Annotated in this window: 50 protein-coding genes (2 of these 50 cut by a window edge); 19 read left to right on the top strand and 31 right to left on the bottom strand. The window is 45.9% G+C overall.

Features of this window, described 5'->3' with window-relative positions; all coding sequences use genetic code 11:
* Positions 1-467: the final stretch of a glycerate kinase gene (locus FKQ60_RS08265; protein ID WP_154170204.1), read on the top strand. 679 nt of this gene lie to the left of the window's left edge; the window shows 467 of its 1146 coding nt (coding positions 680-1146); the start codon falls outside the window, past its left edge; its stop codon occupies positions 465-467.
* Positions 468-592: 125 nt separating this feature from the next.
* On the opposite strand, the gene FKQ60_RS08270 is transcribed toward FKQ60_RS08265, so the two are convergent.
* From FKQ60_RS08270 to hrpB, 16 genes are all read right to left on the bottom strand, one after another.
* Positions 593-2788 (bottom strand): TonB-dependent receptor, encoded by a 2196-nt coding sequence (locus FKQ60_RS08270; RefSeq protein ID WP_170906289.1) that lies wholly within the window; start codon positions 2786-2788, stop codon positions 593-595.
* 291 nt (positions 2789-3079) lie between these two features.
* Positions 3080-4474, bottom strand: coding sequence for a sensor histidine kinase (locus tag FKQ60_RS08275; protein ID WP_170906290.1), 1395 nt, complete (start codon positions 4472-4474; stop codon positions 3080-3082).
* Complete coding sequence (locus FKQ60_RS08280; protein WP_154170198.1) at positions 4464-5147, bottom strand: response regulator transcription factor; 684 nt, start codon at positions 5145-5147, stop codon at positions 4464-4466. The genes FKQ60_RS08275 and FKQ60_RS08280 overlap by 11 nt, the downstream gene beginning before the upstream one ends.
* An 88-nt stretch (positions 5148-5235) precedes the next feature.
* Positions 5236-6129: a zinc ABC transporter substrate-binding protein gene (locus FKQ60_RS08285; protein ID WP_170906291.1), complete on the bottom strand. Its 894-nt coding sequence runs from the start codon at positions 6127-6129 to the stop codon at positions 5236-5238.
* A 4-nt stretch (positions 6130-6133) separates the two neighbouring features.
* Positions 6134-7012, bottom strand: a complete 879-nt coding sequence (locus FKQ60_RS08290) for a metal ABC transporter permease (RefSeq protein WP_170906292.1) — start codon at positions 7010-7012, stop codon at positions 6134-6136.
* On the bottom strand, positions 7012-7779 hold the full coding sequence (locus FKQ60_RS08295; protein WP_154170739.1) for a metal ABC transporter ATP-binding protein: 768 nt from the start codon (positions 7777-7779) through the stop codon (positions 7012-7014). The genes FKQ60_RS08290 and FKQ60_RS08295 overlap by 1 nt, the downstream gene beginning before the upstream one ends.
* Positions 7779-8711, bottom strand: coding sequence for a zinc ABC transporter substrate-binding protein (locus FKQ60_RS08300; protein ID WP_238925733.1), 933 nt, complete (start codon positions 8709-8711; stop codon positions 7779-7781). The genes FKQ60_RS08295 and FKQ60_RS08300 overlap by 1 nt, the downstream gene beginning before the upstream one ends.
* Positions 8712-8727: 16 nt before the next feature.
* Entirely contained in the window at positions 8728-9327 is a 600-nt protein-coding gene (locus FKQ60_RS08305; RefSeq protein ID WP_154170194.1) for a hypothetical protein, read from the bottom strand.
* A complete protein-coding gene (locus FKQ60_RS08310) occupies positions 9311-9613 on the bottom strand; it encodes a hypothetical protein (protein ID WP_040903804.1) in 303 nt (100 codons plus the stop codon). Before FKQ60_RS08310 ends, FKQ60_RS08305 begins: the two co-directional genes overlap by 17 nt.
* 10 nt (positions 9614-9623) lie before the next feature.
* Entirely contained in the window at positions 9624-10445 is an 822-nt protein-coding gene (locus FKQ60_RS08315; RefSeq protein WP_170906313.1) for a DUF4198 domain-containing protein, read from the bottom strand.
* Between the two features lie 81 nt (positions 10446-10526).
* A complete protein-coding gene (locus FKQ60_RS08320) occupies positions 10527-11039 on the bottom strand; it encodes a DUF2271 domain-containing protein (RefSeq protein ID WP_154170190.1) in 513 nt (170 codons plus the stop codon).
* Between the two features lie 64 nt (positions 11040-11103).
* On the bottom strand, positions 11104-11730 hold the full coding sequence (locus tag FKQ60_RS08325; protein WP_154170188.1) for a PepSY-associated TM helix domain-containing protein: 627 nt from the start codon (positions 11728-11730) through the stop codon (positions 11104-11106).
* A 233-nt stretch (positions 11731-11963) separates the two neighbouring features.
* Positions 11964-14561 (bottom strand): bifunctional aconitate hydratase 2/2-methylisocitrate dehydratase, encoded by a 2598-nt coding sequence (acnB, locus tag FKQ60_RS08330; RefSeq protein WP_170906293.1) that lies wholly within the window; start codon positions 14559-14561, stop codon positions 11964-11966.
* A 230-nt stretch (positions 14562-14791) separates the two neighbouring features.
* The gene (locus FKQ60_RS08335; RefSeq protein ID WP_306687573.1) at positions 14792-17059 is read right to left on the bottom strand and encodes a patatin-like phospholipase family protein; all 2268 of its coding nucleotides are present in this window, start codon (positions 17057-17059) and stop codon (positions 14792-14794) included.
* A gap of 97 nt (positions 17060-17156) precedes the next feature.
* Positions 17157-19436, bottom strand: a complete 2280-nt coding sequence (gene mrcB, locus FKQ60_RS08340; RefSeq protein WP_237665968.1) for a penicillin-binding protein 1B — start codon at positions 19434-19436, stop codon at positions 17157-17159.
* 98 nt (positions 19437-19534) lie between these two features.
* Positions 19535-21997 (bottom strand): ATP-dependent helicase HrpB, encoded by a 2463-nt coding sequence (gene hrpB, locus FKQ60_RS08345; protein WP_170906294.1) that lies wholly within the window; start codon positions 21995-21997, stop codon positions 19535-19537.
* A gap of 229 nt (positions 21998-22226) precedes the next feature.
* Between hrpB and sfsA the strand changes: the two genes are divergently transcribed.
* The 7 genes from sfsA to panC all read left to right on the top strand — a co-directional run bounded on the left by sfsA (position 22227) and on the right by panC (position 28252).
* Positions 22227-22973 carry a DNA/RNA nuclease SfsA gene (gene sfsA, locus FKQ60_RS08350; RefSeq protein WP_154170180.1) on the top strand — a complete coding sequence of 249 codons (747 nt, stop codon included), beginning with the start codon at positions 22227-22229 and terminating at the stop codon, positions 22971-22973.
* 133 nt (positions 22974-23106) lie between these two features.
* Positions 23107-23553, top strand: a complete 447-nt coding sequence (gene dksA, locus FKQ60_RS08355) for an RNA polymerase-binding protein DksA (protein WP_072671411.1) — start codon at positions 23107-23109, stop codon at positions 23551-23553.
* 157 nt (positions 23554-23710) lie between these two features.
* Positions 23711-24580, top strand: a complete 870-nt coding sequence (gene gluQRS, locus FKQ60_RS08360) for a tRNA glutamyl-Q(34) synthetase GluQRS (RefSeq protein WP_170906295.1) — start codon at positions 23711-23713, stop codon at positions 24578-24580.
* 110 nt (positions 24581-24690) lie between these two features.
* Positions 24691-26061, top strand: a complete 1371-nt coding sequence (gene pcnB, locus FKQ60_RS08365; RefSeq protein ID WP_115152524.1) for a polynucleotide adenylyltransferase PcnB — start codon at positions 24691-24693, stop codon at positions 26059-26061.
* A complete protein-coding gene (gene folK, locus FKQ60_RS08370; protein ID WP_004394235.1) occupies positions 26058-26549 on the top strand; it encodes a 2-amino-4-hydroxy-6-hydroxymethyldihydropteridine diphosphokinase in 492 nt (163 codons plus the stop codon). Before pcnB ends, folK begins: the two co-directional genes overlap by 4 nt.
* A 15-nt stretch (positions 26550-26564) precedes the next feature.
* Positions 26565-27359 (top strand): 3-methyl-2-oxobutanoate hydroxymethyltransferase, encoded by a 795-nt coding sequence (gene panB / locus FKQ60_RS08375; protein WP_170906296.1) that lies wholly within the window; start codon positions 26565-26567, stop codon positions 27357-27359.
* An 11-nt stretch (positions 27360-27370) separates the two neighbouring features.
* Positions 27371-28252 (top strand): pantoate--beta-alanine ligase, encoded by an 882-nt coding sequence (gene panC, locus FKQ60_RS08380; protein ID WP_004394237.1) that lies wholly within the window; start codon positions 27371-27373, stop codon positions 28250-28252.
* A 126-nt stretch (positions 28253-28378) separates the two neighbouring features.
* Here the strand turns inward: panC and FKQ60_RS08385 are convergent, their stop codons facing one another.
* Positions 28379-29149, bottom strand: coding sequence for an ABC transporter permease (locus FKQ60_RS08385; RefSeq protein ID WP_004394238.1), 771 nt, complete (start codon positions 29147-29149; stop codon positions 28379-28381).
* A complete protein-coding gene (locus FKQ60_RS08390; RefSeq protein ID WP_170906297.1) occupies positions 29149-30072 on the bottom strand; it encodes an ABC transporter ATP-binding protein in 924 nt (307 codons plus the stop codon). The genes FKQ60_RS08385 and FKQ60_RS08390 overlap by 1 nt, the downstream gene beginning before the upstream one ends.
* Before the next feature lie 263 nt (positions 30073-30335).
* Here FKQ60_RS08390 and can point away from each other — a divergent pair, with 263 nt between their 5' ends.
* Positions 30336-31004 carry a carbonate dehydratase gene (gene can, locus FKQ60_RS08395; RefSeq protein WP_004394240.1) on the top strand — a complete coding sequence of 223 codons (669 nt, stop codon included), beginning with the start codon at positions 30336-30338 and terminating at the stop codon, positions 31002-31004.
* A 77-nt stretch (positions 31005-31081) separates the two neighbouring features.
* Here can and hpt read toward each other — a convergent pair whose 3' ends face one another.
* Positions 31082-31612, bottom strand: coding sequence for a hypoxanthine phosphoribosyltransferase (gene hpt, locus FKQ60_RS08400; RefSeq protein WP_072671420.1), 531 nt, complete (start codon positions 31610-31612; stop codon positions 31082-31084).
* A 386-nt stretch (positions 31613-31998) separates the two neighbouring features.
* Between hpt and FKQ60_RS08405 the strand changes: the two genes are divergently transcribed.
* A complete protein-coding gene (locus FKQ60_RS08405) occupies positions 31999-32628 on the top strand; it encodes a LuxR/HapR/OpaR family quorum-sensing transcriptional regulator (RefSeq protein WP_170906298.1) in 630 nt (209 codons plus the stop codon).
* Positions 32629-32721: 93 nt separating this feature from the next.
* On the opposite strand, the gene lpdA is transcribed toward FKQ60_RS08405, so the two are convergent.
* The 7 genes from lpdA to xerD all read right to left on the bottom strand — a co-directional run bounded on the left by lpdA (position 32722) and on the right by xerD (position 43586).
* Positions 32722-34149, bottom strand: coding sequence for a dihydrolipoyl dehydrogenase (lpdA, locus tag FKQ60_RS08410; protein WP_004394244.1), 1428 nt, complete (start codon positions 34147-34149; stop codon positions 32722-32724).
* A 266-nt stretch (positions 34150-34415) separates the two neighbouring features.
* Entirely contained in the window at positions 34416-36305 is a 1890-nt protein-coding gene (aceF, locus tag FKQ60_RS08415) for a pyruvate dehydrogenase complex dihydrolipoyllysine-residue acetyltransferase (RefSeq protein ID WP_170906299.1), read from the bottom strand.
* 19 nt (positions 36306-36324) lie between these two features.
* Positions 36325-38985, bottom strand: coding sequence for a pyruvate dehydrogenase (acetyl-transferring), homodimeric type (gene aceE, locus FKQ60_RS08420; protein WP_004394246.1), 2661 nt, complete (start codon positions 38983-38985; stop codon positions 36325-36327).
* Positions 38986-39035: 50 nt separating this feature from the next.
* Positions 39036-39806, bottom strand: a complete 771-nt coding sequence (gene pdhR, locus FKQ60_RS08425; RefSeq protein WP_004394247.1) for a pyruvate dehydrogenase complex transcriptional repressor PdhR — start codon at positions 39804-39806, stop codon at positions 39036-39038.
* Positions 39807-40109: 303 nt separating this feature from the next.
* Positions 40110-41849: a single-stranded-DNA-specific exonuclease RecJ gene (gene recJ, locus FKQ60_RS08430; RefSeq protein WP_158139070.1), complete on the bottom strand. Its 1740-nt coding sequence runs from the start codon at positions 41847-41849 to the stop codon at positions 40110-40112.
* A gap of 60 nt (positions 41850-41909) precedes the next feature.
* Entirely contained in the window at positions 41910-42662 is a 753-nt protein-coding gene (locus FKQ60_RS08435; RefSeq protein WP_170906300.1) for a thioredoxin fold domain-containing protein, read from the bottom strand.
* A 15-nt stretch (positions 42663-42677) separates the two neighbouring features.
* Complete coding sequence (gene xerD, locus FKQ60_RS08440; RefSeq protein WP_004394254.1) at positions 42678-43586, bottom strand: site-specific tyrosine recombinase XerD; 909 nt, start codon at positions 43584-43586, stop codon at positions 42678-42680.
* A 131-nt stretch (positions 43587-43717) separates the two neighbouring features.
* Here xerD and fldB point away from each other — a divergent pair, with 131 nt between their 5' ends.
* Positions 43718-44236, top strand: coding sequence for a flavodoxin FldB (gene fldB, locus FKQ60_RS08445; RefSeq protein ID WP_004394255.1), 519 nt, complete (start codon positions 43718-43720; stop codon positions 44234-44236).
* Here the strand turns inward: fldB and ampD are convergent.
* A complete protein-coding gene (ampD, locus tag FKQ60_RS08450) occupies positions 44233-44778 on the bottom strand; it encodes a 1,6-anhydro-N-acetylmuramyl-L-alanine amidase AmpD (protein ID WP_040903815.1) in 546 nt (181 codons plus the stop codon). The two genes, fldB and ampD, sit on opposite strands and share 4 nt — an antisense overlap.
* Positions 44779-44886: 108 nt before the next feature.
* Between ampD and nadC the strand changes: the two genes are divergently transcribed.
* From nadC to yacG, 8 genes are all read left to right on the top strand, one after another.
* Complete coding sequence (nadC, locus tag FKQ60_RS08455; RefSeq protein ID WP_004394257.1) at positions 44887-45777, top strand: carboxylating nicotinate-nucleotide diphosphorylase; 891 nt, start codon at positions 44887-44889, stop codon at positions 45775-45777.
* Positions 45778-46059: 282 nt separating this feature from the next.
* Complete coding sequence (locus FKQ60_RS08460; protein WP_004394258.1) at positions 46060-46479, top strand: pilin; 420 nt, start codon at positions 46060-46062, stop codon at positions 46477-46479.
* 14 nt (positions 46480-46493) lie between these two features.
* Positions 46494-48182, top strand: coding sequence for a type IV-A pilus assembly ATPase PilB (gene pilB / locus FKQ60_RS08465; protein WP_004394260.1), 1689 nt, complete (start codon positions 46494-46496; stop codon positions 48180-48182).
* 18 nt (positions 48183-48200) lie between these two features.
* Positions 48201-49427 carry a type II secretion system F family protein gene (locus FKQ60_RS08470; RefSeq protein ID WP_170906301.1) on the top strand — a complete coding sequence of 409 codons (1227 nt, stop codon included), beginning with the start codon at positions 48201-48203 and terminating at the stop codon, positions 49425-49427.
* A 175-nt stretch (positions 49428-49602) separates the two neighbouring features.
* Positions 49603-50469 carry an A24 family peptidase gene (locus FKQ60_RS08475; protein WP_004394263.1) on the top strand — a complete coding sequence of 289 codons (867 nt, stop codon included), beginning with the start codon at positions 49603-49605 and terminating at the stop codon, positions 50467-50469.
* Positions 50470-50474: 5 nt separating this feature from the next.
* Positions 50475-51083 (top strand): dephospho-CoA kinase, encoded by a 609-nt coding sequence (gene coaE, locus FKQ60_RS08480; RefSeq protein WP_158138885.1) that lies wholly within the window; start codon positions 50475-50477, stop codon positions 51081-51083.
* A gap of 31 nt (positions 51084-51114) precedes the next feature.
* Positions 51115-51855, top strand: coding sequence for a cell division protein ZapD (gene zapD, locus FKQ60_RS08485; RefSeq protein ID WP_004394266.1), 741 nt, complete (start codon positions 51115-51117; stop codon positions 51853-51855).
* A gap of 41 nt (positions 51856-51896) precedes the next feature.
* Entirely contained in the window at positions 51897-52094 is a 198-nt protein-coding gene (gene yacG, locus FKQ60_RS08490) for a DNA gyrase inhibitor YacG (protein WP_040903818.1), read from the top strand.
* A gap of 96 nt (positions 52095-52190) precedes the next feature.
* Here the strand turns inward: yacG and parC are convergent, their stop codons facing one another.
* The 4 genes from parC to cpdA all read right to left on the bottom strand — a co-directional run.
* Positions 52191-54464, bottom strand: a complete 2274-nt coding sequence (parC, locus tag FKQ60_RS08495; protein ID WP_158138887.1) for a DNA topoisomerase IV subunit A — start codon at positions 54462-54464, stop codon at positions 52191-52193.
* Between the two features lies 1 nt (position 54465).
* On the bottom strand, positions 54466-56349 hold the full coding sequence (gene parE, locus FKQ60_RS08500) for a DNA topoisomerase IV subunit B (protein WP_040903866.1): 1884 nt from the start codon (positions 56347-56349) through the stop codon (positions 54466-54468).
* Between the two features lie 218 nt (positions 56350-56567).
* Positions 56568-57155: an esterase YqiA gene (yqiA, locus tag FKQ60_RS08505; protein ID WP_154170737.1), complete on the bottom strand. Its 588-nt coding sequence runs from the start codon at positions 57153-57155 to the stop codon at positions 56568-56570.
* 1 nt (position 57156) lies between these two features.
* Positions 57157-57671, bottom strand: partial view of a 3',5'-cyclic-AMP phosphodiesterase gene (gene cpdA, locus FKQ60_RS08510; protein ID WP_154170148.1) — the 3' portion only. The gene runs 307 nt beyond the window's last position; only the last 515 of its 822 coding nucleotides appear in the window; its start codon lies off the right edge, out of view; it ends in the stop codon at positions 57157-57159.

A 57671-nucleotide genomic window follows, 5' to 3' on the forward strand; every position in this document is an offset into this window, starting at 1 on the left:
CCCATTACGCACAGATCATCAAAACGCAACTGGCAATCGATGTCAAAGATATCCCTGGCGCAGGCGCGGCGGGAGGCTTAGGAGCAGCGCTGATTGGTTTGCTTGGGACAAGCCTGCGTCCTGGCATTGAGATTGTTATGGAAGCAGTTAATCTGAGTGACATGGTCAAAGATGCCGATTTAGTGATTACTGGCGAAGGGCGCATTGATAGCCAGACTATTTATGGCAAAACGCCCATCGGGGTAGCGCGAACCGCCAAACGTTTTTCAGTGCCGGTGATCGGCATTGCGGGAAGCTTGTCTGCCGATTGCGGCGTGGTGCATCAACATGGGATGGATGCGGTGTTCAGTGTGGTACCAAGCTGTGTTGATTTAGCGACCGCTTTTTCTAAAGCAGCACAAAATATCGAGCTCACTGCACGTAATGTGGCGGCAGTATTGCGTTTGTCTCGCGCGGATCAATCTTAATCGTCTTTAGCCAATGACGATTAAGATTACACCAAGCAGCATGACATCATACTGATTAATAAAAATGCCAGTGATCGTCAGATCGCTGGCATTGTCTATTCACGACTTGTCACTCAACACGAGACTTAGAAAGTGTAGTTAGCCGAAATCCATAAGCGGCGTCCTTCTAAAATCGCACCTTTGGTCGATTGTTGAAGATTACTGTATTGACTTGCGTAGTAGGTATCACCGTCATACTCATAAGCAGTGAACTTACGAAAATCTTGGTTAAATAAATTATATATTGTCGCATTGACACTGAAGTTTTTATTGATCCGATAAGCGCCACCCAGATCAAACAGGGTATACGCTTTAATATCACCTACTGCATCGTACATCGCTTTATTAGCGGCAGTGAGATCTTCCACTAAACCATTAAAGCGACGGCTCTCGCCACGATAATTCACTGCTAACCAAACATTGGCTTGCTCAGTCGCAGCCCAGTTCACTTTCGCACTGGCTTTGTGTTTTGGTGTATCACTCAGCTCGCCAGCAACCTTGCCTTTTTCCTTAATTTCCGTTTCAGTAAAGGTGTAGTTCATCGAGAAATTCACCGTGTCGAGTAATGGCATCGCAAAAGCAAATTCCACACCACGACTGTAAGCTTCATCAACGTTAGTTTGTTGGCTAAAAGTATCTTGAGTCCAGTTATCACCATAACTCACGCAGCCAGGACGGTTCGGATTGCTCGATGAGAAACAGTTGTATAATGGCGTACCCGTTGAGATCTTATCATCAAACTGGTTATGGAATAACGTGACATTGGTAGTAATGCCTTGCTCACCATTGTAGTAAAAACCAATCTCGGTAGTGCGAGTGGTCTCTGGTTTTAGATCCGGAGAACCGATGGTAATTTGTGTCCCTTGCCCGGTAATCCCATTAATTCCAGAGTGCAAATCATTAACTGGTGGCGCTTTATAACCGGTGCTCACACCACCTTTGACTGTCATGGTTGGGCTAAGGCTGTACACCGCATAGGCACGAGGACTAAAGTGGCTACCAAAAGCATCATGATGATCGTAACGTCCACCTAAAGTCAGGCTTAAAGCATCTGTGATTAACCATTCATCTTCGGCAAACAATGACCATGTAGTTTGTTCAAAATCTTCACTAGACATCCCATCTATCATAGAAGCATTCCAATATTGTGCTCCCACAGTCAGGTAATGATCATCACCGATGGTCGTATTGAGTTTGGTATCCAACACAATATTGGTGGTTTCTAATTCGCGCTTATCTTTGACATTCTTACCTGGGATACCACTCGGACGATTTGGATTCCCCGGAATGGTGCGACCAATGGTCTCAGAAACGTTATACATGACACTCGATTCCCATACCCCTAAATCTACTTGAGAAGTATGACCGAGTGCAAACTGACGGTTTTCATAGCGTAACTCGTCAGCATAACCGCGCCAATTGGTTGCAGTATCATTGTTGCTCAGTTTACGATTTTCTGGAGTACCGTTATCGTAATTCTGACGCGATAAGTCCATATCGAACCATAAGTTATGATCGTCTATCGCAATGTAATCAAAACGAGTACCAAAGGTATAGTTTTCATTATCGACTTTGCTTTGCCCACGGGCGTCTAGCTCGCGACCATCTGCTCCCTGCGCAGTCAGATTGGATTCATTACGTTTATAAAAACTACCGCGAACGGCTAGACCTAGCGTATCCGCGATCAGCGGACCACTGGTATGCAAACTGGTTTTATGAGTATCACCAAATTCACGCTCTTGCTGCCAAGTATAATCTTGGGTGATCGATGTATTCCAAGTGTCGGTTACTTTACGGGTGATGATATTGATAACCCCGCCCATCGCATCTGAGCCGTAGAGCGTTGACATCGGGCCACGGACAATTTCAATTCGCTCAATAGCATTAACCGGCGGCATAACCCCACCAGACATCTCACCAAAGCCATTTGGCGTGATATTTCCCGCGACATTTTGTCTGCGACCATCAATCAAAATCAGCGTATATTCAGACGGCATACCACGGATACTGATGTTCAAACCACCGGTTTTTCCAGTATTACCAAAAACATCAATCCCTTCTTGATCTTGTAGCGCTTCAGCAAGATTAGCAAAACGCTTCATTTCCAGATCAGCCCGCGAGATCACACTGATGGTAGCGGGAGCATGAGTCAATTTCTTTTCAAAACCAGAAGCGGTGACGACCATTACTTCATCCGCTTTACTTTCCACTTGGGCCAACACAGGCAAATGACACAGCGAGGCAATCGCCACCGCTAAGCTCGTTTTACGAGTTAACAACATGGTTCTATTCCTTTATCTTTATTGCATAATGCCCATTGTTTGGTCCAAGGAGGCGCTCAACAGCGATAACGATGGAGGCACTCACCATGATTGCCGTATAACGACAGCTTCACGTGGGTTGGAAATAAATGGGCTTGAACTATCACTGGAAGGAATCTAACTAATAATAATTATCAATTGTATTTACTTTACATTCTTTACACTGATAAAGGGAACTTTTCTCAACATCCTAATCGAAAATGATATTGCCCCCTCTCAATTGGATAATGTTCTGAGAAATAAAGTAAATCGTTAATCGTGACGGTGGCTTAACTCAGAGGGAAGGTAGATAGGAAAGCTCAGCGTAACGACTAAGCCGTGATTATTTTCAGCACTGACATGGCCATGCATTTTCTCAACCGATTGCTGAACAATCGACAAACCTAATCCATAACCATGACGAGAAGATAGTGTCGACATCGTTTGATAAAAAGGACGAAAAATCGCCTCTAATTGCTCACTCTCCACCCCAGGACCATCATCCATCACGATGATTTTGACTTGCCGATCCTGCTTTTTCGTCATAACTGTAATGCAACACTGCTCACCCGCGTACTTAGTCGCATTAGTCAATAAGTTATCCAATATACTGCCGAGTAACACTCGATCGCCCCGTATCCATTCATCTTGTCCACTCGGCACAAATCGCAGTTGCTGAGTGGGTTGTAAATGTGGACGAAACTGCTCGGTTTGCTGACTTAAATACGCCTGCACATCCAACGGTTGTAATACCACATCACAATGAAGACTGCGCAACCGACTAAGCTCAAGGATTTTCTCAATCATTGAATCCATCAACTGAGCTTCTTGTTCAGCGCGCACTAACCATTGAGTGCGCTCTTGGGCAACATCAGTATGGCTGGCTAAATGCAGAGCTAAGGCTTGCCGAGTCAGCGGTGTTTTTAACTCATGGGATAGAGTGCGAACCAATTTTCGCTGCTCTTCAATCAATCCTTGGATCTGCTCGGCCATGTTATCGAAATCAGCCGCCAGTTGTTGAAACTCCCACGGGCTATGGCCTATCGACTGTGAAACACGCGTTTCTGTGATCCCCTGAGCCACCGCACGACTAGCACACTGTAAACGTCCCAATGGCCTTTGCAATTGACGACTTAATACCCATGAGATCAAGGTTAAAATTAATAGGCTGAGCAACAGATTCGTTGACCAAAGATAATAGCCCGCTCGCGATGCAGGATGTTGCTGCCATGGTAACTGAACCATCAGCGAATATCCCTCGCTCATCGGCACAATGATCATCGGTTTCGAGACTCGAGTTCCCATCGGCTCGGTGAGCTGACGAGCGTTACGCATTTTCATCTGCACATGAGGGTGAATATCTCGTCCACTGACGACATGATTAGTACTGTCTATTACGTACAATAAATAAGGCTGAGATATTTCCCATTGCGCTAGCGCCTCTGCACCGAGCTGGCGCTGTTGATTGGCGCTGGCACTTAACTGTTGTAATTCTCGTTGGACTTTATTAGGCAGGGTTAAAAAACGCTCATAGAGCACCATCTCTACGGCAGTAAAAGAGAGCAAAATCAACAACACACTGAGCGCTAAACTGGCAAAAAGACGCACCACCAATCGCTGGCAAATATGGTTCCCAGAAAAAAGACACCATTGTCTTTTATTGAACATGGGCACTGGCAAATTGATATCCCACGCCTCGCGCGGTACGAATGGTGGATTTTGGCCATCCAGCTTGCGATAGCTTACGACGTATATTACTGATATGCATATCTAAATTACGATCAAACGGACACAACTCTCGTTTTAACACTTGATGCTGTAGCTCAGATTTGGAGATCACTTGCTGCGGATGAGCCGCCAGATAAGTCACTAAATCGAGTTCGGTTTGGGTAAACGGCAGCCGACGCAAGGTATCCATATGCGCTGACAGTTGCCCTGAAAAATTCAGTGCAAAATGATGGGTATGACGCTGTTTCTCTAATGCAACTCGACGTAGTGTCGCTTTGATCAAAGTGAGTAATTTCGGAATACTGAACGGTTTGGTTAAATAGTGATCCGCTCCGGCTTCATAGCCATCAATTTTTGCCGCTTCGTCCGCAAAAGCACTGATCATGACAATCGGGGTCGAAAAACGCTGGCAGATGCGCCGTGCCGCCTGCAATCCATTGAGTTTAGGCATCATCACATCGAGTAACACCAGATCAAAGGGATGGCTGGCAAGCTGAGTTAACGCTTGCTCGCCATCATGGGCACAGATGACTTGATAGCCCTCATTCACCAACACAGATTCGAGCAGTTGGCACATCATCGGATCATCATCAGCAATTAGAATGGTCGGCATGAGCTCAATAATAACAAATAGGAATTGTTATTATTCTATTTATTATTAACTCAAATACAAGCACAACAGCCGATAGCCTTCATACGAGTTAATCTAAATCAATTTGCCAGCGCTGCCAGGGATGTTCAACATCAAATCCTTGCCCTAAACGGCTTAACGGATCGATCACAATATAGCGTGAAAACTCTCCCAATAAGGCCTTTAACGCAGGGCTCGGCGGACGAGTCGTCAATACCCAAACATCGGATGACGTTTGCAACCATTGTTTTAACTGTTGTTGATCTTGCGTATTCCACTCCAGCTCCGGCTTAAATTGCTGCCCTTGGATTGATAAACTGTAGCCCGCAGCAAAATCGAGCAGTGCTTCATCCAACAACACCACACTTTCGACCTCATGATTAAACAATCGAGCTTGATTGGCAAAAAGCTGCTGCTGTAGTTCACGCGCCACGTGCTGCTGATTCGCTTGAATAGCCGCTTGTTGCGAGCTAAATATTTGCTGTAAATCGAGGCTAATATTATTCAGCATGGTGGTTAAATTGAGTGGATTGAGCCACACATACGGCGAGATCTGTCCTTGTCCATCTCGTAATGATGAAACCGCTGGCGCTCTTGGCGTTAAGGCTTGCGCAGCATCAATGGGCACCAGATGAATATTGTATTGACGCACCTGAGGATAAATCGGGTCTTGCGGCCAAATGGAGCGGATAGTCACGACTGCTGTCGCTTCTCTGGCGTACTTGGCCACTTTTTGCTGCTCGCTATCAAACCAGCTTTGGTGACGCTGTAAACTAAAACGAGGCGATGGCAGATAGACAACCTCTATTGGCGTCTGATCAACCAGCTGCTTGGTTAACCAATAAGTAACCGGCAAAGAGGTTAATACTCGGTCTTGAGCTTGTGCTGATAGAGACACCAGCAGCAATGAACTACACAATAGCAACCACAATTTAGTCATGATGGTTCGGCAGTGAGGGTACATAACGTTATCCATTCGGTCTTAATACTCGCCATAAAGTGGCGCTGATGAAAAACAGGGTTGAGAGTAAAATAATCGCCGCCCCAGAAGGTAAAGGCCATTGATAAACAACCGGTAAAATGGTTCCACCAATGCAAGCTAAGGTCGCTAAGCAAGCCGATAACATCACAAAGCTGGCATTATTACGAGTTAATAGACGCGCCGTCGCCCCAGGAATCAACAGCAATGCACCAACTAAAATTGCGCCAATGACTTTGACCGAAACTATCGTCACTAGGGTTATCATGATGACAAATAGATAGTCATAACCGTTGACCAGATAGCCGCGGACTTTCGCGATATCTGGGCTTAAACAAGCCAGTAAGATACGGTTATAACTGAGCAGCAGTACTAACATGATCAAGCTACACACCAGAACCAGCAACATAATATCTTGCCGAGTGACGGTTAAAATCGATCCAAACAACACGTTTTCTAATAAATGAATATTGATTTTACGCGCTACGTACATCAGTAGCGCTGCGCCCAATGCCAAGGCCGCGGAGAGAAACACTCCCACTAAAGTATCGTAAGGTACTTGGGTGCGATTGCGCACATAATGCAGCAGTAAGGCAAAAATTAAGCAGAAGCTGAACAAACCAATCATCGGCGATTCGGGACTTTCACCTAATAAAATACCGATAGCAATTCCCGTAATCGCTGCATGGCCCACCGCTTCGGAGAAAAATGCCAAGCGTTTCGCTATCACTAAAGTTCCCAACCCACCGAGCAAAGGACCTAAAATTACCGCAGCAATTAACGCATTGAGCATAAAAGCGTAGGCAAAGCTTTCTGCTAACCAACCACGTTCAACCGCGGTGATCAGCCATTGTTGTAATGTTTCCATTAAGCCGCTCGCTCTTGTTTGGACGCCAAATGCCCATGCTGACTGTAGTGCTCAAAAAGTCGCTCAATATTATCAGGGTGCAAGACTTGTGCGACCGGTCCCGAGGCGACCAATTGACGATTGATGACATGGACTTGGCCAGGTGTAGTTTGCAAGATGCGCCGTACCGCGCCAATATCATGATGAACTGCTAATACCGTCACACCTTCGGCCACTAAATCCGCAATCAGTTGCTCTAAGTACTGTACGCCTTGCTCATCCATCCCGGTTGTCGGTTCATCCAAAATCAGCAGCTCTGGCTTATCGAGTAGCGCCTGAGCAAACATCACCCGTTGCAATTCACCGCCTGATAATTGACCCAGACGTAAATGAGCACGACTCGCCATACCAACCCGCTGTAGACTGTTCAAAACCCGCTCGCGATTCGTTCGCTTGTAAGGTGACAGCGCTTGTAAAAACAGCGGTAACCGGCTGATATTGAGCAGCATAAAATCCATCACACTGATCGGTAAACTTGATTCAAATAAGGCTTTTTGAGGCACATACCCCATTTGCTGCTTAGCGCCCAGCGGCCACTCAAGAGCAATACTGCCCTGAAAAGGGGTTAAGCCCATAATTGAACGCAGTAAAGAGGTTTTCCCTCCGCCATTTGGCCCCATAATGATATGGCATTGGCCAGCGGCAAACGCATGATCAAACGGCATTAAAACCTGTTGATTGGCGTAACCTAAACTCAGTTGGCTAAGATGAATTGCCGGTCCCAGCATCATTGAGCTTGCTCGCTCATCTGATTAGCATAATGAATGGCTTGCACTAACGTTTGTGTGTTGTCTTGCATCTCTTTGATCACTTTATCGGCCGTAAAAGGGCCATGAGTCATGTGTGAAAACCGGTATAACTTGACGCCAGTTTCGCGCTCAATGGTATCGACAAAGCGATTCGGCATCTCTAATTCGTAAAACAGGACATTAATTCCAGACTGGCGAATTTTATTGATCGTATCTTGTAGCTGGCTGGCACTCGGCTCAACCCCGTGGGCTGGTTCAATCACCGCACTGACTTCAATCCCAAATTCTTGCAGTAAATAGTTATAGGCGTTATGAGTAGTTGCCACTTTTAAAGCTTGAACATTGGCATCGATCAATTGTTGCATCGCCGCCTGCTTCATTTGACGCATCTGGCGCGCAAATTGCCGCGCATTGGCGAGATAAAATTGACCATTATCAGGATCAAGCTGAGCTAAAGCCTGAGCAATGGTATAGACCTTTTGAATCGAGGTTGCGATACCCACAAAAGTATGGGGATTTTTGGCACCATCGCCAACACTCGCGCCCATTGCTGCGAGTAATGGCACCTGTTGATTAGCATAAATAACCTGAAGATCGGAACGCTGAGCGGCAGCAAGCACTTTCATCGCATAATCATCATGACCGATGCCATTGACCACCAAAACATCCATCTGCTGTAAACGCAGTAAATCCCCCGGTTGCGGTTGATAATTGTGTGGATTAAAGCCTGCATCAACCAGTGGCAAAATGGTCGCTCTATCTTGGACAATCGTGGCAACATAACTGTAGTAAGGGTGTAGCGTGATACCGATAGTCAATTTATCAGCTCCCGCAACCGCGTGACTGGCAAACAGTAAGGAGATCGTTAACAGCGTTCTATGAAAGACGGCTCTAATCTGGCTTGATAACATAACGATTTTTCTCTTATTAATGCGATAGTGAGGCAGACAGCGGCCAACGCTTCCACCCAGCTTGAATCCATGATGAATCAGTAAGTGCTAACCAGTCTGATAACTCTCCCACAATCGGCTGAGTAAAAAACCAGACTTGCGCGTCAGCATCAGGGCCTTCTGGATACCAGATCAAAACATGTCCAACTTGACTAGGGTCTTGCGCCAATCCTAAATAGCCTTGAGCAACCTGCTGCCATTGATGTTCACCCAAATAATGCCAGCTACTATCACGCACAAAAGGCGCAATACCCTCTTCTGCCAGCCATTGCACCGAAGGCCACTGATGCTCTAGATGGTGAAAGAAACGCAGCTCTTGCTCAGCAAGACTCAGTTCAATCAACAGACTTTTTTGTTTTTCATTAAGATCCGTAGCATGCAGCTCAAAAGAGAGCGGCGAGGTCTGAGGCGTATTATCCACCTGCATACCACGCAACAACAGTGCCGAGACCAGTAGGATCAACAGCATGCTGCCTAGCACCCACCATGTCTCTTGACTGCCCTTATCCGCCTTGACCTGAACGCGCACCGTCGAGGGCGTTGACGAGTGAGAGTGAGAGTTAAAGTTCAACGCCATCAATCTCAACAGGCGCTTCATGGCCGGGATCAAACACAATATAATAGTCACCGTTTGGGATAGTAAACGTCACCTCAGAACGTTGATCGGTTTTTCCAATTTCAATCAGTACATCGTCATAATCAAACATACGTACCGTTTCATTGATCGCCGGACTACTGTCGCTGTATCCCGCTTGGCACAAGATGTGATCAGCCTGTTTTTGGCACTCCATGACTGGAAAATGAGCCCAACTCAAGCCACTCAATAAACCACTCGTTAACACAAGCCACTGTTGCCACTTCATTGCATACCTCTTATTTTAAAACCGCTTCAAAAGTTAAATGGATGGAAGAACGCGCTTGTTCAGCAAGTGGATTATCATCTAAAGGGCCGCTAAAACCGGCAATTAGTAAATAGCGACCCGCTTGATGTGGCGTGAATTGAATTTTGCCATCCTTATCGCTAGTCAAAATCACCGCTTCTTGTTGATTACGGTACAAAGTACCATCTTGACGAATTTCTGCTTCTACACCAGCTTGGGGTTGTCCATTAAAGAAAAACTGCAAAACGGCCGCTTCACCTTCAATAATGTCTGCTGGATGAGTCACAGGAACCAATTCTAAGAATTTCTTTTCTAATTCAAAAACTTGTCTAGACGGTTGATTCACCGTCACATAAGCTTCAGTACGGTTAAACACCAAAACACTTTGCACATTCTGTGCCCCTTCAGGCAACACCGCATCACGCTCTGCGGCATTGGCAGCAATACGTCGTGGCGTTTGACGAGCACCAATGGTGTAGGTGGTCATATAAAATGGCTGACCGGTAAGGCTGATTTTATGGGTTCCTGGCTCTGAGAAAAAGAAATCGAAGCTCGACTTACGCTTATGCTTAGCCACGAAAGCAAAGCGCTCGCGCTGACCACTTGGCGTGATCACTACGCCAGAATCCAATCCTAACGGCTTATCGAAGACAAAAGTTCCGTGTGACGCGCTGGCGTCAGTGGTGATCCAATCACCCTCTTGTGAAGAGACCGTAAACTCACTCGGTAATACCCAACGAGGATGGGCGACCGCAGCCGCTGACGCTAAGGCCGCAAGCGCTAATAAAGCCGTAGAAAATACGCGATACAACATCATTTATTCATTCCTATGTAGTGCTCTTAGTTGAAGAGCCGTCATACTATTAACGACTATCCTTGGATTAAATGGCGATCATTAAGGTTGATAACGTAGCCTGATCACGCCCGTTTCATAAGTAGCATCGAGTTGATACTGCTCAGGCTGAGCATGCAACGTCATTGCTTGTCGTACTACGTCTCGGCCACCGTGTTCACGGACTACTTCGGCATAAAACAGGTAGTCCCCTTGCGCTAATGGCTGACCTTGGTCATCTAAACCATCCCATTGCAAACGGTATTGTCCCGCCGGACGAGTCGCGGATGTCACCGCATCGATCAATGCCCGATCGTAACGACCCACTTGTCGCCACCAGCGACGAATATCTTTAAGCCAAGTATCTTCTTTCTGCCATAAGGCAACCGTACGCACTGGCTGACCTTGAGCGTCTTCTATCCAAATCGCAACATAAGGTCTGGCGTACATTCCAACGTCCAGCTTTGGCAGTTCAAACTCAATATCCAGCTTACCCAAAGGCGCGGCGAATACATTAACGCTCAGTACACTGAGTCCCAATAACCAAGCGTAAACCCGTCCTCGCTGTTTCTTCATGCTCTGTCGTCCACAAAAATAGTAATCATAACCAACCTAAAATAGCTGGGCGCATAGACAAGCTTTACGGCACTGCCAGCCAATAAATAACAAACGTGATCAAAGTGCCAAAACTGCACCAACGTATGGCATAACGCAGTGTGCTTTTCTTTGGCAGTAATAGGGCAAGGCCTGATAAGATAAACACCAGCATCAACAGAGATGAAACGTCAATCACCCACTTCCACCACTCACCACTATGACGCCCTTTATGGAGATCATTGAATTTAGCTACCCAGCCATAATCACTGATATCGAGCTCCGCTTCTCTAGAGACCAAATCGATAAACAACGCGGCACTGTAGCCGGGAGCGGTAAAGCTCGCACTCGCTTCACCTTCTTGTAAGACACCATTGTCTGAATCTAGATAGATATCGAGTCGCGACATCTGGCCACGGATCGGCGTATGCTGAGCAAGAAATTGGCGTAATTCCGGTTCATTAATCGCAACTTTGCTTTCAACAAACAATAAATGCTGAGGAATAGTGACTCGCCATTCGGATGTCTTCGCCTGACTGGCTACAAATAGCTCCGGCCGATTAAGGGTTATCCCTGTGACAGCAAAAAACAGCATTAGCCCTAATACCGCCATAGAGACATAAATGTGTAAACGGCGAGCCCAAAGCTGAAAAGTACGGTGCTTATAAAACATGGCTGGTCTATTAACGAATAAAACTCCCAGAAAGCTACATGATAACCAGTCTCATTTTTATTCAATTTACATTATTTACATACAGAACGATGAAAACAACGGAAAAATCGGCTACCAAGAAAGCAAAAACTAGGTTTAGTCTCCAGCAGCAATAAAAAAGAGCCACCGGTACGGTGGCTCTTGATTGGTCAAAAGACGGCTAAACGATAAGATTTAGCGTTTGGGTATATCTATTATACGGCTTGCTGAACAATCACTGTATCTGCCTTCTTGGTGTAATGAGGCATCAGATGGAAGTTCAAATAGCGATAGGTATCGGCGGCCGTGGCATCAATCTGCTTCGCGTAATCCAAATACTCGGTCATGGTCGGAATACGGCCCAATATCGCCCCAACCGCTGATAGCTCCGCTGAAGCCAGGTACACATTCGCTCCAGTTCCCAAACGGTTCGGGAAGTTACGCGTTGACGTCGACATGACGGTTGATTTATCAGCCACTCGCGCTTGGTTACCCATACACAAAGAGCATCCCGGAGTTTCAATCCGTACCCCAGCACGGCCAAAGATACCGTAGTAGCCCTCTTCGGTTAATTGGTCGCGATCCATCTTAGTCGGTGGCGCTATCCATAAACGAGTATCGAGCTGACCATTGTATTTTTCTAGCAGTTTACCTGCCGCTCTGAAGTGGCCAATATTGGTCATACAAGAACCAATGAAGACTTCGTCGATTTTAGTTCCTGCACAATCAGACAATAAACGAGCATCATCAGGATCGTTAGGCGCACATAGAATCGGCTCTTTGATATCGGCTAAATCAATCTCTATCACATGAGCATATTCTGCATCTTTATCGGCTTCCATCAGCTCTGGATTCGCTAACCACTCTTCCATCGCTTTAATGCGGCGCTCAATCGTCCGGTGATCGCCATACCCTTCAGCAATCATCCACTTAAGCATGGTGATGTTTGAATTCAGGTACTCGGCAATCGACGCTTGCGATAGCTTGACCGTACAACCGGCAGCAGAGCGCTCAGCAGAAGCATCAGACAGTTCGAAAGCTTGCTCAACGGTTAAATGTTCAACCCCTTCAATTTCTAACACCCGACCTGAAAACTCGTTGATTTTACCGGTTTTCTCTACCGTGAGCAGACCTTGCTTGATACCGAAATAAGGGATGGCATGAACCAGATCACGTAAAGTGATCCCAGGCTGCATCTGACCTTTAAAACGAACCAAAATCGATTCTGGCATATCCAATGGCATGACACCCGTTGCCGCCGCAAACGCCACTAAACCTGAGCCAGCAGGGAAAGAAATACCCAATGGGAAACGAGTATGAGAGTCTCCCCCCGTTCCGACCGTATCTGGCAGTAGCATACGGTTCAACCAAGAGTGAATAACACCATCTCCCGGACGCAATGAAACGCCGCCACGATTCATAATAAAATCAGGCAGGGTATGGTGCGTATTAACATCGACCGGTTTCGGGTAAGCGGAAGTGTGACAAAAAGACTGCATCACTAAATCGGCAGAAAAGCCCAAACAAGCCAAATCTTTCAGCTCATCACGAGTCATCGGTCCAGTAGTATCTTGCGAGCCAACCGTCGTCATTCTCGGTTCGCAATACGTTCCCGGTCGCACCCCTTTTACGCCACACGCTTTGCCGACCATTTTTTGTGCCAGAGTGAAACCTTTTTTGCTTTCAGCCACAGGCACTGGACGACGAAACACCGTTGACGGCTCTAACCCCAGTGATTCACGTGCTTTATCGGTTAATCCTCGGCCGATAATCAATGGAATACGGCCACCAGCACGTACTTCATCAATCAAAACGTCCGTTTTTAATTTAAACGTAGCGAGTACTTCACCCGTTTGATGATTGCAGACTTTGCCTTCATACGGATACACGTCAATCACGTCACCCATATGCAGTTTGGAGACATCCACTTCTATCGGTAAAGCCCCTGCATCTTCCATCGTATTTAAGAAAATAGGTGCAATTTTACCGCCTAGGACATAACCGCCAGCACGTTTATTGGGAACAAAAGGAATGTCATCACCCATAAACCAAAGTACGGAGTTAGTCGCCGACTTACGAGAAGAGCCTGTCCCGACAACATCGCCCACATAGACCAGTTGATGGCCTTTTTGTTTGAGAGCTTCGATCTGGCCAATTGGTCCGATACTGCCAGGTTGATCCGGATGAATACCTTCGCGCTCATTTTTCAGCATCGCTAACGCATGAACAGGAATATCAGGACGAGACCACGCATCTGGCGCGGGGGATAAATCATCAGTGTTGGTTTCACCCGTGACTTTAAAGACCGTTAAGGTGATCTTTTCTGCTAAAGCGGGTTTAGATAAGAACCAATCGGCATCCGCCCAAGCTTGCATCACTTGCTGAGCAAAGGTATTGCCTTTTTGCGCTTTTTCTTCAACGTCATAAAAAGCATCAAACATTAATAGCGTGTGTGATAGCGCCTTAACCGCAATCGGGGCAAGCGTGGTATCGTCTAATAAAGAAACCAGAGGTTCAATATTATAACCACCTTGCATGGTGCCAAGCAGTTGCGCGGCTTTTTCCCGACTAACGAGAGGAGACGAAACCTCACCTTTAGTGATCGCGGTTAAGAAACCAGCTTTAACATAAGCGGCTTCATCAACACCAGGAGGAATACGATTTTCAAGTAAATCAAGGATGAAGTCTTCTTCACCCTGTGGGGGATTTTTCAATAATTCAACAAGTCCAGAAACTTGTTCAGCGTCTAAAGGTTTAGGGACCACTCCTTCAGCGGCACGCTCTGCGACGTGTTTACGGTAGGCTTCAAGCACGACTTTTTCCTCTCATTGCGGTTCACCCCAGTTGTTATTAAAAGGTGAGTGAACATCCTTGGAAACTTGGCTCTCCATTGCTGATGTTTTCATTCAAATATGATTGAGAAACCGCGCCCTAGAGGCCAAACTGTGGACAATAGAATAGCAAAATTAACGATAAATTAAAATCTCATCATGTTGACCAACATAGCAAGTTAAGATGAAACTTACTCGCTACCAAGCTGCACTTAAAATGTCGTGCCAATAATAAGATAAAATGAATCGTAATTTTGCTCGGTTCGTCCATAACCGAACATCACTGGGCCAATCGGCGAGTCGATACCCGCAAAAATCGAACCGGCAACATACTTAGGCGCCGTATCAATTTTCAAATCAGGATCCGACCATACGCCGCCATACTCAATTGACGCCCCTAAATAAAATGGCGCATTAAATAAACCAAAATCATTATCAAACCAACGGTAGCGATAGACTAAACTGGTGAATATTTTGTTCTGTCCCAATAAGCTTTTACGCGGAATACCCGATAAATTTAAAAAACCACCGATGGTTTTAGGTTCGACCGGAGTAATGGAGTTTTTACTCCTCACTTCTCCATAATCTAAATTAGCGACTAACGTGTGCCGCCCAACACTTTTTGCCGACATCAACTTAGCGGAAATATCGTATACCGTATCAGAACTACTATTGGCTTGTTCGACTAAATCATTGACATCATCATGCGAAATAAAATATTCAAGATCGATGTAGTTACCTTCACGGGGTAAACTAAAATTATCCAGTGAATCAATTCGATAGTTGATAAATACGCCTTGGCGAGTAAACGTGCCATTGCCATAATCTGGCACCGTTGATGGCTGTACTTGTCCATCAACATAACGCGCGCCTACTCTTAACTGACGCCATAAGGTTTGTTGATAGCCAAGCGCCGCCTCTCCAGTCAAGGTCCGGTAAGTGATGGGAATATAATTGCGTGTCGCGGACAGTCCGGTATTTTCAAATAAATCATCGAACGGAATTTGGCGATTATCATCCCGATAACGCGCAGTAAACGACGCAAAGGTCTTTTGACTGGAGAACAGCGGTGAATAGAGCTCGGCTTCTAGTTGCTTATCCGTCCCTAAGTCCATATTCAACGCTAATTCGGCACCATGTGAACCCAAATCGGTAAAATTCAAAGACGCGCCTAACGAATATTGACTGGTGGTACTAAAATCATCTTCTAAAAAAAAGCGAAAATTTAAATAATTAGGACCCCAGCCTTTTTCGTAGACATCGATCAGCAAATGATTTTCTTGCTCAACTTGTTCATATTGGTAACGAACCAATTTAAATCGGTCTAAGGCATAGAGTCGATCAACGCTGGCTTCTATCTCTTCGGTACTTAACGTCGTATTTTGCGCTAGGTTCAACCTATTTTTTAACAGTAAGTCACTATAATGAGAGTGGTTACGAATCGCGATATCGTCGACCGTTAGCATATCGCCATAGTGCAACTGTCGCCGGCGCTCCGCTTTGCCATCAATATAGTTTTGATATTGAGCACTACTCAAAGCAAGCACTTGTAATTGCGGCTGATGCTCTAGCGCGGTCTGATAGCCTTCAATAAAAGCATCGGGCATTTTATAAAAATCGGTGGTTTCCATCAGCCCAACATTTGGTCTGAGTAAGATATCCTGCTCACTGAGATGAGAGACTTGACGCTCAGTCGTGCGGCGCACAAGGTAATTGGACAACTGATTGGCGGCACTTAAAAAGCTGCTGAATGAGTCTTGCTGTTTATAATCGGAGCTTATATCGACCGCAATCACTACATCAGCCCCCATTTGCTTGGCAATATCGACCGGCATATTATTGGTTACCCCGCCATCGACTAACCAACGGCCGTCAATATCATAAGGCGGCAAGGCACCAGGCACTGACATACTGGCCATCATCGCATCGACTAAGTAGCCTTTATCTAATACTACGGGTTGCATTTCAATAATATCGGTCGCTACCGCACGATACGGGATCACCAAATCATCAAACGAGTCTAACTTAGCAAGGTTACCTGAGGTTTTACGCAAAATACGCAGCATACTTTGCCCTTGTACCACGCCGCGCGGAGCACGAACTCCATCCCAACCAAAACCCAAATCGGTGGTTAATTGATAACGGTCTTCGTACTCTTTATCACGCACTCGACGCTGGCTACGACTGACCCGATCACGATAACCCGATTGCCAGTTAACGCTATAAATGACACTTTCAATTTCTTCCGCATCCATGCCCGTCGCATAAAGCCCCGCGACATAGGCTCCCATGCTGGTACCAAGCACAATATCGACCGGTATTTTCATCTCTTCGAGCGCCTTAAGCACTCCCATATGGGCCGCGCCTTTCGCACCGCCACCCGCTAAAACAAGCGCAATGATCGGACGAGGGTGGTTGATATCATCGCGAGTGACAACGACATGTTCCGTATGTTCTGCTGATACAAACCAAGGGAACATTGTGGTAAAAATAACCATCACACTAAGCTGAAAACACTTCACACCTTGTCCTCTCATCCTTAAAAATCAAGCCACTATAAATAAGCGAGATTATAGATTACCACCGAAAGAGATTTTTTAACCACTCTTGGGGGCGGTTCTCACACTGTTTCTTCATTTCACCGGTTCGATCCCAAACTGGCAAGGTAAATTCACTGCCGCAATCAACTTGTAAGGCGCCAGAGGCGGTAGGTTTAAAGCCCATCATCGTAATCCCATTTGGCCACGGCAATGATAAGACTTCGGGCGTGCGCTGACGTAAATATTCGGCATAGACGCGCAGTGCACCACTCGCTCCGGTTAATTGTGTCGGTTGGTTATCATCGCGTCCAAGCCAAATGGTGGTCACTTCACGGCCATCAACACCGACAAACCAGCTATCACGCCGATCACTACTGGTGCCCGTTTTTCCAGCTAATGCCGCCCAAGCAAACTGATTCGTGAGGTATCGCCCCGTACCTTGCTGAACGCCTTGTTTCATGGCGTAAGTGGTCAGCCATGCGGCTTGTTCATCGACGACTTGCGAGACCTTAGGGATCGATTGATAAAGCACATTGCCTTGTAAATCAACCACTGAACGTAGCGCAGAGAGTGGCGCTTTTCTACCGGAATTGGTCACGGTTTGATACATTTGCGCCACCTGATAAGGTGTGAGTGAAAATGCCCCTAGTAACATGGCTGGTACAGGACGAATCTCTTGGCCATCGACACCCAATTGCTGCAAGGTTTTTGAGACGTTATCAATGCCTAATGCCATACCAAGTTGCACCGTCGGCACATTGAATGATTTGGCTAACGCTTGATATAAAGGCACATCACCTCGGTATTGACGATCAAAATTGCGCGGTGTCCAAACACTGCCCTCACTGCCTTTTAGGCTGATTGGCTTATCAATTAAAGTGGTAGCCAAATGATAACGTTCAGGCTGCGCGAGCGCGGTTAAGTACACGGCTGGTTTGACTAATGAGCCAATCGGACGACTGGCATTGAGGGCGCGGTTAAAACCATCATAACCCGTGCGCTTACCTCCGACCATGGCACGAATTTCACCACTGGTCCGATCGACAGCAATCGCCGCAGCCTCTAATTCATTACCTGCTTGCTTGGCTAATACTGGTACTTGCTCGGCAATCGCTTGCTCCAGCTTGGCTTGCGATACCGGATCAAGCGAAGTAAACACTCGCAACCCTTGATCCGCTTGAAAACGTTCTGCCAATTGCGATCTTAATTCAATCGAAACTTGCTGGAAATAAGCGGGTTGCCGACTGGCGATTCTTGGTTGTGGCTGCACATCCAATGGCCTGGCTATCGCTTGTTGATATTGTTGAGCGGTGAGAATGTTTTGATCCATCATTAATTTCAGTACCAGATCACGTCGCTCACGCGCACGCTCAGGAAAACGTACTGGATGATAAAAAGACGGCCCTTTAACCATACCGACCAATAAAGCCAGTTGATCAATGCGTAACTCTTGCAGAGGCTGACCAAAATACAACCGCGACGCTAATCCAAAACCATGAATCGCTTCGCGACCATTTTGTCCAAGGTACACTTCGTTAAGGTAAGCTTCAAGGATCCGGTCTTTGCTGTAGCGATAATCAATGATCAGCGCTAAATAAGCTTCACGAACTTTTCGCCATAAGGTGCGGTCACTGGATAAAAAGATATTTTTCGCTAGCTGCTGAGTTAAGGTGCTGCCGCCCTGCACCGTTCTTCCCGCTTTAAGGTTGGCAAGCATCGCACGTGCAATCGACCACGGAGAGATACCGTCATGTTGATAAAAATAGCGATCCTCCGTGGCAAGCAAGGCATCAACCATCACTTCGGGAAACTGCTCACGACGTAGGAATAAACGTTGCTCTAACGCATTACGTTCTAACATGCCGAGCATTTTCGGATCTAAACGAAAAAAACCGAGCTGACCTTGGCGCGCTTCTAAAGATTGGATCTGTTGTAAACCGTTTTGATCAAACGTCAGCATCACGTGCCGATCCGCCTCTGGTCCATCAGCGAATTCAAAGGGACGACGAATTAACTCAATACGCGTCGCCGAAGACGAATACTCACCAGCCAAACGAGGTTGACTCACTTTGCGATAATTTAAGATATCCAATTCATTACGCACCTCGGCTAAGGTAATGCTATCGCCCGGTTGCAGAGTCAATACTCGGGCATACATCACGGTAGGCAAATCAAACAATTGGCCTTCAAAGCGCTGTTTGACCACACTATCTAGATACAGCCCAGCAAACAGTAACACGGCTAATAAAGCGAGTGCACACTTCCAAGCGACACCCCACAATCGTCGCCACCAAGGAGAGGTTGCCCGTTGAGCCATTGAAGAAGAATGGCTTTTGGCAGCCGTTTTTTTCGATGCTTTATTGGTAGGCTCGACTTTTTTCGAAGCTGGCCGTTTAAGCGGAGTTTTTTTATTGGTCATGAGTTTAGATGTCGTTTCGTTTTTGTCGTCGCACTGTGGTTAGCCGGATCATCCGGCCAAATATGTTTTGGGTATCGCCCTTTCATCTCTTTTTGTACATCGCGGTAAGCGCCCTGCCAAAAACTGGCTAAATCACGGGTGATCTGCAGGGGGCGTTGTGCGGGGGATAACAACTCCATTACCACGGCTATCCGTCCTTTCGCTATCAACGGCGAGCTTTTTTCACCAAAGACTTCCTGCATTCTCACCGACAACACCGGATCATACCCAACTTGATAACGAATTTTTTTTCGTGTACCCGTTGGCAAAAGATGATGAGTGGGTAACCATTCGTCTAATTGCTGATTCAATGGCCAAGCTAAATAGGCATTCAGAGCTTCAATAATCGGTACTTGCTGCAAAGCCTTTCCAGAACGAATACCGATGAGATAAGGCGCTAACCAATCTGCCAGATGATTCAATAACCCTTCATCGCTCATATCAGGCCATGCCTCTTCCGGCAGCCATTGGCAAGCGCAGCGCACCCGCGCAAGCCATTCTTGGCTAGCACTATCCCAATGTAATACCGAAAGCCCTTGGCGCTGGACAAAATTAAGTAAAGCCTCGGTGATTTTTTCAGATTCAGGGGCAGGAAGCACTTGCCGAGCAATCAGTAACTTACCGAATCGCTGTTGCTTTTCCGCAACAAAGCGCTGGGATTTATCATCCCAATCAACCCACTCCTGCTCGATAAGACGCTCACAGTGATCGGTAACTAATGATTGAATATCAACCTGCAGAGCCGTAAAAATTTGACTTGCTTGCTGCTGGCCACGCAACAAATCCAGCGCAAGCAAATATTGACTACTGGCAAGAGGATGATCATCAAAGGTAAAGGCACCATGACCATTAGCTAAAACATATTGCCCATGACGCCCCCGTTGCTGGGCTAAACGATCAGGAAACGCAAAATAGGCAACACTGGCCAGCAATCGTTCATCCACATCTGAAAGACAAAAACGAGTGCTTAATAGACTCGCTAATGAGCTCGCTCGCTGATCCAATCGGGAAGATTGGCGGTGTAACCGCTGCTGCCAACGATGCAGACTGTGCTGAATATCCAATACTTGCCGTTCAGGCTCCTCCAATAAGGCCGTTAATGCCACAGCCGTCGATAAATAAGCGGGGCTTTGAGTTGCCGCCCAAATGAGCATGGCTGCTAGTCTAGGCTCAACACCTAATTGATGGGCTTGTTTTCCCGCGCTAGTCAGTTGCCCCCGCGTATCCAGTAATTGTAAATCAGCCAACAACGCTTGAGCTTGCTCAAGCGCCGATGGAGGAGGCACATCCAACCATAATAAATCACTGGCTGACTGCGATCCCCATTGGGCAAGTTCTAAAGCCAGCGAGGCTAAATCACTGTGTAAAATTTCTGGTGGTGGTGTGGATGGCTGCTGCTTCAACTGCGCTTCACTGTACAGTCGCACGCATAAACCAGGCTCTAAACGCCCCGCACGCCCGGCTCTTTGCTGAGCCGAAGACTGACTAATTCTGACCTGTTCTAGGCGAGTAATACCCGTTTTCAAATCAAAACGAGCTCGCCGCTCAAGCCCTGAATCAACCACTAAGCGAATGCCCTCAATGGTTAATGAGGTCTCGGCAATATTGGTCGCTAATACCACTTTACGTTGACCACTCTTGGCAGGAAGCAGCGCTTGTTGTTGCTGATCAAAAGGCATCTGACCAAATAAGCCATGCACGCTAATCTCGCTAGGCAAGTCGCTGAGCCGCTGTTGTAACTGAGCAATACTGGCCGCACTGGGTAAAAATGCCAGTAACGATCCGCTGTGCTGGGTGAGTAAGCCACGGATCTGCTGCTCCATCACCGCCTGCCAAGTTTGATTGGCCGATAGCGGACGATAGTCAACAGTGACGGGATAACTGCGTCCTTGTGATTCAAGGTAACCAGCGCGAGGCAATAGCGTTTGTAATGCAGAGCTGTCTAAAGTTGCTGACATAACAACAATTTTCAAGTCATCACGCAATGCCATTTGCACTTCCAAACTGAACGCTAAGGCGGTATCCGCGTGGAGACTGCGTTCGTGAAATTCATCAAAGATCACTAAATCGACACCACTTAACTCTGGATCGTGCTGAATCATCCGCGTCATGATCCCTTCAGTGACGACTTCTAAGCGAGTCTGTGCACTAACCTGACTCTCACCACGCACTCGATAACCCACCGTTTGGCCAACCGACTCACCCAATTGCTGTGCTAAATAATAGGCAATATTACGCGCGGCCAGTCTGCGCGGCTCCAGCATAATGATCTTGCCGTCGATCAGATTAGCCTGCAAAAGTTGTAACGGAAAACGGGTCGATTTTCCTGCCCCAGGAGGCGCTTTAAGGATCACTTGATTTTGCTGTTGGATAGCACGAAGTAATTCAGGAATAACCGCATCGATAGGTAAAGCTGACAAAATAGCGTCCTTCTCAAAAAGCAACGCAGTATTGTACATAAAAACAGTAGTGAAACCCAACTAACTTACTTTCAGTACATTATGTTGTGTCTCGAAAGTAAACCTTTTACAAACAGTAAAAAGCCAGACGCGATAAGTATGATTGATGGTCAATCCGAATCACTCAACGTGCCTTTAGATTGTTTTTAACGTATAAAATAAGCCTTTCCCTTATCAAACTGGTTATCGGATGCAATTTATCCCTGAGCTACACAGCGCCATCTTAATCAAACGCTACAAACGTTTTTTAGCCGATGTCCAATTAAACGATGGCTCAATCATGACTATCCACTGCGCCAACACAGGGGCAATGACCGGCTGTGCTCAACCCGGCAGTCGAGTATGGTATTCCACCTCCGACAATCCTAAGCGTAAATATCCACACAGTTGGGAACTCACCGAAACCCTCTCCTCTCAACAGATTGTGGTGAATACCTTACGAGCCAATCAATTGGCATTGGAAGCGATTGAAAACGGGACGATTAAGGAGCTACAAGGCTACCCTCAGCGACAGAGCGAAGTAAAATATGGCCAAGAAAATAGCCGAATTGATCTCTTGCTTAGTGGTCCAGATTTACCAAACTGTTATGTAGAAGTGAAAAGTGTCACCTTACTTGATGATCCTTCTCTCAATCATCACGTAGGAAAGCCATCTGTCGGTCAAGGTTATTTCCCAGACGCGGTAACCTTACGAGGACAAAAACACTTACGTGAACTGACCGAAATGGCCAAAAATGGGAGTAGAGCAGTACTTTTATTCACTGTTTTGCATTCAGGGATTGAAAAAGTCTCTATCGCTCACCATATTGACGCGAACTATTCACAATTGTTAACCATGGCTCAAGAAGCCGGTGTCGAAGTACTGTGCTATAAAGCGCAACTTTCACCACGAGAAATCCAATTAGTATCGCCAATCGAGTTTGTGCCTTCACAGTAAAAAAATGATGACACCTTCACATTGACGATAAGTTTACGATTGAGTATTTGCCTCGGCCCCTTCTTTTTGCTATAGATACCCGCCTCAAATTAACTGCTCTCGCAGTTGACTAGGTGTTAGTAGGAGATGCTGTATGCCAGAATCCAAAAAGAAAACGCTAGGCACCCTAGCCATTGCAGGTGTTGAGCCGTATCAGACCAAACCCGGTGAAGAGTATATGTCGCCGGATCAGATCGCTCATTTTACTAAAATTTTAGAAGCTTGGCGTAACCAGCTTAGGGAAGAAGTCAGTCGCACCGTTCACCATATGCAGGATGAAGCAGCAAACTTTCCCGATCCCGTGGATCGCGCGTCTCAGGAAGAAGAATTCAGCCTAGAACTGCGTAACCGTGATCGTGAACGTCGCTTGATCAAAAAAATTGAAAAGACGCTCGATAAGATCAAAGAAGACGATTTCGGCTTCTGTGAATCTTGCGGTGTTGAAATCGGTATTCGCCGTTTAGAAGCTCGTCCAACGGCAGACTTGTGTATCGATTGTAAGACACTGGCAGAAATCAAAGAAAAGCAGATGATGGGCTAACCACAGTCGCAACGCTGATTGATGATAAAAAAGGAGCACCATGCTCCTTTTTTATTGGCGGTGATTTGCTTACTATTGCAAGCTAGCGCGGTTACTCTGCCGCAGCTATTTCCGACTCAACGGACTGTATTTTTTACTACATTTAACTGTTATCACTATGAATTACATCGGTCGCTTTGCTCCCTCACCTTCTGGTCCACTGCATTTTGGTTCGCTGATTGCCGCGTTGGGCAGTTATTTTCAAGCCAAAAGTCAGCAAGGGAAATGGCTGGTGCGCATAGAAGATCTCGACCCGCCACGAGAAATGCCCGGCGCGGCACAATCGATCTTACAAACACTGGAAGCCTATGGCTTAACATGGGATGGTGAAGTGGTTTATCAAAGCCAGCGGCACACTCTCTATCAAGACCAAATCGATGCTTGGCTTAAGTCAGGGCAAGCTTATCGCTGCCAATGCACTCGCCAACAGATCAAGCAAAGCGGTGGATTTTATACTGGCACTTGCCGAGGGGTATCCCTCAATCCACATCAGCCTTGTGCGATTCGTCTACGCATGGACCACCCAACTTATCAATTTACCGATATAAAACAAGGTAACCTCACCATTCCTAAGCCATTAGCAGAAGAAGATTTTATCATCAAACGTCGTGATGGCTTATTTGCTTATAATCTCGCCGTGGTCATTGATGATATCGCACAAGGCGTCACTGAAGTGGTCCGTGGTGCCGATTTGATTGAGCCAACCGGGCGACAAATTAGCCTGTATCACACTTTACAACAAAAGCCGATTCGCTACTTACATTTACCATTGGCGATGGATGGTAACGGGAATAAACTCTCTAAACAAAATCACGCCCCAGCGATTGATATTGATCATCCCAAACCGACGTTGATTCGCGCGATGCAGTTTTTAGGCTTTGCGATACCGGACGATGTTATCGATGCTCAGCTCGACGAAATCATTCATTGGGGGAGTCAACATTGGCAAGTCGCGCAGCTCCCTGAAGCGACAAAGATCACACCGTGATTCTCAAACGGCGCTATCTACGCTATTATTAGCCGCAATTCGGCCCATTTAAGCCACAACAGGTGCACCACAACGCTTGAATAGCCAACACCAATCATTGTCAGATGCACATGAATAATAATGAATTAGAAACACGCGAACCTCGCGTATACCCAGAGCTTGCGCTCAACGTAATCACTCGCCAAGAGCATAATATCTCTCGGCAGTTGATTAGCGAAAATGCTTTAAAAGTCTTGTACCGCTTACACGGTGCCGGATTCGATGCTTATTTAGTTGGAGGAGGTGTGCGTGATTTATTGCTCAACCATACTCCAAAAGATTTTGATATTGCCACCAATGCGACCCCAGAGCAGATCCGTCAGCTATTTCGTAATTGTCGCCTGATCGGCCGCCGCTTTCGTTTAGCACACATCATGTTTGGTCGTGACGTGATTGAAGTCGCTACTTTCCGTGGTCATCATCAAGAGATCAATCAACACATCGCAGCGCAGTCAGAAGCGGGCATGCTGTTGCGCGATAACGTGTATGGCACCATCGATGAAGATGCTGAACGCCGTGATTTCACGGTCAATGCGATGTACTACAACATTGCTGACTATAGTATTCATGATTATGCTGGTGGTATTGAAGATCTCGATGATAAGTTGATCCGCTTAATCGGCGATCCACAAACTCGCTATCGTGAAGATCCGGTGCGCATGCTGCGCGCGATTCGTTTCGCCGTTAAATTGGATTTTGATATCGAAGAAGATACCGCCGCCCCGATTGAAACGCTGGCTCCACTATTAAAAGAAATCCCTTCGGCACGCTTGTACGAAGAATCGCTGAAAATGCTGCAAAGTGGTCATGGTTTAGAGACCTATCATTTGATGCGTGAGTACAACCTGTTCCAACAGTTATTCCCGCAGGTTGCTGAATACTTTACTGAAGATTACTCATCACAAACTGAGCAGATGCTTGATTTGGTGCTTGACTCTACTGATTTACGTATCGAAGAAGGTAAACGCATCAATCCGGCCTTTATGTTTGCCGCATTTCTTTGGTATCCAATGGTCACGATCGCTGAACAATTAATGGCATCCAAAGCGCTTAATTTTTACGATGCGGTGATGGAAGCAAGCAACGATATTCTCGACCAAGTCGTTAAATCGATTGCAATTCCGCGTCGCCATACCACGACCATTCGAGAAATTTGGCAAATGCAGTTGCGTTTACCTCGTCGTAACGGCAAACGCGCCTTCCGCTTATTAGAGCTCAATAAGTTCCGCGCTGGCTTTGATTTCCTTGAAATGCGTGGTGAGATTGAAGGCGGCGACGTGCAAAAACTCGCGAAATGGTGGCAAACATTCCAAAATGCTGGTCGTAATATGCGCCAAGCTATGGTCAATGACTTAGACAGTGCGGATAGTGATGGCCCCAGCACTCGTCGACGTAAACCGTCCACTCGTAAGCGCAAACCTAAGGGAAAAACAGCGCTATGACCATCGCTTATATTGCGGTAGGCAGTAATTTAGCGGAGCCCATATTACAAGCAAAACAAGCGATTGAGGCACTCAAACAGTTACCGCAATCACAGTTTATTGCCGCCTCATCGCTGTACAGTAGTACACCAATGGGGCCCCAAGATCAGCCAGAATACATCAATGCTGTTGTCGTAATTGATACTCAGCTCAGTCCATTAGCTCTGCTAGATTGCACTCAAGCAATCGAACAAGAGCAAGGACGTGAGCGTAAAGCTGAACGTTGGGGGCCAAGAACGCTCGATTTAGATATCCTTCTCTATGGCGATGAGATCATCGATTCACCACGCTTAACGGTACCTCACTATGGTATGAAAGTGCGTGAATTCGTACTTTACCCCCTAGATGAGATAGCCCCTGATTTATCTCTCCCTGATGGAACTAAGCTGAGCGATCTACTCTCCGAGGTTGATCGTAATGGACTTAGTATTTGGCACTCGCCAACCTGAGTATAAGGACATCCTATGAAAAAAATAACCATTAACGACCTGATGAACTGGAAACAGCAAGGCCGTAAATTTCCAACGGTTACCGCCTACGATGCGAGCTTTGCTCAATTGTTTGAAAGCCAAGAAATGCCCGTGTTACTGGTCGGTGACTCTCTAGGTATGGTACTGCAAGGGCAAAATGATACGCTGCCAGTGACTATTGCCGATATTGCTTATCATACGCGCTGTGTGAGAGCCGGGAGTCCAAATTGCCTACTGATGGCAGACATGCCCTTCATGAGTTACGCTACACCTGAGCAAGCGTGTGAGAACGCCGCTCAGCTGATGCGTGCTGGAGCCAACATGGTCAAGATTGAAGGCGGCGACTGGTTGGTTGAGACGGTCAAAATGCTCACTGAACGCGCTGTTCCAGTCTGCGCTCATTTAGGGCTTACCCCTCAATCAGTCAATATTTTTGGTGGTTATAAAGTACAAGGTCGAGAGCAAGACAAAGCCGATCGTATGGTGAAAGATGCGATCGCCTTACAAGACGCAGGGGCACAACTGATTGTATTAGAGTGTGTACCCGCAGCATTGGCAAAAAGAATCACCGAGTTACTTGATGTTCCGGTGATTGGCATTGGTGCTGGTAATAGCACGGATGGACAGATCTTAGTGATGCACGACATGTTCGGTATCTCGGCCAATTATATGCCAAAATTTTCCAAAAATTTCCTCGCAGAGACAGGAGATATGCGCCAAGCGGTCGCCAAATATATGGCTGATGTGTTAAGCGGCGCGTTTCCTGATGATGCACATACTATTGCCTAAAGGAGTAATCCATGCAGACTTTTGCTGATATTTCAGCTCTTCGCGAGCAGATAAAACAGTATAAGCGTGATGGTCGCCAAGTGGCTTTTGTGCCAACCATGGGCAATTTACACGAAGGTCATTTGACCTTAGTTCGTAAAGCCCGTGAATTGGCTGATGTTGTCGTGGTTAGCATTTTTGTCAACCCAATGCAGTTCGAACGCGCCGACGATCTTAATAACTACCCACGCACTTTAGATGACGATCTTAGTAAGTTGAATAGTGAAGGCGTTGAGTTGGTCTTTACTCCGACTGCCGAGACGATCTACCCCAATGGACTTGATAAACAAACCTTTGTTGAAGTCCCAGGGCTTTCTCAGATGCTGGAAGGAGCGTCCCGTCCAGGTCACTTTCGTGGTGTGGCAACGGTCGTTAATAAGCTGTTTAATATCGTTCAGCCTAACATCGCCTGTTTTGGCGAAAAAGATTATCAGCAGTTAGCCGTTATTCGACAAATGGTTCAAGACTTATGTCTAGACATTGAGATCGTCGGTGTCGCTACCGTACGTGAAATGGATGGTTTAGCGATGAGTTCGCGTAATAATTTATTAACCATTGATGAACGTCAACGAGCTCCCGTACTCGCCCGCACGATGCGTTGGATAAGCAGCACCATCCGTGGTGGTCGAGATGATTATCCTTCGATCATTGAAGATGCGATTGATCAATTACGAGCAGCGGATATTGAGCCTGATAATCTGTTTATTCGCGATGCGCAAACCCTATTACCGATCAGCGCAGAGAGTAAACAAGCGGTCATTTTAATGGCGGCTTTTTTAGGTAAAGTCCGGCTGATTGATAACCAAGTGGTTGATCTTAACGCTGATACCAAAAGTAGCAGTGAAGAAGAATAACCCTTGGCCCTCGGTATATTGAGCGCGATTCTCTAAATAAAAAGGTCAACCTGCTAAGGGTTGACCTTTTTATTCGCGCCTTACCTCTCGGTGATAGCCACCGATAATACTCATCGATAATAGTGATTAACTGCGTAATCCTTTACCTTTACTCACTAAGTAATGAGCAATCGAATAAAGGACGATAATAAATACCGCCAAGACGCTAAATGAAGTCACAACATTAACATCCGAAACGCCTAAGAAACCGTAACGGAACGCATTCACCATATAAACGATCGGGTTAATTTTCGATACCGCTTGCCAAAAGTCCGGTAATAAACTGATCGAATAAAAAACACCGCCCAAATAAGTCAATGGCGTAAGAATAAACGTTGGGATGATCGAAATATCATCAAAGGTTCGAGCAAAAACTGCGTTAATTAATCCGCCTAAAGAAAACACAATCGATGTCAGAAAAACCGTTGCGCAGATAATACCCCAATGTTCGATTTGTAAATTCACAAAAAACAATGAAACAAAGGTCACTAATGCACCAACCAACAGACCGCGTACCACTCCCCCCATGACGTAACCGGCAATGATCACGTAGTTCGGTACTGGCGCCACCAATAACTCTTCAATATTCTTTTGAAACTTAGCACTAAAAAATGACGAAGCCACATTAGAATACGAGTTGGTGATCACCGACATCATGATAAGACCAGGAACAATATATTCCATATAGCTAAAGCCATTCATCTGACCAATGCGTGAACCGATCAAGTTACCGAAAATCACAAAATACAGGCTCATGGTAATCACGGGAGGCACCAGCGTTTGCACCCAAATACGAGTGAAACGGGTAATTTCTTTGCGCAGTAGACTACAAAAAGCCGTCCAATAAATCGCGTACATTAGTTATCCCCTTGATTGGAATCACGCACTATCGTGACAAACAACTCTTCTAGGCGGTTGGCCTTATTACGCATTGAACGTACGCTAACGCCTTGTTGAGTTAACTGTTGAAAAACGGCATTTAAGCCTTGGCTTTTATCCAGTTCAATTTCTAAAGATCCATCAACCATGCGCTGAGAGATCACTTGGGATAACGGTTGCACTTTCTGCTCATCATCGATATCGAGAATAAACGTCTCGACACTCAGTTTACCCAACAGTGCCTTCATGGTGGTGTTTTCAATCAACTCACCACGATGAATAATACCAATATTACGACAGAGCATTTCCGCTTCTTCCAGATAGTGAGTAGTCAGAATAATGGTAATGCCCTGTTCATTAATTTTTTTTAAAAACTCCCACATCGAGCGACGCAGCTCAATATCAACCCCCGCGGTTGGCTCATCTAAAATCAGCAGTTGTGGCTGATGCATCAAAGCTCGAGCAATCATTAAACGCCGTTTCATGCCGCCGGAGAGATTACGAGCACGCTCTTTGCGCTTATCCCATAAATCCAGTTGGCTGAGATAAGTTTTCGCTCGCTCTTTCGCTAAGCTCTTCGGCACGCCGTAATAGCCCGCTTGCTGAATAACAATCTGCTCTACGGTTTCAAAAGGGTTAAAGTTAAACTCCTGCGGGACCAGCCCCAAATACTGCTTAGCCTGTTCAAGATGAGTATCGATATCATATCCAAATACGTTAACTTGGCCTGAGGTTTTATTCACCAGAGAAGAAATAATACCGATAGTAGTCGATTTACCTGCCCCATTTGGCCCGAGTAACGCGTAAAAATCGCCTTTTTTTACCGTTAAACTAATGCCTTTCAATGCTTCAAACCTACCTTGATAGGTTTTACGCAACTGATCAATTTCTAATGCATACATATTAATTACAGACTCTAGGCTATGACGATAACAACATCTCTAGATGTGCTGGCGAGATGACGTTTTTTCAACCCCTTACATTAGGAAATAATAAAATATCCCCCCATCACTACCATTGCCTCAAATAAGCCGTAGAGAACAAGATTATTTTGCATAAAAACCACTATGATAAACTGCTCAGATGAGTAATCTATCTGCTAATTTATCAGAGAATCGTGTAAGCACATTGTGTATAGTTGGCTCAGTTAATAAAGGGAACGAAGATGCCAGTACTTAAACAGCTTTTTGAAAATAACTCTCGTTGGTCAGAGTCAATCAAATCCGAACGGCCAGAATACTTCGCAAAGTTAGCCAAAGGACAGAACCCCGATTTTTTATGGATTGGTTGCTCGGATAGCCGTGTCCCAGCAGAACGCTTAACTGGATTGTACTCCGGAGAGCTGTTTGTTCATCGTAATGTCGCCAATCAAGTGATTCATACTGATCTTAACTGTCTGTCGGTGGTGCAATATGCGGTCGATGTACTAAAAGTGAAGCACATTATTGTCTGTGGTCATTACGGCTGTGGCGGTGTGACGGCAGCGATCGATAATCCTCAATTGGGCCTAATCAATAACTGGCTGCTGCATATTCGCGATTTGTACTTTAAGCATCGTCACTATTTAGAGCAGATGCCAGAGAAAGATCGCTCAGACAAACTGGCAGAAATTAACGTGGCAGAGCAAGTCTACAACCTAGGTAACTCCACCATCATGCAAACCGCTTGGTTACGTGGTCAAGACGTTGAGCTGCATGGTATGGTCTATGGCATTGAAGATGGAAAGCTTGAGTATTTAGGTCTACGCTGCGATTCTCAAGAACTGGTTGACGGAAGCTATCATAAAGCGATGGAGAAGATCCTTAATCCACAACATCAGCTATTGTGTCGTTAAATAATAGCTAGGATGCGCTTTAAGCGATGAGGTAATGCCCACATGATAGTGGGCATACTTTTAGGTGAAGATTGGTATTACTCTTGCGGTACGACTTTACCAATATAAGGCAAATGACGGTACTTCTGCGCATAATCAATACCGACCCCCACCACAAATTCATCAGGAATTTCAAAACCGACCCATTGAACATCGACGTGAACTTCACGGCGTGACGGTTTATCCAATAAAGTACAAATGTTGATAGAGTTAGGCTCACGCAGCGCTAAAAACTCCTTGACCTTAGTTAGGGTATTGCCAGTATCGATAATATCTTCAACCAGTAAAACGTCTTTACCTTTGATGTCATCATCCAGATCTTTCAAAATTCGTACATCACGCGAACTTTGCATGCTATTGCCGTAACTTGATGCTGTCATAAAATCGACGTGATGAATTTTATCAATCGCACGAGCTAAATCGGCCATAAACACAAATGAACCGCGTAATAATCCAACCAAGACTAAATCTTCGCTATCTTGGTAATGCTCAGTAATCTGTTTACCTAATTCACGAATGCGTTGCTGAACATCGTGCTCAGAAATCATCACTTCTACTGTATGTTTCATACCTATCTCATGGGTTAGAGCGACATTCGACACCAGTGTGCAGCCTATCGCAGGTTGGTTCGGCCCGTATAATAACATCGCCGACGCGAGGTGTTAACCTTTCACCACCTTACTGCGCATAATGACGCGACTAAAACACTCATCCTCTTTAACGCTCTGTTTTCCCTCACCTATTAAAATCAGAATAGTAAACATCATTCGCTAAACCATCAATAAAACTCATTGAATGACAAGTCATTTCATAACAAAGCGCACTTTTTACCCACAACGTATTGACCTGAAACATATGCACCATTACACTCATACGGTTTTTTAAACAAATTATAAAAAAATCATTAGCGTAACTAAATACGCAACAACTCAGTCAATTGGCAAGGAAAACAACTATGGACGCATCTATTGAGAAACGCCCTAGAACAAGGCTATCTCCACAAAAACGTAAACAGCAACTCATGGAAATCGCGCTAGAAGTCTTCGCGAAACGAGGGATCGGCCGCGGCGGTCATGCAGATATTGCTGAGATCGCTCAGGTCTCAGTAGCCACAGTATTCAATTACTTCCCGACCCGTGAAGATCTCGTCGATGACGTTCTCACTTTTGTGGTGCGTGAGTTCTCTAATTTCTTAACTGACCATATCGATCTCGATTTGCATGCAAAACAAAATATGCACAATATCGCGTCTGGTATGGTGAGTTTGGCTATCGACGACTGTCACTGGTTAAAAGTATGGTTTGAGTGGAGCGCCTCTACGCGTGATGAAGTATGGCCACTCTTTATGTCGAGTAATCGTACCAATCAATTGCTAGTGAAAAATGTCTTTTCAAAAGCGATTGAGCGCTCAGAGGTATGCAATAAACATAACCCTGAAGATCTTGCTACCCTGTTTCACGGCATCTGCTACTCGCTGTTCGTTCAAGCCAATCGAGCGCGTGATGAGTCCGATATGCAGAAACTGGTTAATAACTATTTAAATATGCTCTGCATCTATCAAGGCGATCGCGCAGTAGCTATTTAGTGAACCATAGCTGAATGCCGTGAGGTCAACATCCGGTAGATAGCAAAAAGCCGCTGAATGATTCAGCGGCTTTTATTATTCAAAAACGATCAATTACTTTTTCTTTTTGGCTTTCGCGTTTGGTAGGTCAGTAATTGTCCCTTCAAACACTTCAGCAGCCAGACCAACCGACTCATGCAGCGTTGGGTGAGCGTGAATCGTGAGCGCGATATCTTCTGCATCACAACCCATTTCAATCGCTAAACCAATTTCACCAAGCAGTTCACCACCATTGGTACCGACAATCGCACCACCGATCACACGATGAGTCTCTTTATCAAAGATAAGCTTAGTCATACCGTCTGCACAATCAGAAGCAATAGCACGACCTGAGGCAGCCCATGGGAAAGTAGCGACTTCGTAGTTAAGACCTTCCGCTTTCGCTTCTTTCTCAGTCTTACCAACCCAAGCAACTTCTGGCTCGGTATACGCGATCGATGGAATAACTTTTGGATCAAAGTAGTGTTTCTTACCAGAGATGACTTCAGCAGCGACATGGCCTTCATGGACACCTTTGTGTGCCAACATTGGCTGACCGACAATGTCACCAATCGCAAAAATATGTGGCACATTGGTACGCATTTGCTTATCAACATGGATAAAGCCACGTTCATCAACTTCAATGCCCGCTTTTTCCGCGTCCATCAGTTTACCGTTTGGCACGCGACCGATAGCGACTAAGACCGCATCATAACGTTCAGCTTCTGCTGGGGCTTTTTTGCCTTCCATTGACACGTAGATGCCATCTTCTTTGGCTTCTACAGCGGTCACTTTGGTCTCAAGCATTAAGTTAAATTTGTTCTGAATGCGCTTGGTGTACACCTTGACAACATCTTTATCTGCCGCAGGAATCACTTGATCGAACATCTCAACAACGTCAATCTTAGAGCCTAGAGAGTGGTAAACCGTTGCCATCTCAAGACCGATGATACCACCGCCCATAATAAGCAGTTTCCCAGGAACTTCTCTTAGCTCTAGGGCATCGGTTGAATCCCAAATACGAGGATCTTCATGAGGAATAAACGGCAATTTAATTGGACGAGACCCCGCAGCTACGATCGCATTATCGAAGTTAACCAGTGTCTTACCTTCTTCACCATCAACTTCAAGCGTATTCGGACCGGTAAATTTACCAAAGCCATTCACCACGGTTACTTTACGCATCTTGGCCATACCGCCAAGACCGCCCGTTAGCTGGTTAATGACTTTTTCTTTCCATAAACGAACTTTATCAATATCGGTTTGTGGTTCACCGAACACAATACCGTGATCAGCGAGCGCTTTCGCTTCTTCAATGACTTTAGCAACGTGGAGTAGCGCTTTTGATGGGATACAGCCGACATTCAAACAAACACCACCAAGGGTGCTATAACGTTCAACGAGTACGGTTTCAAGACCTAAATCCGCACAACGGAAAGCCGCAGAGTAACCGGCAGGACCTGCGCCCAGTACAACAACTTGGGCTTTAATTTCTTTGCTCATTTCGACCTCTTATAGTCAATATCCCTAACAGGCTGAGTGGAGGGTTCTATCTTGCTTGATAATAAAGAATTTAATCAAACATAATGGTTTAAAACGATTATTTTTCAGACCGCAACAGTTTACAGAGATGTTAATGGTGTGAAAAGTAAATCCATTTAGCCTGTGAGCTAGACGACAATTCGCTGAATAAAAAACACTATATCAGCCAATTACAAGATAATAGTTGAATCAAGGCGACTGAAAAGCCGCCTTCACTCGCTAACTGCTTATAATACTAAACGACGAATATCGCTTAGGCAGCCATTCAAGTACGTAATAAAGCGTGCACCTTCCGCACCGTCGATCACTCGGTGATCGTAAGACAGTGACAATGGAAGCTGTAAGCGTGGAGCAAATTCTTTACCGTTCCACACTGGCTTAATTTCCGACTTAGATACACCAAGAATACCCACTTCTGGTGCATTGACGATCGGCGTAAATGCCGTACCACCGATACCACCTAGGCTAGAGATAGTAAAGCAGCCACCTTGCATATCGGCAGCGGTCAGTTTACCGGCACGCGCTTTTTTCGAGACTTCAGCCAGCTCAGCTGAAAGTTCATAGATGCCTTTCTTATTAACATCTTTAAACACAGGTACCACTAGACCGTTTGGTGTATCAACAGCAATACCCACGTTAACGTACTTCTTGAGAATCAAGCTTTCGCCATCTTCAGACAATGAAGAGTTAAACGCTGGGAAGGCTTCTAGTGCTTTAGCGACCGCTTTCATGATGAACACCAGTGGGGTGATCTTCATACCAGTGTCTTTCTTCGCTTCAATCGCATTTTGCTCTTTACGGAAGTTCTCTAACTCAGTGATGTCCGCGTTATCCCATTGGGTAACGTGTGGGATCATTACCCAGTTACGGTGCAAGTTAGCGCCAGAGATCTTCTTAATACGAGAAAGTGGTTGAACTTCAGTTTCACCAAACTTGCTAAAGTCCACTTTTGGCCAAGGAAGAAGACCAAGCGCTGCACCATCACCTTTGCCAGAAGCGACCGCCGCTGATCCAGATTCAAGGCGTTTTAGCGCTTCTTTAACGTAGTTTTGTACGTCTTCTTTTAAGATGCGGCTCTTACGACCAGATCCTTTCACTTTAGAAAGGTTAACACCGAACTCACGAGCGAGACGACGAACCACTGGAGAGGCATGAGCGTATTCATGATTCTCTTGGAAGTCTGCTGTCGCAGCAGCGCTCGTTTGTGCTACTGGTGCAGCAGCGGCAGCGCTTGATGCAGAAGCTTGTACAGGAGCAGCAACCGCCACTTGCGCAGGAGCCGCGCCAGCCACTTCAAAGACCATGATCAGTGAGCCAGTAGAAACTTTGTCACCAGCGGCCACTTTAATCGCTTTCACTTTACCAGCAAAAGGTGCCGGAACTTCCATCGAGGCTTTATCGCCTTCAACGGTGATCAACGATTGCTCTTCTTCAACCATGTCGCCAACCGCAACCATGATTTCGGTCACTTCAACTTCATCGCCACCGATATCTGGCACTTGAACGTCTTTATCTGCTGCTGCGGCAGCCGGAGCTGCTGGAGCGCTAGCTTGAGCAACAGGCGCTGGAGCCGAAGCACCTGAACCAGCCACTTCAAACACCATGATCAAAGAACCCGTCGTCACTTTGTCACCAGAGGCAATTTTGATCTCTTTCACTGTACCAGCGAAAGGCGCTGGTACTTCCATCGAGGCTTTATCGCCTTCAACGGTGATCAACGATTGCTCTTCTGTTACCACGTCGCCGATGGCAACCATGATTTCAGTGACTTCAACTTCATCACCACCAATATCTGGCACTTGAACTTCTTTCAGTTCAGTAGCGGCAGGAGCGGCGGCCGTAGCAGCAACAGGAGCCTCAGCCACAGGAGCCGCTGCAGCGGCACCTTCAGCTTCAAACACCATGATCAAAGAACCCGTTGTGACTTTATCACCGACAGTCACTTTGATCTCTTTAACAATACCTGCTTGAGAAGCAGGAACTTCCATTGAGGCTTTATCACCTTCAACAGTGAGAAGCGATTGATCTTCTTCAACCTTGTCGCCAACGCTGACAAGAATCTCAGTAACTTCAACCTCATCGGCACCGATATCCGGTACATTAATTTCGATTGCCATTATTCTTTCCTACCTTCAATTAAGCGTATAGCGGGTTAGTTTTTTCGGTGTCGATATCAAATTTCTTGATCGCTTCAACCACTACCGATTTCTCAACTTCACCACGTTTGGCCAGTTCGCTTAGTGCTGCAACCACAACATAACCTGCATTCACTTCAAAGTGACGGCGAAGGTTTTCACGGCTGTCTGAACGACCAAAGCCATCTGTACCTAATACTTTATAAGACTCCGCTGGTACGTAAGCACGTACTTGCTCCGCATAGTTCTTCATGTAGTCGGTTGCAGCGATAGCAGGCTCTGTACCCATCACTTGAGCAATATAAGGTACTTTGGCTTCCGCTTCAGGATGAAGCATCGCATCACGCTCACACGCTTGACCATCACGAGCTAATTCGTTAAATGAAGTCACCGAGTAAACATCAGAAGCAACGCCATAATCGTCACTCAGAATTTGCGCGGCTTTGCGCACTTCATTCATGATGGTGCCAGAGCTCATCAACTGAACTTTCGCTTTTGAACCCGTGTAGGTTTCTAGCTTGTAGATACCTTTACGGATGCCTTCTTCAGCGCCTTCAGGCATTGCTGGCATTGCGTAGTTTTCGTTCATTAGCGTCAAGTAGTAGAACACGTTCTCTTGGTCGCCATACATACGACGAATACCATCTTGAATGATCACCGCTACTTCATAAGCGAAGGTTGGATCATAAGAGATACAGTTTGGTACTGTGCTAGCTAGAATGTGTGAGTGGCCATCTTCGTGCTGTAGACCTTCACCATTTAGCGTAGTACGACCCGCCGTTGCGCCCAATAGGAAGCCACGAGCTTGTTGGTCACCCGCCATCCATGCCATATCACCAACACGTTGGAAACCAAACATCGAGTAGTAGATATAGAACGGGATCATCGGTAGATCGTTGGTACTGTAAGACGTCGCCGCTGATACCCATGACGACATCGCGCCTAGCTCGTTGATGCCTTCTTGCAATACTTGGCCTGACGTCGCTTCTTTGTAGTAAGAAACGATATCACGATCTTGTGGGGTGTAGTTCTGACCGTGTGGGTTGTAAATACCAATTTGACGGAACAGACCTTCCATACCAAAGGTACGCGCTTCATCAGCAATGATCGGTACGATGTTTTTGGCAATATTCTTGTCTTTCAGAAGAATATTCAACGTACGTACAAACGCCATAGTAGAAGAGATGTCACGCTTTTGCTCTTCAAGTAGCGGTTTGAATTCTTCTAACTCAGGAATAATTAAAGGCTGAGTAAAGTTAGGCAAACGCTGTGGTGTATAACCGTGTAAGGCTTTACGACGCGCATGCAGGTACTCGTACTCTTTTGAACCTTCTTCAAGCGTTAAGTAAGGTAAATCGTTGATCGCTTCATCTGAAATAAGATCTTGTAAACCAAGACGATTACGCATTGTCAGAACATGAGTCATGTCCATTTTCTTGACTTGGTGCGCAATGTTTTTACCTTCCGCCGCTTCACCCATGCCATAACCTTTAACGGTTTTTGCTAGGATAACGGTTGGACGACCTTTAGTTTCTTGCGCATTCTTAAACGCTGCGAACAGTTTTGATGGCTCATGACCACCACGTTTCAGAGCAAAAATCTCATCATCAGTCATATCGGCAACAAGTGCTGCGGTCTCTGGGTATTTGCCAAAGAAGTGTTCACGAACGTAAGCACCGTCTTTCGCTTTGAACGTTTGGTAATCGCCATCGATGGTTTCATTCATCAATTGCAGTAGCTTACCAGAGGTGTCTTTCGCTAATAGTGCATCCCAGTTGTTACCCCAAATCACTTTAACCACATTCCAGCCAGCGCCTTTAAATAGGCCTTCTAGCTCTTGAATGATCTTGCCGTTACCCATCACTGGGCCATCAAGACGCTGCAAGTTACAGTTGATAAGGAAACATAGGTTATCCAGTTTTTCACGAGCAGCAAAAGAGATTGCGCCGCGTGATTCTGGCTCATCCATTTCACCATCACCAAGGAAAGCGTAAACGCGTTGCTCAGAAGTATCTTTAAGACCACGACCATCTAGGTACTTAAGGAAACGAGCTTGATAAATAGAGGCGATTGGACCCAGACCCATAGATACGGTCGGGAATTGCCAGAATTCAGGCATCAATTTCGGGTGTGGGTAAGAAGGCAGACCTTTGCCATCGACTTCCTGACGGAAGTTGTCCAATTGTTCAGCAGTCAGGCGACCTTCAACGAAGGCACGCGCGTAGATTCCTGGAGAAATATGACCTTGATAATAAACGAGGTCACCACCATCTTTTTCGTTAGGAGCACGGAAGAAATGGTTGAAGCACGTTTCATAAAACGCGGCAGAAGACTGGAAAGAAGCCATATGACCACCCAAATCAAGATCTTTCTTCGAAGCACGAAGAACAATCATGATCGCGTTCCAACGAATGATTGAACGAATACGTTTTTCAATCGTGGTGTCGCCAGGGTAAGCGGGCTCTTGGGCTGCAGGGATCGTATTGATGTAATTAGTGTTGATACCGGTTGGCATATCAACACCACCAAGACGAGCTTTTTCTAGAACTTCTTCTAGTAAAAATTGCGCACGCTCTACGCCTTCTTCACGTACAACGGATTCCAGGGCAGCTAGCCACTCCTGAGTTTCCAGTGCATCTACGTCATGCTTCATGTCAGACATGGCGATCTATCCTTCTGTTGGTTGGATTTATTTAGAACCGCAATGGACCGCTATTGCGGCTCATTACCCTGTTGGATGCGACGGAGAGAACGTTCACGTCGAGACTCTTCTCGGGTCAAATCCAACAATGTTTCTTCGATATAAGCTAAATGTGAGTGTGACATTTCTCGTGCTTTTTCTGGCTGACCAGAAACGATCGCATCCACGATATTAGCTCGGTGCTTAGTTACTTTCTCCTCCGCTTCGGGGCGGCGGCGTAATAATTTAAAATTTTGTAAAATATTTTGCTCAAGCAAAGGCGCAAGGCTACGAACGATATGCAGCAGCACCACATTATGAGTGGCTTCGGTAATCGCTATCAAAAAGGCCATGACCGTGCTGGCTTCTGCTTCGGTATCTTTCAAGTCTTGAACTTCGCTAATTCGCGCCAAACTGGTTTGAATACGAGCAAAATCTTCATCGGTACCACGCAAAGCGGCAAAATAAGCTGAAATACCTTCCAACGCATGGCGTGCTTCCAGTAAATCTAACTGTGTTTCCGAATGACTAGACAATAAATTTAGCAGAGGATCAGAGAAACTTTGCCAGATATGTTCACTGACAAAGGTTCCGCCACCTTGGCGACGCGTCAATAAACGTTTTGCTTCTAAACGCTGTATCGCTTCACGTATCGAAGGACGAGAAACCTCGAACTGTTTTGCCAGCTCGCGCTCCGGAGGGAGTTGCTGCCCTGGGGCTAATGTTCCTTCCACAATCAACCGTTCTAACTCTTGCTCTATCACATCAGAAAGTTTCGGCTGACGAATCCTTTGATAAGCCATAATTTATTGTTCTTCTACTGGTCATTTTTTGCAGGCAATTGGTAATACCAATTTCAAGTTGGGGTAGAAATTAACATAATTAAAACGCGAGTGTCCAGTCAAAAGTTGACCCAAATCATAGAACCAGCCAAGTTAAAACACTTTGATAACAACCGCGTATTAAAACAGCAATAGTATAGGTCAGACCAATTACAAATTAAGCCTAAGTCAATAACCTAATAAGGTCGTAGCGAAAAATAATAGCAATAGAGTGACCGGACTGAGTGTAGGTGAACTCAGTCCGGAATGAGAAGTTGGCGAGGATTATTTGGCTTCTAAGCAATCAATCAGTAACTGTAAAGACTGGTTGCCACGGAATTCGTTAATGTCGAGTTTATAAGCTAAGCGTACCGTTTTCACCGAAGCATCGGGCCAACGACGGAGATCAACATTAAAAGCAATACCATCAATCATGATATTGGTTGGATGACCTTTAAATAACGGTTCAAGCATTAATTTTAAGTGTTTTTCACCGACTAATTTTTGGTGGAGAACTTTAAACTCACCGTCAAACAGTGGATCAGGGAAGGCTTGTCCCCAAGGCCCTGCGGATCTTAATAACTCAGCGGTATGCATCGAGAACTCTTCTGGAGTTAACTCACCGTCACTGAGTACGATCCCTTTTAAGCTGGCTTCATCTAACTGCAAAGCCACTTCGTGCTCAAACAGCTGACGAAAACGCGGCAAGTTAGCTTCAGCAATGGTTAACCCTGCCGCCATCGCATGACCACCGAATTTGATAATGATCCCCGGATTCTGGGTATCAATTTTATCTAAGGTATCTCGCATGTGTAAGCTAGGGATCGAGCGACAAGAACCTTTAATTAATCCGTCGCCACCATCGGCAAAGGCAATCACGGGACGGTGGTATTTGTCTTTGACCCGGGAAGCTAAAATACCGATCACCCCTTGATGCCAATCTCGTTGAAATAACACTAACCCCTGTGGCAACGCGCTATTATCGGCAAACTGAAGACGCTCACAAAACGCCAACGCTTCTTGCTTCATCCCTTCTTCGATTTCTTTACGAGTTTGATTCAGGGCATCCAATTCGCTGGCCATACGCCGCGCGGCATGAATATTGTCGGTCAACAACAGTTCAACGCCAAACGACATATCATCCAACCGCCCTGCCGCATTAATCCTTGGCCCGAGCGCAAAACCAAAATCGGCAGCCACTAGTTTTCGCGCATCGCGTTTGGCAATTTCAATTAAGGCTTGGATCCCCGGACGGGCTTTACCTGCGCGAATACGCTGTAAACCTTGATGGACTAAAATCCGATTATTGTCATCCAGCGGAACCACATCAGCCACGGTACCTAATGCCACTAAATCGATCAATTCCATAAGTTTAGGTTCAGGGATGCCGTGTTTAATAAACCATCCTGACTGACGCATATGCACGCACAGTGCCATCATTAAGTAAAACGCCACCCCTACTCCAGCAAGCGCTTTTGACGGAAACGCACACTGCTGTAGATTAGGATTCACCATGGCATCGACCTCAGGCAAGACTTGTCCGGGTAAATGGTGATCGGTGACTAAGACTTGCAAACCATGTTGCTTGGCATAACGTACCCCTTCGATGGAAGAGACGCCATTATCCACCGTCATGATCATCTCTGCGCCCATATGTAAGGCTTGATCAACCACTTCAGGACTGAGTCCATAGCCATCTTCAAAACGATTAGGGACTAAATAATCAACATTACGGCTACCCAGCATTCTCAGCGCTAATACCGACAACGCGCAACTCGTGGCCCCATCGGCATCAAAATCGCCGACAATAATGATCCGCTTTTGCTGCTCAATGGCATTCAATAGGAGTGACACGGCTAGTTCAATCCCGTGCAGACTTTGGTACGAATGCAAAGATTTAGCGCTTTTCTCTAATTGCTCAACACGAGTAATACCCCGATTAAGATAAATACGTTTCAATAAATCGGGGATACTGTCAGGCAATAGGCTTAAATCGACTTCTGGTCTTCTGTGGATCTCGATCATAAAAATAATCAGGCTTGGACATGCCAAGCCTGTTTCCTCGTAATAAACAACGTCGTGAGATTAGCCTTGTTGAAGGCGTTGCAGTAATTGAGCTGCGGGTAAGTAGCCACCGATCATCTCACCGTTTGGTAAGAACATTGCTGGCGTACCTGAAATACCCAGCTCTTGACCTAATTGATAATGTTCAGCAATGGTCTGTTTACATTGAGCGATATTCCCTTGCGGGGTTAACGTTTTGCGCTCAATTTTCACCTCGTGCATGGCTTGCTTCGGATCGCTAGCACACCACATCGCCGCCATTTGCTCGGCAACGGGACCGGCAACGCCTTGACGAGGGAATGCTAAATAACGGATGGTGATCCCCAAATCATTGTAATCTTTAATTTGGCTATGCAAACGAACACAATAACCGCAGGTCGTATCGGTAAACACACTGACGACATAGCGCTCTTGAGGCGCTTTAAATTCAATTGTGCTCGATGCAACTTGTTGTAGTTTTTGTGCATTAATCGGCGCTTGGCGCTTGGCTAACACATCGACATAACTGCCGTCATCCTTCAATGCGTATAACGTTCCAGCAATAAAATGTTTACCGTCTGGTGAGGCATATAACACGCCACCGGGCGTTTGCACTTCGACCAATCCGCTGATCTCAGAAGCAACGATAGCCGTGACATCAATACCCAATGGGGCAAAACGTTGCTCAAACCCTGCTTTATCCAAACTTGGCGTTTGCTCTTTTGATTCCTGTGCATGGCATGCCATGGTGAAAAATGGTAAAGCAAAAAGCGTCAGACGGTGTAAAACCTTCATAAATAATCCTTTCTTTTAAGCCCTTGGATGGTGCTCACTGTGTATTTGTTTGAGTCGCTCAGTCGCAACATGAGTATAAATTTGCGTGGTCGATAAGTCACTATGACCAAGCAGCATCTGTACCACGCGTAAATCGGCACCATAGTTGAGTAAATGAGTGGCAAAGGCATGACGTAAAACATGGGGAGACAGCTTTTCGACATCAATCCCAGCAATCACGGCATAATATTTAATCCGATGCCAAAAGGTCTGCCGCGTCATTTGTTGCGCACGTTTACTTGGGAAGACCACGTCAGACGTATTGTCGCCCAGTAAATGTAAACGCCCTTGAGCGATAAACGTTTCAATCCATTCAATGGCATTTTCACCCATCGGCACTAAACGCTCTTTACCACCTTTACCGACCACCCGCACCACACCTTGACGTAAGCTGATATTTTCCATGGTTAACGAAATCAGCTCAGTTACGCGCAGCCCCGTTGCATATAACAACTCTAACATGGCTTTATCACGCAACTCCAATGGATCATTAGGATCCGGCGCATTCAACAGCGCTTCGACTTGCTCTTCACTGAGATCTTTCGGTAAACGCTGTGGCAATTTAGGGCTCACCAATAAGGCACTCGGATCGTCACTACGTACTTTTTCACGATGCAAATACTGAAATAAACGACGTAACGCCGAGAGCATTCTTGCTCGTGAGGTTTGTTTATAATCTTGATCGGTTAGCCAGCTCTGATATTCCAATAACCCAGCCAAGCTGATGAAATCTAATCGGTAATCGTGTTGCTCCATCCAGAGCAATAATTTTGTGAGATCATTGCGATAAGACATCAGGGTATTTTCCGCTAATCCTCGCTCCATCCACATCGCATCTAAAAACTGCTCAACCAGTCCATGGTCTGCCGACAATTGCTTTGACACCGCTTCTTCTCATTATTTATTAGATTTAGACCTCAACTTAATACCACAAAATAGTCGCCACTCCTAGGTGGCATCTCTGGTCGAATTGGGTATAGAATTCGTCCATCGTTCTAAACCATGAATAAGATTCTATGAAAATTGGCCTATTTTACGGTTCTACCACCTGTTATACCGAAATGGCAGCGGAAAAAATGCGCGCCATTATTGGCGAAGAATTATTGACCATTCATAATGTCAAGGAGACGCCACTAAGCAAAATGCGTGATTACGACCTGCTGATTTTAGGCATCTCAACTTGGGATTTTGGTGAAATCCAAGAAGATTGGAGTGCAATATGGGATCACATCGATGGCGTACCGCTAAACGACAAGTGCGTCGCATTGTTCGGCTTAGGCGATCAAGAAGGCTATGGCGAGTGGTATCTGGATGCGATGGGGATGCTGCACGACGAGATCCAGAAGAGCGGCGCTAAGCTTATTGGCTACTGGCCTAATCATGGTTACCATTTTGATGCCTCGAAAGCACTGACCGCCGATGGCGAATATTTTGTTGGTTTAGCACTTGATGAAGATTCACAATATGAACTCAGTGATGAGCGCATAGCCAACTGGGTAGAACAAATTCTCACTGAATATCAACAGCTCAATTAAAGCGATAGCTGCTGAAAAAAATAGCGCCAATCAAATACCAATCCTGGATCGGTTTTGCGTTGCGGAGCGATATATTGATGACCGGTGATCCGCTGCTGAGTGATTGCCGGATAATGCTGTTGCAAAGCCTTTGTTAAGCGTACCAATGATTGGTATTGCGCTGAAGTATACGGGACATAATCACTGCCCTCTAACTCGATGCCTATTGAATAATCATTACACCGCGCTTGACCCGCAAAGGATGATTGTCCTGCGTGCCAAGCTCGCCCAGAAAAAGGCACAAACTGCACGACCTCGCCATCACGGCGAATCAAACAGTGAGCTGAGACCTGCATCGTCGCAATGGTGGCAAAAAATGGGTGCGCGCTCGGATCCAATTGACCGGTAAAAAACTGTTCAATATAAGGCCCTCCGAACTGCCCCGGCGGTAAACTGATGTTATGCACGACCAATAGAGAGATGGGTTGTTGCTGAGTGCGCTGATCAAAAAAAGGCGACGGAACATGTCGAGCGACTTGATACCAGCCTGCTGGGTCAATCATCAATTTCACCTTATCGATTACACAAAATCCGTGATTAGTGGCTGAATTTCACGCCTAGTCAGCGTATCATTCCGACTCCGTTCGATAGCATATTAGATTAGATTCGCGATGAAAAACACCCATAACAGCCAACAACGCCTTGATTACCTTAAACAACAGCTTCCCTTAGATATTACGCGTGCGGTACGTGATGCACTAGAAGAAGATCTTGGTGGTAGTGTCGATCCAACGGCAGATATTACCGCCAGCCTGATCCCTGCCGATGCCCATAATGTGGCAACCATTATTACTCGCGAATCGGGTGTATTTTGTGGCCAAGCTTGGGCTGATGAAGTTTTTCGACAACTTGGTGGTGAAGTAGCGATAGATTGGCATGTGCAAGATGGTGACTCGCTCGAACCCAATCAAGTATTGTGCACGCTAAGCGGCCCTGCGCGCGCACTCTTGACCGGTGAACGTAACGCGATGAATTTTATCCAAACCTTATCTGGCTGCGCTACCGTTACCGCCCAATACGTCAAGCAACTGGAAGGCACCTCGTGTCGTCTATTGGATACCCGCAAAACGCTACCGGGACTACGTAATGCCTTAAAATACGCCGTCACTTGTGGTGGGGGCTTTAACCATCGTATCGGTGTATTTGATGCTTACCTGATCAAAGAGAATCATATTATTGCTTGCGGCGGGATCACACCCGCGATCACGACTGCAAAAGCGCTTAATCCGGGCAAGCCGGTTGAAGTGGAAACCGAAAACTTAGCCGAACTCGAAGAAGCGATTCACGCTGGTGCAGATATTATTATGCTCGATAATTTTACTCTGGAGATGATGCGTGAAGCGGTGCGTATCAACGCAGGACGGGCTGCTCTGGAAAACTCAGGTAATGTTACCTTAGTGACCATTCGCGAGTACGCGCAAACGGGGGTGGATTATATTTCCGTTGGTGCATTAACCAAACATATTCAAGCGTTGGATCTCTCAATGCGCCTAAAAGGCTAAAGGTTAAGCGGGTTTTATACCCCTGAAGCATCGCCTCAGCCTATCATCGAATTGATCTCAAACCACCATTGCCTCTTTATTAATCCCGATAAACACCAATTGCCACACTGTTTATCGGGATATCTTTAACTGACTCGCAGAATTTCAGCAACGACATTTCAACGCGGATGTAAAAACTGTCGTCTGACTCGAAACACATTTGTGTGACAGTTTTATTAATGCAACCAGACACTTATCCTAATTCGGTCTCAATAACTGACCATACCCAAGGATAATTCAGTCATGAAAACTCACTATACTAAACAACAAGGCTTTACTCTAATTGAACTGATGATCGTCGTGGCGATTATTGGCGTGCTAGCGGCAGTCGCTGTACCTGCTTATAAAGATTATGTCACCAAATCTCAAGCATCCTCTGCTATTGCCACATTGAAAGCACTACAAACCCCGGCTGAACTGCATATTCAAGAGTATGGATCATTAACTGCTCTCGGTGATTTAGGCACTTCGGCAACAGCGAATGGATTAGGCACATTATCAATTGGAGAAGATAAAGAAAGCATCGTATTTACCTTCGATAAGGGTGTATTGGATACCAAGAAAATTACTTTAGAAAGAGATAAGGACACTGGCTGGACATGTAAGGCTGATAAAGAGATAACAGATTTCGACATAAAATCTTGTAACACAACAAAATCATAATTTATCAATAATTTATGCTCACCAATCTCATCGCGATTTTGCGTCAGGCGCAACTACTTAGCCTGACCCAAGAAAAAGCGCTGGTCGAACATATCCAAGCTTCTGGCGCTAGCGCGCCGGAAGCTTTGTTGGATTTAGCGATCTTCGATAGCCAAGAGCTGAGCGAACACATCAGTCAGCTGTTCGCACTGCCGATCCAAAACCTCAGCGATTATGCCTACCCAGAGCTGTGCCAACAGCTCGGATTACGTGAGTTAATCATGCGCTACCAAGCGCTACCGATTGAGAATAATGGCTTGGTACTCACCTTAGCCATGGCCGATCCGACTCATCTGCAAGCAGAAGAAGAATTTCGCTTTGCCACCGGACTCGCGATTGAAGTGGTGTTGGCAGACTATAAAGTACTACAAGGGGCTATTCGCCGCTTATACGGACGCTCATTAGCTGGACATTCTGCGCAAGGCAAAGAGATCAGCCAAGACGAGCTAGCCAGCTTAGTCGATATTTCTGATGATGAGCAGCAACAAGTCGAGGATCTTAGCCAAGATGACTCTCCAGTGAGCCGATTTATTAACCAAATCTTGCTTGATGCGGTGCGTAAAGGCGCGTCCGATATTCACTTTGAACCTTACGAGTCCCTTTATCGAGTTCGTTTACGCTGCGATGGTATTTTGGTGCAAACCCAACAACCCGCCAGCCATTTAGGCCGCCGGCTAGCGGCGCGAATTAAAATTTTAGCGAAACTGGATATCGCCGAGCGGCGCTTGCCACAAGACGGGCGAATTAAACTGCGCCTCAATGCCACCACCGCGATTGATATGCGCGTTTCCACCTTACCCACCTTATGGGGAGAAAAAATTGTCCTCCGTTTACTCGATAGCAGCGCCACCAGTTTAGATATTGACAAATTAGGCTACAACGAGATGCAAAAGCAGCTCTATCTCAATGCTCTCAAACAGCCACAAGGGATGATTTTGATGACTGGCCCGACCGGCAGCGGCAAAACCGTTTCCCTTTATACTGGGCTAAGTTTATTAAATCGTGAGCAGGTGAATATTTCTACCGCCGAAGATCCGGTCGAAATCAATCTCCCCGGCATCAATCAGGTACAAGTGCAACCGAAAATCGGTTTTGGCTTTGCTAAGGCGCTGCGTTCTTTTTTACGCCAAGATCCGGACATTGTCATGGTCGGTGAAATCCGTGATGTCGAGACCGCTGAAATTGCCGTTAAAGCTGCTCAAACCGGGCATTTAGTGCTCTCCACGTTACACACTAACTCAGCAGCAGAGACCGTGATTCGCCTGGCTAATATGGGCATTGAACCTTTTAATCTCGCTTCTTCATTAAGCTTAATCATCGCTCAGCGCTTAGCACGCCGTTTATGTCCGAACTGTAAAGTCGCCAAACAACCAAACGTAACGGAACAACAGCAGTTTGACTTATCAGCCGATGACATTCTCTACGCAGCGGATCCGAACGGTTGCAGTGAATGCACCAAAGGCTACAGTGGCCGAGTCGGCATTTATGAAGTGATGGCGTTTAATAGCCAATTAGCTGAAGCGATCATGCAGCGCGCTTCCATTACTCATATCGAAGCCATTGCTAAAGCTAATGGTATGCAAACTTTACAAGAATCTGGAATAGAAAAACTCCAACAGGGGATCACCAGCATTGAAGAGCTGCAGCGTGTTCTTTACTTCTAATCGATTGGATTTCTCGCTATGACGCTATCTAAAGCACAAGAACTGAAAAATTATCGCTGGAAAGGCATCAATAGCTCTGGCAAAAAAGTGTCAGGGCAATTTTTAGCGATCAGCGAATTGGAAGTGCGCGATAAACTCAAAGATCAACATGTGCAGATTCAAAAGATCAAAAAAAGCAACCTCTCTTTGATCACTCGTCTCACTCATCGCGCCACAAACAAAGAGATTACCCTGCTGACTCGCCAACTCTCGACCATGCTCGCGACGGGGGTCCCCATTGTTCAAGCCTTAAAGTTAGTCGCTGATAGTCATCAAAAAGCAGAAATGAAATCGATCATCACTCAAATAAGTAAAGGCGTAGCAGCAGGGACGCCGATCTCAAAAGCAATGCGTACCGCCAGTAGCCTGTTTGACCCTCTTTACGTTGATTTGGTACAAACGGGTGAACAATCGGGTAACTTGGCGGAAGTTTTTGAGCGCCTTGCCACCTATCGAGAGAAAACCGAACAACTGCGCGCCAAAGTGATCAAAGCGTTAATCTATCCAGCGATGGTGATGTTGGTTGCGCTTGGCGTCTCTTACTTAATGCTTACCATGATTATTCCTGAATTTGAGCTTATGTTTCAAGGTTTTGGTGCCGAGTTACCTTGGTTTACTCAACAAGTACTTAAACTGTCGCATCTGGTTCAAGCCTACAGCTTAGTCTTTGTACTGCTCTGCATTGCCATCGTATTCGGTTTTAAACTTATCCGTAAAAAATCGTTCCAATTCCGTTTAAAAACCAGCCGCTTAGCACTCACTATACCGATTGTTGGTTGTATACTCTGCAAAGCGTCGATCGCCAAATTTAGCCGAACCCTCGCCACCAGCTTTGCGGCTGGGACCCCGATTCTTGATAGCCTAAAAACGACCGCGAAAACCGCAGGTAATCTTCATTTTGAAACGGCTATTCAACAAGTCTACCGAGATACTGCGGCAGGCATGCCAATGTATATCGCGATGCGCAATACCGGCGCTTTCCCAGAATTGGTTCTACAAATGGTTATGATTGGCGAGGAGTCTGGTAAGCTCGATGATATGCTGAATAAAGTAGCAACGATTTATGAATTCGACGTTGATAACACCGTAGATAATTTAGGTAAAATCCTTGAACCGTTAATTATTGTCTTTCTTGGCACAGTGGTTGGTGGGCTGGTTGTGGCAATGTATTTACCTATCTTTAACTTAATGAGTGTATTGGGGTAGTATACTCACTTTCGATGTTTTATCCCCAAATCACTGAAGAAGCAGATTGGTCATGATGAGTGATAAGCTCATCGCCTTGCTAAGCGCTCATTAAATATCAATAGGCTTAGCCCACCTCACGCCTACTCTAAGTTGAAAGGGAATAACATTCCTGCTGCTAACAAGAGCACCCTAAATGGACATTTTTTACTATATACCTTGGCTATTTCCCGCCTTAGCAACGCTATTGGGGTTAATCATTGGTAGTTTTTTGAATGTGGTGATTTACCGCTTACCAACGATGATGCAACGAGAATGGCGTCAAGAATGTGCCGATGCTTTTCCTGACTATGGCATCACACCCCCTGATGGCAAGCTCACGCTCAGTACACCTCGTTCAACTTGCCCTAAATGCCATACGCCTTTGCGCATAAGAGATAATATTCCACTTATCAGTTGGCTCTGCTTGCGAGGCAAATGCGCGCACTGTTCAGCACCGATCAGCGCTCGCTATCCGGCGATTGAGCTATTAACTGCCGTGAGCAGTTTGATCATTGCTCTGCACTTTGGCTTTAGCCCTTATAGTGTGGCACTGCTGCTATTTACTTATGTGTTAATTGCCGCCACCTTCATTGATTTGGATAGTATGTTGCTGCCAGACCAATTGACTCTGCCTTTACTGTGGGCAGGGATCAGCCTAGCACTGTTGAATATTAGCCCACTCTCACTCAATGACGCCGTGATTGGAGCGATAGCAGGCTATCTTTGCTTATGGTCGATTTATTGGCTATTTAAGCTACTGACCGGTAAAGAAGGTATGGGCTATGGTGACTTTAAGTTGCTTGCCGCGCTCGGTGCTTGGTTAGGTTGGCAATTATTACCGTTAATCGTATTACTCTCTTCACTGGTCGGTTTGGTGTTTGGATTGATTCAATTGCGTTTGCAAAAACAAGGCATTAATAAAGCTTTCCCGTTTGGTCCTTACTTGGCGATTGCTGGTTGGCTGGCGATGTTGTGGGGCGATAAACTGATCGCTTGGTATCTACATTCATTAGTAGGATAACGCTCATGACGCTGATTATTGGCCTAACTGGAGGCATCGCGAGTGGTAAAACCACTGTCGCCAATCTGTTTCAAGAACATTTCTCGATTGATATCGTTGATGCCGATATCATTGCTCGGCAAGTGGTTGAAGTCGGCACTCCGGGCCTGAGCGCCATCATCGAGCACTTTGGTGAGGATATTTTACAAGACGATGGCCACTTAAACCGCAGCGCCTTGCGTGAACGAATTTTTGCCGACCCTAAAGAAAAACAATGGCTTAACGCAACGTTACACCCACTGATCAACCAACAAATGGCCGAGCAATTAAAGCTCGTTACATCGCCTTATGGTTTACTCGTTGTACCGTTATTAATTGAAAATCAATTACAATCGATGGTTGATCGCGTGTTAGTGATTGATGTAGATGAACAGACTCAAATTTCGCGCACCATGGCACGAGATAAGGTGGATGAACAACAAGCTCGAGCGATCTTAGCCGCTCAAGCAACCCGAGCTGAGCGTTTAGCGATGGCCGATGATGTGATTAAAAATGGAGCAAAAAACCGACAACTTTTGCCGCAAATCACAGAATTACATCAAAAGTATCTGGTAATGAGCGGTACAAATCGGTGAGAATACAGGTAAATCAATCAAGGCCAGTTTCATGAGCACACATAAGTTTGAACATCCGCTAAATGAAAAAACGCGCATTTATTTACGCGTCGAAGCGCTGCTCAATCAAATGGATCGAGCCTGTCAAACGGCTGACGGTATTCAGCATCAGTTGCTGTTTCGTTCTCTCTTTGACCTGCTAGATATTTTTGAGCAGATGCAACTGAAAAGTGAATTAGCAAAAGATATTGAAAAACAGCGTCAAACCTACCGACAATGGATTGATATTGACGGTGTCGACCAACAGATGCTGACTAGCCTGTTACAAGAGATTGACAGTGTTCATCGCTGCCTATTAGCCGGCGAACGCTTCGGCCAATCGCTAAAAGATGATCGATTCTTAAGTACCATTCGTCAACGATTTAACCTCCCTGGTGGCTCTTGTTGCTTTGATCTTCCCGCTCTGCATTACTGGTTGCACTTATCATCAGAACAGAAGCAACTCGATATAAAACAATGGGTTGCAACCTTACAACCCCTATCTGATGCGCTTGCATTATGGTTAAAACTCACCAGAGAAACCGGGCATTTCCGAGCACGAATGGCACAAGATGGTTTCTACCAAAGCGACGCGGAAGACGCGAATATTCTCCGTTTATCGATTCCTTTAGAGTACGGCGTCTATCCGATGATTTCTGGTCATAAAAATCGCTTTGCCATTAAGTTCATTGATTTTTCTTCTGGTAAAGCCAGCAGCCGAAATATTCCTTTTGATCTTGCGGTGTGCTGCTAAATCCGTATCCTTCTGATTTGGTTTACCTACAGGATAGTGTCATGTCAAAAAAAATCACCGTGGTAAAGTGCCCCCAATGTGGCGATGATGTGCCGTGGAGCGCGCAAAGTCCTTTCCGGCCCTTTTGTAGTAAACAGTGTCAGATGATTGATTTTGGTACTTGGGCTGATGAAGAAAATACCATTCCTGGTGCACCCGATATGTCAGATAGTGACGGTTGGTCTGAAGAGCCGCTATAAGTCTCTCAGGGATAGAGGTTTAAAATACCCACCACCCTGAAGTAAATCTGAGCATAAAAAAATCCCCAGCAGATTGGCTGGGGATTTTTTATGCTCTTATTCTACAACCAACGAATCGGTAGGTTCTGCATCAATCTCTATTTGCGTCACCCGCTGTAATCCTCTCGGTAGCAGTGCCCCTCGGCGGCCTCGCTCACCTCGGAAATTATCTAAATCCGTAGGCTTTAAGCCTAACTTTCGCTTTCCAGCGTAAAGCGTAATCGATGATCCAGACGGAATAGCCAGCAAATGAGAAACCACTTCTTCTCGCGCTTTCGCTTTCGCACTAGGAATATTAATGATCTTATTGCCTTTACCTTTGCTTAATTGCGGCAGATCTTTGATTGGAAATAGCAGCATTCGTCCCTGATTGGTCACCGCTAAAATCTCATCATGTTGCAGATCATTGACGGCTTGTGGTGCCAGTAACTCAGAGTTATTCGGCAAATTCACTAAAGCTTTACCACTGCGATTTTTCGATAACAGATCCGAACCTTTACACACAAAACCATAACCGGCATCAGAACCGACCAACCATAGCTGATCGTCTTCACCCATAATTACTTGGCGAATCGAACTGCCTTCAGTAATGTTCAACCGTCCGGTAATCGGCTCTCCCTGACCACGAGCAGAAGGCAGAGTATGTGCTTCTAATGAGTAACTACGCCCATCACTGCCTAAAAAAGCCACCTGTTGATTGCTCTTCCCGCAAGCATGCGCGAGGTAGTTATCACCGGATTTATAGTTCAAGCTATGGCAATCAACCTCATGCCCTTTGGCATGACGTACCCAGCCTTTCTCTGAGATCACTACAGTGATCATTTCATTAGGCATTAGATCACGTTCGGTTAAGGCTTTGGCCTCTGCACGCTCAACAATCGGTGAGCGGCGATCATCACCGTATTTTTCCGCATCCGCTTTTAATTCTTTCTTGAGTAGCGTGTTCAAGCGTCGCTCAGAACCGAGCAACTCTTCTAATTTAGCGCGCTCTTTATCCAAAGCATCTTGCTCACCACGAATTTTGACTTCTTCAAGTTTTGCTAAATGGCGCAGTTTGGTGTCTAAAATTGCATCGGCTTGAATGTCGCTAATCCCGAACCGCTCCATCAAGATGCCTTTGGGTTCATCTTCTTGACGAATGATCTCTATCACTTCGTCAATATTGAGATAAGCAATCAACAAACCTTGTAGGATATGTAAGCGAGCCAAAACCTTATCAAGACGATATTGCAAACGAGCGCGCACCGTTTCACGGCGAAATTCAATCCATTCACTCAGAATCTGCGTTAAGCCTTTGACTTCAGGGCGATTGTTCAGGCCAATCATATTGAGGTTAACCCGAAAACTCTTTTCTAAATCAGTTGAAGCGAATAAATGATTCATCAAAGTATCGCAATCAACTCGACTTGAGCGCGGTACAATCACTATCCGTGTTGGGTTTTCGTGATCCGATTCATCGCGTAAATCTTCCACCATCGGCAGCTTTTTAGCGCGCATTTGCCCAGCGATTTGCTCCAACAGTTTCGCACCAGAGACTTGGTGCGGCAGCGCTGAAATAACGATATCCGAGCCTTCTTTATGCCATACCGCACGCATTTTGATGCTACCACGCCCGGTTTGATAGATTTTTTCTAAATCAGACGGTGGTGAAATTATTTCCGCTTCGGTTGGAAAATCAGGCCCTTTGACATACTGCATCAAGTCAATAAGACTGGCAGAAGGATGCTCGATGAGGTGAATCGTCGCCTCAACGACTTCACGGACATTATGGGGCGGAATATCGGTTGCCATACCAACAGCAATGCCGGTAACCCCATTAAGCAAAATATGTGGTAAGCGAGCCGGTAACATTTTCGGCTCTTGCATGGTGCCATCAAAGTTAGGCTGCCATTCCACCGTACCTTGGCCTAATTCACCCAATAGCACTTCGGCAAATTTAGACAACTTAGCTTCGGTATAACGCATCGCGGCGAACGATTTAGGATCATCCGGAGCCCCCCAGTTGCCTTGACCATCAACCAGTGGGTAACGATAAGAAAACGGCTGTGCCATCAATACCATGGCTTCATAACAGGCCGAATCGCCATGAGGATGATACTTACCCAGTACATCACCGACGGTTCGTGCCGATTTTTTGTATTTCGCTGATGCCGACAACCCCAGCTCAGACATGGCGTAAATGATCCGCCGCTGAACCGGCTTTAAACCATCGCCGATATAAGGTAAGGCACGGTCCATAATCACATACATAGAGTAATTGAGATAGGCGTCCTCGGTAAACTTGCGCAGCGGTAACTGTTCTACGCCCTCAAAACTGATTTCACTCGACATTCTATTGTACCTCGGCCATATCACCATTGCGTTGTAACCAACTGCGCCGATCGTCCGCGCGTTTTTTACCCAGCAACATATCCATCATTTCATCGGTCTCTTTATCGTCATCAATGGTTAACTGCACTAAACGACGGGTGTTCGGATCCATGGTGGTCTCACGTAATTGCAGAGGATTCATCTCCCCCAAGCCTTTAAAACGTTGGACGTTGATTTTGGCTTTTTTACTACTGAGACGTTCGATGATTGCCTTTTTTTCATTGTCATCAAGTGCATAGTGCACTTCTTTACCGCAATCAATCCGATACAGTGGCGGCATCGCCACATAGACGTGACCGGCACGAACCAAGGCACGGAAATGGCGAGTGAATAAGGCGCACAGCAATGTCGCAATGTGTAACCCATCGGAGTCCGCATCGGCTAAAATACAGACTTTACCGTAACGCAGCGCCTCTAAATCATCATTATCAGGGTCAATCCCCAAGGCGACAGAAATATCATGTACCTCTTGTGAAGCCAGCACTTGATCAGCCGAGACTTCCCAAGTATTAAGGATTTTACCGCGCAGTGGCATGATGGCTTGAAACTCACGGTTTCGCGCCTGTTTGGCACTGCCACCCGCCGAATCCCCTTCGACCAGAAACAGTTCTGTGCGGCTGAGATCTTGCTGAGAACAATCGGTTAACTTACCAGGCAGCGCAGGACCAGAAGCGATTTTCTTACGCACCACTTTTTTACTCGCGCGCATCCGGCGATGAGCATTGCTGATACACACTTCTGCCAATAGCTCAGCCAATTGTGGCTTTTCATTCAACCATAAGCTAAACGAATCTTTAACAACACTGGCAACAAACGAGGCGGTTTGGCGAGAAGAGAGTCGCTCTTTGGTTTGTCCTGCGAATTGTGGATCCTGCATTTTTATCGATAAGACATAGGCGCAGCGATCGAATACGTCCTCACCGGTAAGTTTGACTCCACGCGGCAACAAATTACGAAATTCACAAAATTCACGCATCGCATCAAGCAGCCCTTGGCGTAAACCATTAACGTGCGTACCACCTTGTGGAGTAGGAATTAAGTTCACGTAGCTTTCGGTAATTAAATCGCCACCTTCCGGTAACCAAATGACTGCCCAGTTTGCGGCTTCTGTCTCGGTTTTAAACTCGCCCGTAAACGGCTCTTCAGGCAATAAGGTATAACCTTTTACCCCTTCGGCAAGATAGTCTTTCAAACCGTCTTCATACAGCCAACGATACTCGTTATTGTTCACTTTATCGGTGAAAGTAATTTCTAGACCGGGGCAAAGTACGGCTTTGGCGCGTAAATTATTGACCAAACGCGAGACGGAAAAATTGGCAGAATCAAAATAACGCGCTTCTGGCCAAAAATGCACCGAAGTACCACGATTACGACGTCCACAAGTCCCAGTGACCGTTAAATCAGAGACTTTTTCACCATGTTCAAAGGCAATGTCATACACCTGACCGTCACGGCGAACCGTCACTTCAACCCGTTTAGAAAGGGCGTTAACCACCGAAATCCCCACCCCGTGTAAACCACCAGAAAATTGGTAGCTTTTATTGGAGAATTTACCGCCAGCGTGAAGCTTACATAAAATAAGTTCAACCCCAGAAACGTTCTCTTCAGGATGAATGTCTACGGGCATACCACGCCCATCATCAATCACCTCTAGTGATTGATCAGCGTGAAGTATCACCTGAACCTTGGTGGCGTATCCGGCCAACGCTTCATCGACACTGTTATCGATGACTTCTTGCCCAAGATGATTGGGACGCGTGGTATCCGTATACATCCCGGGACGGCGACGTACTGGTTCTAAGCCATTGAGAACTTCGATGGCTCCAGCATTATATTGTTCAGTCATAATACGGAATGCTTTTATCGATAAATGATTGGTAACTTTACTACCCATTAAGGATTTACGCTTGAATTATCCACCAAAAAGCAGATTTGGTGATAAAACACAGCAGCTCAATGGAGCAAGAACAAGACAGACATAGTCTGGAAGAGCCCCTTCGATGTCAAGTGACATCCGTAAGCCTAAGGTAAAATTATGACTTTTCGCGCATGATGACAGCGAATTTATAAGTGCAGAAAATCGATGATTGCCGACGGATAGCGCTCAAAACCAACAAAACTATGATCACCACCGTCTTCAACCGTCTGGCGAGCATGACGATATTTCTCTACCGCTTGTCGATAATCGAGCACTTCATCACCCGTTTGCTGTAATAGCCAAAAATGCTCAGGATGATCAATCGAGTCAATCTCTAGCGCTTTTAATTCATCAATATGATCAACCGTCAGCAGGTAACGTTGTTGAGTATACGGATTCTGCTGCTCACCAAGAAAATTACGCAGTAATTCATACGGTTTCACCGCTGGATTCACCAACACCGCAGGAACCGTATAGTGCGCATTAAGCCAAGTGGCTAAATAGCCACCTAATGAACTTCCCACCAGACCAATCTGATAATCGGCTTGATAAGACTCCATTAAATTACGTAACTGTTCAGCGGCTTGCTGTGGAAAAGGCGCTAATTTAGGGATAACGACCTTGATATCCGGCCGTTGCTGAGCACAATACTGCTGGATCACCTGAGCTTTGTGTGAAAGCGGTGAGCTGTTAAAACCATGTATATACAGCAGTAGCGAAGAGCGCACACCCATATTAATACCCATTTGAAGTAAAGTCCGGCACAAAGGCTCCGCGTGCTAATCGTTTGACCTGCGTTGTCACTTGACCATCAGCGTACAATTCAAGCTCACGCCAACCAGGAGAGCATTGATCTAACGCGAAATCATCGGAATTCGGTTTAAACTGTACACACGTTGACGGACTTGCCATTACTTTTACCCCGGCGAAAGTGCGGTCCATATCTTGATGAACGTGACCACACAAAACGGCTCGTGCGTTTTGATGTCGCTGAATGACGCTCCAAAATGCATCACTGTCTTTTAAGGTATGTTGATCAAGCCAAGCACTGCCCACTAACAGAGGATGATGATGCAATAAAATCAACGCATAGCGATCTGGATGTTGAGCGAGTTTTTCATCTAATAGATTCAGTTGGTAATCACTGAGACGGCCATGCGGCACGCCAACGACTTGAGAGTCGAGTAAAATCATTTGCCAGTGCTTCCCAAGCAAGACATGCTCGGGGGCATGCAGTTGTGAAGACGGCA

This window comes from Vibrio sp. A11, assembly GCF_013048705.1.
Taxonomy (GTDB): Bacteria; Pseudomonadota; Gammaproteobacteria; order Enterobacterales; family Vibrionaceae; genus Vibrio; species Vibrio metschnikovii.

Bases quoted from the DNA above. Each gene is read 5' to 3' on its own strand.
- FKQ60_RS08270 (WP_170906289.1), bottom strand. From the start codon at position 2,788: ATGTTGTTAACTCGTAAAACGAGCTTAGCGGTGGCGATTGCCTCGCTG.
- FKQ60_RS08275 (WP_170906290.1), bottom strand. From the start codon at position 4,474: ATGTTCAATAAAAGACAATGGTGTCTTTTTTCTGGGAACCATATTTGC.
- FKQ60_RS08280 (WP_154170198.1), bottom strand. From the start codon at position 5,147: ATGCCGACCATTCTAATTGCTGATGATGATCCGATGATGTGCCAACTG.
- FKQ60_RS08285 (WP_170906291.1), bottom strand. From the start codon at position 6,129: ATGTACCCTCACTGCCGAACCATCATGACTAAATTGTGGTTGCTATTG.
- FKQ60_RS08290 (WP_170906292.1), bottom strand. From the start codon at position 7,012: ATGGAAACATTACAACAATGGCTGATCACCGCGGTTGAACGTGGTTGG.
- FKQ60_RS08295 (WP_154170739.1), bottom strand. From the start codon at position 7,779: ATGCTGGGACCGGCAATTCATCTTAGCCAACTGAGTTTAGGTTACGCC.
- FKQ60_RS08300 (WP_238925733.1), bottom strand. From the start codon at position 8,711: ATGTTATCAAGCCAGATTAGAGCCGTCTTTCATAGAACGCTGTTAACG.
- FKQ60_RS08305 (WP_154170194.1), bottom strand. From the start codon at position 9,327: ATGGCGTTGAACTTTAACTCTCACTCTCACTCGTCAACGCCCTCGACG.
- FKQ60_RS08310 (WP_040903804.1), bottom strand. From the start codon at position 9,613: ATGAAGTGGCAACAGTGGCTTGTGTTAACGAGTGGTTTATTGAGTGGC.
- FKQ60_RS08315 (WP_170906313.1), bottom strand. From the start codon at position 10,445: ATGTTGTATCGCGTATTTTCTACGGCTTTATTAGCGCTTGCGGCCTTA.
- FKQ60_RS08320 (WP_154170190.1), bottom strand. From the start codon at position 11,039: ATGAAGAAACAGCGAGGACGGGTTTACGCTTGGTTATTGGGACTCAGT.
- FKQ60_RS08325 (WP_154170188.1), bottom strand. From the start codon at position 11,730: ATGTTTTATAAGCACCGTACTTTTCAGCTTTGGGCTCGCCGTTTACAC.
- FKQ60_RS08335 (WP_306687573.1), bottom strand. From the start codon at position 17,059: ATGTTCCCTTGGTTTGTATCAGCAGAACATACGGAACATGTCGTTGTC.
- mrcB (WP_237665968.1), bottom strand. From the start codon at position 19,436: ATGGCTCAACGGGCAACCTCTCCTTGGTGGCGACGATTGTGGGGTGTC.
- sfsA (WP_154170180.1), top strand. From the start codon at position 22,227: ATGCAATTTATCCCTGAGCTACACAGCGCCATCTTAATCAAACGCTAC.
- dksA (WP_072671411.1), top strand. From the start codon at position 23,107: ATGCCAGAATCCAAAAAGAAAACGCTAGGCACCCTAGCCATTGCAGGT.
- gluQRS (WP_170906295.1), top strand. From the start codon at position 23,711: ATGAATTACATCGGTCGCTTTGCTCCCTCACCTTCTGGTCCACTGCAT.
- pcnB (WP_115152524.1), top strand. From the start codon at position 24,691: ATGAATAATAATGAATTAGAAACACGCGAACCTCGCGTATACCCAGAG.
- folK (WP_004394235.1), top strand. From the start codon at position 26,058: ATGACCATCGCTTATATTGCGGTAGGCAGTAATTTAGCGGAGCCCATA.
- panB (WP_170906296.1), top strand. From the start codon at position 26,565: ATGAAAAAAATAACCATTAACGACCTGATGAACTGGAAACAGCAAGGC.
- panC (WP_004394237.1), top strand. From the start codon at position 27,371: ATGCAGACTTTTGCTGATATTTCAGCTCTTCGCGAGCAGATAAAACAG.
- FKQ60_RS08385 (WP_004394238.1), bottom strand. From the start codon at position 29,149: ATGTACGCGATTTATTGGACGGCTTTTTGTAGTCTACTGCGCAAAGAA.
- FKQ60_RS08390 (WP_170906297.1), bottom strand. From the start codon at position 30,072: ATGTATGCATTAGAAATTGATCAGTTGCGTAAAACCTATCAAGGTAGG.
- can (WP_004394240.1), top strand. From the start codon at position 30,336: ATGCCAGTACTTAAACAGCTTTTTGAAAATAACTCTCGTTGGTCAGAG.
- hpt (WP_072671420.1), bottom strand. From the start codon at position 31,612: ATGAAACATACAGTAGAAGTGATGATTTCTGAGCACGATGTTCAGCAA.
- FKQ60_RS08405 (WP_170906298.1), top strand. From the start codon at position 31,999: ATGGACGCATCTATTGAGAAACGCCCTAGAACAAGGCTATCTCCACAA.
- lpdA (WP_004394244.1), bottom strand. From the start codon at position 34,149: ATGAGCAAAGAAATTAAAGCCCAAGTTGTTGTACTGGGCGCAGGTCCT.
- aceF (WP_170906299.1), bottom strand. From the start codon at position 36,305: ATGGCAATCGAAATTAATGTACCGGATATCGGTGCCGATGAGGTTGAA.
- aceE (WP_004394246.1), bottom strand. From the start codon at position 38,985: ATGTCTGACATGAAGCATGACGTAGATGCACTGGAAACTCAGGAGTGG.
- pdhR (WP_004394247.1), bottom strand. From the start codon at position 39,806: ATGGCTTATCAAAGGATTCGTCAGCCGAAACTTTCTGATGTGATAGAG.
- recJ (WP_158139070.1), bottom strand. From the start codon at position 41,849: ATGATCGAGATCCACAGAAGACCAGAAGTCGATTTAAGCCTATTGCCT.
- FKQ60_RS08435 (WP_170906300.1), bottom strand. From the start codon at position 42,662: ATGAAGGTTTTACACCGTCTGACGCTTTTTGCTTTACCATTTTTCACC.
- fldB (WP_004394255.1), top strand. From the start codon at position 43,718: ATGAAAATTGGCCTATTTTACGGTTCTACCACCTGTTATACCGAAATG.
- ampD (WP_040903815.1), bottom strand. From the start codon at position 44,778: ATGATTGACCCAGCAGGCTGGTATCAAGTCGCTCGACATGTTCCGTCG.
- nadC (WP_004394257.1), top strand. From the start codon at position 44,887: ATGAAAAACACCCATAACAGCCAACAACGCCTTGATTACCTTAAACAA.
- FKQ60_RS08460 (WP_004394258.1), top strand. From the start codon at position 46,060: ATGAAAACTCACTATACTAAACAACAAGGCTTTACTCTAATTGAACTG.
- pilB (WP_004394260.1), top strand. From the start codon at position 46,494: ATGCTCACCAATCTCATCGCGATTTTGCGTCAGGCGCAACTACTTAGC.
- FKQ60_RS08470 (WP_170906301.1), top strand. From the start codon at position 48,201: ATGACGCTATCTAAAGCACAAGAACTGAAAAATTATCGCTGGAAAGGC.
- FKQ60_RS08475 (WP_004394263.1), top strand. From the start codon at position 49,603: ATGGACATTTTTTACTATATACCTTGGCTATTTCCCGCCTTAGCAACG.
- coaE (WP_158138885.1), top strand. From the start codon at position 50,475: ATGACGCTGATTATTGGCCTAACTGGAGGCATCGCGAGTGGTAAAACC.
- zapD (WP_004394266.1), top strand. From the start codon at position 51,115: ATGAGCACACATAAGTTTGAACATCCGCTAAATGAAAAAACGCGCATT.
- yacG (WP_040903818.1), top strand. From the start codon at position 51,897: ATGTCAAAAAAAATCACCGTGGTAAAGTGCCCCCAATGTGGCGATGAT.
- parC (WP_158138887.1), bottom strand. From the start codon at position 54,464: ATGTCGAGTGAAATCAGTTTTGAGGGCGTAGAACAGTTACCGCTGCGC.
- parE (WP_040903866.1), bottom strand. From the start codon at position 56,349: ATGACTGAACAATATAATGCTGGAGCCATCGAAGTTCTCAATGGCTTA.
- yqiA (WP_154170737.1), bottom strand. From the start codon at position 57,155: ATGGGTGTGCGCTCTTCGCTACTGCTGTATATACATGGTTTTAACAGC.